Source organism: Aureibacillus halotolerans, from assembly GCF_004363045.1.
Lineage (GTDB): Bacteria > Bacillota > Bacilli > Bacillales > DSM-28697 > Aureibacillus > Aureibacillus halotolerans.
Genome location: NZ_SNYJ01000022.1, coordinates 1 through 55,448, shown reverse-complemented (window position 1 = coordinate 55,448; position 55,448 = coordinate 1). Strand labels below are relative to the sequence as shown.

At 44.7% G+C, this 55,448-nt stretch carries 74 protein-coding genes, 1 rRNA gene and 1 pseudogene (1 of these 76 running past the window's edge); 7 read left to right on the top strand and 69 right to left on the bottom strand.

From position 1 onward, the window contains the following. The 53 genes from EV213_RS18195 to EV213_RS17960 all read right to left on the bottom strand — a co-directional run. Positions 1–254, bottom strand: partial view of a DUF2634 domain-containing protein gene (locus EV213_RS18195; RefSeq protein WP_133581997.1) — the 5' portion only. It extends 160 nt beyond the left edge of the window; the window shows 254 of its 414 coding nt (coding positions 1–254); the start codon lies at positions 252–254; its stop codon lies off the left edge, out of view. After that, positions 251–583: a DUF2577 family protein gene (locus EV213_RS18190; RefSeq protein ID WP_133581996.1), complete on the bottom strand. Its 333-nt coding sequence runs from the start codon at positions 581–583 to the stop codon at positions 251–253. Before EV213_RS18190 ends, EV213_RS18195 begins: the two co-directional genes overlap by 4 nt. Further along, complete coding sequence (locus EV213_RS18185) at positions 580–1,563, bottom strand: XkdQ/YqbQ family protein (RefSeq protein ID WP_133581995.1); 984 nt, start codon at positions 1,561–1,563, stop codon at positions 580–582. The genes EV213_RS18190 and EV213_RS18185 overlap by 4 nt, the downstream gene beginning before the upstream one ends. After that, complete coding sequence (locus EV213_RS18180; protein WP_133581994.1) at positions 1,560–2,195, bottom strand: LysM peptidoglycan-binding domain-containing protein; 636 nt, start codon at positions 2,193–2,195, stop codon at positions 1,560–1,562. Before EV213_RS18180 ends, EV213_RS18185 begins: the two co-directional genes overlap by 4 nt. A gap of 11 nt (positions 2,196–2,206) precedes the next feature. Continuing rightward, positions 2,207–5,011 carry a phage tail tape measure protein gene (locus tag EV213_RS18175; protein WP_133581993.1) on the bottom strand — a complete coding sequence of 935 codons (2,805 nt, stop codon included), beginning with the start codon at positions 5,009–5,011 and terminating at the stop codon, positions 2,207–2,209. A gap of 44 nt (positions 5,012–5,055) precedes the next feature. Then, positions 5,056–5,400 carry a hypothetical protein gene (locus EV213_RS18170; protein WP_133581992.1) on the bottom strand — a complete coding sequence of 115 codons (345 nt, stop codon included), beginning with the start codon at positions 5,398–5,400 and terminating at the stop codon, positions 5,056–5,058. A gap of 221 nt (positions 5,401–5,621) precedes the next feature. Then, positions 5,622–6,035, bottom strand: a complete 414-nt coding sequence (locus tag EV213_RS18165; protein ID WP_133581991.1) for a phage tail assembly chaperone — start codon at positions 6,033–6,035, stop codon at positions 5,622–5,624. 49 nt (positions 6,036–6,084) lie between these two features. Next, entirely contained in the window at positions 6,085–6,531 is a 447-nt protein-coding gene (locus tag EV213_RS18160; protein WP_133581990.1) for a phage tail tube protein, read from the bottom strand. Next, positions 6,532–7,848, bottom strand: coding sequence for a phage tail sheath family protein (locus EV213_RS18155; protein ID WP_133581989.1), 1,317 nt, complete (start codon positions 7,846–7,848; stop codon positions 6,532–6,534). A gap of 14 nt (positions 7,849–7,862) precedes the next feature. Beyond that, positions 7,863–8,075, bottom strand: coding sequence for a YqzN/YkzM domain-containing protein (locus tag EV213_RS18150; protein WP_133581988.1), 213 nt, complete (start codon positions 8,073–8,075; stop codon positions 7,863–7,865). A 453-nt stretch (positions 8,076–8,528) separates the two neighbouring features. Then, on the bottom strand, positions 8,529–9,041 hold the full coding sequence (locus EV213_RS18145; RefSeq protein WP_133581987.1) for an HK97 gp10 family phage protein: 513 nt from the start codon (positions 9,039–9,041) through the stop codon (positions 8,529–8,531). Continuing rightward, positions 9,038–9,391: a DUF3599 family protein gene (locus tag EV213_RS18140; RefSeq protein ID WP_133581986.1), complete on the bottom strand. Its 354-nt coding sequence runs from the start codon at positions 9,389–9,391 to the stop codon at positions 9,038–9,040. Before EV213_RS18140 ends, EV213_RS18145 begins: the two co-directional genes overlap by 4 nt. Then, complete coding sequence (yqbG, locus tag EV213_RS18135; protein WP_133581985.1) at positions 9,388–9,777, bottom strand: protein YqbG; 390 nt, start codon at positions 9,775–9,777, stop codon at positions 9,388–9,390. The genes EV213_RS18140 and yqbG overlap by 4 nt, the downstream gene beginning before the upstream one ends. 5 nt (positions 9,778–9,782) lie before the next feature. Next, on the bottom strand, positions 9,783–10,127 hold the full coding sequence (locus EV213_RS18130; RefSeq protein WP_133581984.1) for a hypothetical protein: 345 nt from the start codon (positions 10,125–10,127) through the stop codon (positions 9,783–9,785). A 32-nt stretch (positions 10,128–10,159) separates the two neighbouring features. Continuing rightward, complete coding sequence (locus EV213_RS18125) at positions 10,160–11,098, bottom strand: phage major capsid protein (protein WP_133581983.1); 939 nt, start codon at positions 11,096–11,098, stop codon at positions 10,160–10,162. A gap of 31 nt (positions 11,099–11,129) precedes the next feature. Continuing rightward, positions 11,130–12,326 carry an XkdF-like putative serine protease domain-containing protein gene (locus tag EV213_RS18120; protein WP_133581982.1) on the bottom strand — a complete coding sequence of 399 codons (1,197 nt, stop codon included), beginning with the start codon at positions 12,324–12,326 and terminating at the stop codon, positions 11,130–11,132. A gap of 27 nt (positions 12,327–12,353) precedes the next feature. Then, entirely contained in the window at positions 12,354–13,589 is a 1,236-nt protein-coding gene (locus EV213_RS18115) for a hypothetical protein (protein ID WP_133581981.1), read from the bottom strand. A gap of 66 nt (positions 13,590–13,655) precedes the next feature. Then, positions 13,656–14,555 (bottom strand): phage minor head protein, encoded by a 900-nt coding sequence (locus EV213_RS18110; RefSeq protein ID WP_133581980.1) that lies wholly within the window; start codon positions 14,553–14,555, stop codon positions 13,656–13,658. Further along, complete coding sequence (locus EV213_RS18105; RefSeq protein ID WP_133581979.1) at positions 14,539–16,092, bottom strand: phage portal protein; 1,554 nt, start codon at positions 16,090–16,092, stop codon at positions 14,539–14,541. Before EV213_RS18105 ends, EV213_RS18110 begins: the two co-directional genes overlap by 17 nt. Continuing rightward, positions 16,089–17,399, bottom strand: coding sequence for a PBSX family phage terminase large subunit (locus tag EV213_RS18100; RefSeq protein WP_133581978.1), 1,311 nt, complete (start codon positions 17,397–17,399; stop codon positions 16,089–16,091). Before EV213_RS18100 ends, EV213_RS18105 begins: the two co-directional genes overlap by 4 nt. Further along, positions 17,392–18,135, bottom strand: coding sequence for a phage terminase small subunit (gene terS / locus EV213_RS18095; protein ID WP_133581977.1), 744 nt, complete (start codon positions 18,133–18,135; stop codon positions 17,392–17,394). The genes EV213_RS18100 and terS overlap by 8 nt, the downstream gene beginning before the upstream one ends. 43 nt (positions 18,136–18,178) lie before the next feature. After that, positions 18,179–18,388 carry a hypothetical protein gene (locus tag EV213_RS18090; protein WP_133581976.1) on the bottom strand — a complete coding sequence of 70 codons (210 nt, stop codon included), beginning with the start codon at positions 18,386–18,388 and terminating at the stop codon, positions 18,179–18,181. Between the two features lie 60 nt (positions 18,389–18,448). Continuing rightward, positions 18,449–18,694, bottom strand: coding sequence for a hypothetical protein (locus EV213_RS18085; protein WP_133581975.1), 246 nt, complete (start codon positions 18,692–18,694; stop codon positions 18,449–18,451). Between the two features lie 115 nt (positions 18,695–18,809). Further along, entirely contained in the window at positions 18,810–19,262 is a 453-nt protein-coding gene (locus tag EV213_RS18080; protein WP_133581974.1) for a hypothetical protein, read from the bottom strand. Positions 19,263–19,378: 116 nt separating this feature from the next. Next, positions 19,379–19,879, bottom strand: coding sequence for a sigma-70 RNA polymerase sigma factor region 4 domain-containing protein (locus tag EV213_RS18075; RefSeq protein ID WP_133581973.1), 501 nt, complete (start codon positions 19,877–19,879; stop codon positions 19,379–19,381). Between the two features lie 13 nt (positions 19,880–19,892). Beyond that, positions 19,893–20,126 (bottom strand): hypothetical protein, encoded by a 234-nt coding sequence (locus EV213_RS18070; RefSeq protein WP_133581972.1) that lies wholly within the window; start codon positions 20,124–20,126, stop codon positions 19,893–19,895. Further along, on the bottom strand, positions 20,126–20,257 hold the full coding sequence (locus EV213_RS21250; RefSeq protein WP_279512777.1) for a hypothetical protein: 132 nt from the start codon (positions 20,255–20,257) through the stop codon (positions 20,126–20,128). The genes EV213_RS18070 and EV213_RS21250 overlap by 1 nt, the downstream gene beginning before the upstream one ends. Positions 20,258–20,341: 84 nt before the next feature. Beyond that, a complete protein-coding gene (locus EV213_RS18065) occupies positions 20,342–20,827 on the bottom strand; it encodes a DUF1643 domain-containing protein (protein WP_133581971.1) in 486 nt (161 codons plus the stop codon). Positions 20,828–20,894: 67 nt separating this feature from the next. Next, positions 20,895–21,653, bottom strand: a complete 759-nt coding sequence (locus EV213_RS18060) for a phage antirepressor KilAC domain-containing protein (RefSeq protein WP_133581970.1) — start codon at positions 21,651–21,653, stop codon at positions 20,895–20,897. A 4-nt stretch (positions 21,654–21,657) separates the two neighbouring features. Beyond that, positions 21,658–21,855 (bottom strand): DUF3954 domain-containing protein, encoded by a 198-nt coding sequence (locus EV213_RS18055; protein WP_243740261.1) that lies wholly within the window; start codon positions 21,853–21,855, stop codon positions 21,658–21,660. Between the two features lie 57 nt (positions 21,856–21,912). Next, a complete protein-coding gene (locus EV213_RS18050; RefSeq protein WP_133581969.1) occupies positions 21,913–22,203 on the bottom strand; it encodes a hypothetical protein in 291 nt (96 codons plus the stop codon). Beyond that, a complete protein-coding gene (locus EV213_RS18045; protein ID WP_133581968.1) occupies positions 22,193–22,432 on the bottom strand; it encodes a hypothetical protein in 240 nt (79 codons plus the stop codon). The genes EV213_RS18050 and EV213_RS18045 overlap by 11 nt, the downstream gene beginning before the upstream one ends. Next, a complete protein-coding gene (locus tag EV213_RS18040) occupies positions 22,410–22,613 on the bottom strand; it encodes a hypothetical protein (protein ID WP_133581967.1) in 204 nt (67 codons plus the stop codon). The genes EV213_RS18045 and EV213_RS18040 overlap by 23 nt, the downstream gene beginning before the upstream one ends. Then, a complete protein-coding gene (locus EV213_RS20890; RefSeq protein WP_166639404.1) occupies positions 22,606–22,749 on the bottom strand; it encodes a hypothetical protein in 144 nt (47 codons plus the stop codon). The genes EV213_RS18040 and EV213_RS20890 overlap by 8 nt, the downstream gene beginning before the upstream one ends. Continuing rightward, on the bottom strand, positions 22,743–23,186 hold the full coding sequence (locus EV213_RS18035) for a hypothetical protein (RefSeq protein WP_133581966.1): 444 nt from the start codon (positions 23,184–23,186) through the stop codon (positions 22,743–22,745). The genes EV213_RS20890 and EV213_RS18035 overlap by 7 nt, the downstream gene beginning before the upstream one ends. Before the next feature lie 9 nt (positions 23,187–23,195). Further along, positions 23,196–23,369, bottom strand: coding sequence for a hypothetical protein (locus tag EV213_RS20885; RefSeq protein WP_166639403.1), 174 nt, complete (start codon positions 23,367–23,369; stop codon positions 23,196–23,198). Next, entirely contained in the window at positions 23,350–23,895 is a 546-nt protein-coding gene (locus tag EV213_RS18030; RefSeq protein WP_133581965.1) for a Holliday junction resolvase RecU, read from the bottom strand. Before EV213_RS18030 ends, EV213_RS20885 begins: the two co-directional genes overlap by 20 nt. Continuing rightward, the gene (locus EV213_RS18025; protein ID WP_133581964.1) at positions 23,882–24,130 is read right to left on the bottom strand and encodes a hypothetical protein; all 249 of its coding nucleotides are present in this window, start codon (positions 24,128–24,130) and stop codon (positions 23,882–23,884) included. The genes EV213_RS18030 and EV213_RS18025 overlap by 14 nt, the downstream gene beginning before the upstream one ends. Continuing rightward, positions 24,127–24,543 carry a hypothetical protein gene (locus EV213_RS18020; RefSeq protein WP_208112781.1) on the bottom strand — a complete coding sequence of 139 codons (417 nt, stop codon included), beginning with the start codon at positions 24,541–24,543 and terminating at the stop codon, positions 24,127–24,129. Before EV213_RS18020 ends, EV213_RS18025 begins: the two co-directional genes overlap by 4 nt. Positions 24,544–24,551: 8 nt before the next feature. Continuing rightward, on the bottom strand, positions 24,552–25,523 hold the full coding sequence (locus EV213_RS18015; protein ID WP_133581962.1) for a DNA-methyltransferase: 972 nt from the start codon (positions 25,521–25,523) through the stop codon (positions 24,552–24,554). Then, complete coding sequence (locus EV213_RS18010) at positions 25,513–25,857, bottom strand: hypothetical protein (RefSeq protein WP_133581961.1); 345 nt, start codon at positions 25,855–25,857, stop codon at positions 25,513–25,515. The genes EV213_RS18015 and EV213_RS18010 overlap by 11 nt, the downstream gene beginning before the upstream one ends. Beyond that, positions 25,854–25,997 (bottom strand): Fur-regulated basic protein FbpA, encoded by a 144-nt coding sequence (locus EV213_RS18005; protein ID WP_133581960.1) that lies wholly within the window; start codon positions 25,995–25,997, stop codon positions 25,854–25,856. Before EV213_RS18005 ends, EV213_RS18010 begins: the two co-directional genes overlap by 4 nt. 177 nt (positions 25,998–26,174) lie before the next feature. Beyond that, positions 26,175–26,972, bottom strand: coding sequence for an ATP-binding protein (locus tag EV213_RS18000; protein ID WP_166639402.1), 798 nt, complete (start codon positions 26,970–26,972; stop codon positions 26,175–26,177). Positions 26,973–26,982: 10 nt separating this feature from the next. Next, a complete protein-coding gene (locus tag EV213_RS17995) occupies positions 26,983–27,711 on the bottom strand; it encodes a DnaD domain-containing protein (protein WP_133581958.1) in 729 nt (242 codons plus the stop codon). 169 nt (positions 27,712–27,880) lie between these two features. Further along, positions 27,881–28,795, bottom strand: a complete 915-nt coding sequence (gene recT, locus EV213_RS17990; protein WP_133581957.1) for a recombination protein RecT — start codon at positions 28,793–28,795, stop codon at positions 27,881–27,883. Then, the gene (locus EV213_RS17985) at positions 28,795–29,745 is read right to left on the bottom strand and encodes a YqaJ viral recombinase family nuclease (protein ID WP_133581956.1); all 951 of its coding nucleotides are present in this window, start codon (positions 29,743–29,745) and stop codon (positions 28,795–28,797) included. Before EV213_RS17985 ends, recT begins: the two co-directional genes overlap by 1 nt. A 73-nt stretch (positions 29,746–29,818) precedes the next feature. Next, entirely contained in the window at positions 29,819–29,992 is a 174-nt protein-coding gene (locus tag EV213_RS20880; RefSeq protein WP_166639401.1) for a hypothetical protein, read from the bottom strand. Then, positions 29,989–30,162, bottom strand: a complete 174-nt coding sequence (locus EV213_RS20875; protein ID WP_166639400.1) for a hypothetical protein — start codon at positions 30,160–30,162, stop codon at positions 29,989–29,991. Before EV213_RS20875 ends, EV213_RS20880 begins: the two co-directional genes overlap by 4 nt. A 102-nt stretch (positions 30,163–30,264) precedes the next feature. Continuing rightward, positions 30,265–30,555, bottom strand: a complete 291-nt coding sequence (locus tag EV213_RS17980; protein ID WP_133581955.1) for a hypothetical protein — start codon at positions 30,553–30,555, stop codon at positions 30,265–30,267. A gap of 246 nt (positions 30,556–30,801) precedes the next feature. Next, on the bottom strand, positions 30,802–31,083 hold the full coding sequence (locus EV213_RS17975; RefSeq protein ID WP_133581954.1) for a hypothetical protein: 282 nt from the start codon (positions 31,081–31,083) through the stop codon (positions 30,802–30,804). Continuing rightward, entirely contained in the window at positions 31,080–31,736 is a 657-nt protein-coding gene (locus EV213_RS17970; RefSeq protein ID WP_133581953.1) for a helix-turn-helix domain-containing protein, read from the bottom strand. The genes EV213_RS17975 and EV213_RS17970 overlap by 4 nt, the downstream gene beginning before the upstream one ends. Positions 31,737–31,779: 43 nt before the next feature. Continuing rightward, the gene (locus EV213_RS17965) at positions 31,780–32,100 is read right to left on the bottom strand and encodes a hypothetical protein (RefSeq protein ID WP_133581952.1); all 321 of its coding nucleotides are present in this window, start codon (positions 32,098–32,100) and stop codon (positions 31,780–31,782) included. Between the two features lie 12 nt (positions 32,101–32,112). Next, positions 32,113–32,337, bottom strand: coding sequence for a helix-turn-helix transcriptional regulator (locus EV213_RS17960; protein ID WP_133581951.1), 225 nt, complete (start codon positions 32,335–32,337; stop codon positions 32,113–32,115). 151 nt (positions 32,338–32,488) lie between these two features. Between EV213_RS17960 and EV213_RS17955 the strand changes: the two genes are divergently transcribed. The 4 genes from EV213_RS17955 to EV213_RS17940 all read left to right on the top strand — a co-directional run bounded on the left by EV213_RS17955 (position 32,489) and on the right by EV213_RS17940 (position 35,399). Further along, on the top strand, positions 32,489–32,956 hold the full coding sequence (locus EV213_RS17955) for a helix-turn-helix domain-containing protein (protein WP_133581950.1): 468 nt from the start codon (positions 32,489–32,491) through the stop codon (positions 32,954–32,956). A 12-nt stretch (positions 32,957–32,968) separates the two neighbouring features. After that, positions 32,969–33,400: an ImmA/IrrE family metallo-endopeptidase gene (locus EV213_RS17950; RefSeq protein ID WP_133581949.1), complete on the top strand. Its 432-nt coding sequence runs from the start codon at positions 32,969–32,971 to the stop codon at positions 33,398–33,400. A gap of 73 nt (positions 33,401–33,473) precedes the next feature. Then, positions 33,474–34,187, top strand: a complete 714-nt coding sequence (locus EV213_RS17945) for a thermonuclease family protein (RefSeq protein WP_133581948.1) — start codon at positions 33,474–33,476, stop codon at positions 34,185–34,187. An 18-nt stretch (positions 34,188–34,205) separates the two neighbouring features. Beyond that, positions 34,206–35,399, top strand: a complete 1,194-nt coding sequence (locus EV213_RS17940; RefSeq protein WP_133582016.1) for a tyrosine-type recombinase/integrase — start codon at positions 34,206–34,208, stop codon at positions 35,397–35,399. A gap of 102 nt (positions 35,400–35,501) precedes the next feature. Here EV213_RS17940 and groL read toward each other — a convergent pair whose 3' ends face one another. After that, entirely contained in the window at positions 35,502–37,139 is a 1,638-nt protein-coding gene (gene groL / locus EV213_RS17935; protein ID WP_133581947.1) for a chaperonin GroEL, read from the bottom strand. A gap of 64 nt (positions 37,140–37,203) precedes the next feature. Continuing rightward, positions 37,204–37,488 carry a co-chaperone GroES gene (gene groES, locus EV213_RS17930; protein ID WP_133581946.1) on the bottom strand — a complete coding sequence of 95 codons (285 nt, stop codon included), beginning with the start codon at positions 37,486–37,488 and terminating at the stop codon, positions 37,204–37,206. A 355-nt stretch (positions 37,489–37,843) separates the two neighbouring features. On the opposite strand from groES, the gene EV213_RS17925 reads away from it, so the two are divergent. Together EV213_RS17925 and EV213_RS17920 are read left to right on the top strand one after the other, a co-directional pair. Continuing rightward, a complete protein-coding gene (locus EV213_RS17925; RefSeq protein WP_133581945.1) occupies positions 37,844–38,563 on the top strand; it encodes a CPBP family intramembrane glutamic endopeptidase in 720 nt (239 codons plus the stop codon). Beyond that, positions 38,564–38,773, top strand: coding sequence for a DUF4305 domain-containing protein (locus EV213_RS17920; RefSeq protein ID WP_133581944.1), 210 nt, complete (start codon positions 38,564–38,566; stop codon positions 38,771–38,773). A gap of 604 nt (positions 38,774–39,377) precedes the next feature. On the opposite strand, the gene EV213_RS17915 is transcribed toward EV213_RS17920, so the two are convergent. The 5 genes and pseudogenes from EV213_RS17915 to EV213_RS17895 all read right to left on the bottom strand — a co-directional run bounded on the left by EV213_RS17915 (position 39,378) and on the right by EV213_RS17895 (position 45,911). Then, a complete protein-coding gene (locus EV213_RS17915) occupies positions 39,378–41,492 on the bottom strand; it encodes an RNA degradosome polyphosphate kinase (RefSeq protein WP_133581943.1) in 2,115 nt (704 codons plus the stop codon). Between the two features lie 76 nt (positions 41,493–41,568). Then, positions 41,569–43,095, bottom strand: coding sequence for a Ppx/GppA family phosphatase (locus EV213_RS17910; RefSeq protein WP_243740259.1), 1,527 nt, complete (start codon positions 43,093–43,095; stop codon positions 41,569–41,571). 1,139 nt (positions 43,096–44,234) lie between these two features. Further along, a complete protein-coding gene (gene tatC, locus EV213_RS17905; RefSeq protein WP_133581942.1) occupies positions 44,235–44,978 on the bottom strand; it encodes a twin-arginine translocase subunit TatC in 744 nt (247 codons plus the stop codon). 111 nt (positions 44,979–45,089) lie between these two features. Continuing rightward, positions 45,090–45,257 (bottom strand): annotated as a pseudogene (locus EV213_RS21145) (twin-arginine translocase TatA/TatE family subunit); the annotation flags it as partial. Positions 45,258–45,260: 3 nt separating this feature from the next. Then, positions 45,261–45,911, bottom strand: coding sequence for a redox-sensing transcriptional repressor Rex (locus EV213_RS17895; protein WP_133581940.1), 651 nt, complete (start codon positions 45,909–45,911; stop codon positions 45,261–45,263). A 216-nt stretch (positions 45,912–46,127) separates the two neighbouring features. Here EV213_RS17895 and EV213_RS17890 point away from each other — a divergent pair, with 216 nt between their 5' ends. Continuing rightward, complete coding sequence (locus EV213_RS17890; RefSeq protein WP_133581939.1) at positions 46,128–48,077, top strand: ABC-F family ATP-binding cassette domain-containing protein; 1,950 nt, start codon at positions 46,128–46,130, stop codon at positions 48,075–48,077. A 269-nt stretch (positions 48,078–48,346) separates the two neighbouring features. Here the strand turns inward: EV213_RS17890 and lipA are convergent, their stop codons facing one another. The 9 genes from lipA to rrf form a co-directional block, all read right to left on the bottom strand. After that, positions 48,347–49,273: a lipoyl synthase gene (lipA, locus tag EV213_RS17885; RefSeq protein ID WP_133581938.1), complete on the bottom strand. Its 927-nt coding sequence runs from the start codon at positions 49,271–49,273 to the stop codon at positions 48,347–48,349. An 11-nt stretch (positions 49,274–49,284) separates the two neighbouring features. After that, positions 49,285–50,097: a lipoate--protein ligase family protein gene (locus EV213_RS17880; RefSeq protein WP_341770358.1), complete on the bottom strand. Its 813-nt coding sequence runs from the start codon at positions 50,095–50,097 to the stop codon at positions 49,285–49,287. A gap of 174 nt (positions 50,098–50,271) precedes the next feature. Then, positions 50,272–51,306, bottom strand: a complete 1,035-nt coding sequence (gene tsaD / locus EV213_RS17875; protein ID WP_133581937.1) for a tRNA (adenosine(37)-N6)-threonylcarbamoyltransferase complex transferase subunit TsaD — start codon at positions 51,304–51,306, stop codon at positions 50,272–50,274. Next, positions 51,303–51,758 carry a ribosomal protein S18-alanine N-acetyltransferase gene (rimI, locus tag EV213_RS17870; RefSeq protein ID WP_133581936.1) on the bottom strand — a complete coding sequence of 152 codons (456 nt, stop codon included), beginning with the start codon at positions 51,756–51,758 and terminating at the stop codon, positions 51,303–51,305. The genes tsaD and rimI overlap by 4 nt, the downstream gene beginning before the upstream one ends. 11 nt (positions 51,759–51,769) lie before the next feature. After that, a complete protein-coding gene (gene tsaB / locus EV213_RS17865) occupies positions 51,770–52,450 on the bottom strand; it encodes a tRNA (adenosine(37)-N6)-threonylcarbamoyltransferase complex dimerization subunit type 1 TsaB (protein WP_133581935.1) in 681 nt (226 codons plus the stop codon). Beyond that, entirely contained in the window at positions 52,447–52,899 is a 453-nt protein-coding gene (tsaE, locus tag EV213_RS17860) for a tRNA (adenosine(37)-N6)-threonylcarbamoyltransferase complex ATPase subunit type 1 TsaE (RefSeq protein WP_133581934.1), read from the bottom strand. Before tsaE ends, tsaB begins: the two co-directional genes overlap by 4 nt. Then, positions 52,868–53,911, bottom strand: a complete 1,044-nt coding sequence (thiL, locus tag EV213_RS17855) for a thiamine-phosphate kinase (RefSeq protein WP_133581933.1) — start codon at positions 53,909–53,911, stop codon at positions 52,868–52,870. The genes tsaE and thiL overlap by 32 nt, the downstream gene beginning before the upstream one ends. Positions 53,912–53,958: 47 nt before the next feature. After that, positions 53,959–55,104 (bottom strand): trans-sulfuration enzyme family protein, encoded by a 1,146-nt coding sequence (locus EV213_RS17850; RefSeq protein WP_133581932.1) that lies wholly within the window; start codon positions 55,102–55,104, stop codon positions 53,959–53,961. A 76-nt stretch (positions 55,105–55,180) separates the two neighbouring features. After that, positions 55,181–55,292, bottom strand: a 5S ribosomal RNA gene (rrf, locus tag EV213_RS17845). Between the last annotated feature and the right edge of the window lie 156 nt (positions 55,293–55,448).

Below are 55,448 nucleotides of genomic sequence, written 5' to 3'. Positions count from 1 at the left end.
TCCGACCGAATATAGCCGTCGGTGTGCCCTTGGCCTAAAAGAGTATGCGTCTCACAACCAGTGTCAGAAGAATAAATGTCGTGGGCGTAACGCTTTGTCAGGATGGCTTTACGGATAAACTGTTGGATGGCTTCCCTGCCTGTTATTTTCCCCTTTACACGACCATCGCTAAAATCTAGCGCGTACGTCCGTAACGTTTCTTGCTCATTTTCATTCAGCGCTTCAGGCTGAGGCATTTGTGTTTCAGGAATCATGCTGTCACCGCCTTATCCACCACGAAAAAGGATTGTCCGCCGTTGTAAACGATGACGGCCACTTTGTCACCGACTTTAAGGCCCTCTCTTGTGACGGTCGCTGTGTGCGTGTGATTCCCATGGGTTGCAATATTTGTTGGCTCGACATCAGCCGTATAAACTTTTTCAATTAAATCCTCGGCAACAAGGACAGCGCCTGCAGGTGTGTAATTCTTTGGACCAAACTCGACAACGACAGGACCTACACTTTTAACGGTGCCGACCTTCAATGTCGTTGGGCTAGATTCAGCCATTGCTTTCATCGCTATATTGGTTATCTGCTGCTTCAAAAACCCACCTCCGGCAATTCATCTGTATACGTGAGAGTAAGGTCCATGCTGTGATAGTTCCCTTTAAAAAAGTGCGCGTCCTGGTCCACATAGAAACGGCTCTTGATGCCCAAATCTTCCACGTTGATCTGAACAGCACCGCCACTTATAATGTCAGGAATACCAAGCGCTGTGAGCTCAAAGGAGCGTTTCTCCTGCGCCATTTTCTTGAGCATGGTCTTTGCCCTTGTCCTTATCTGCGCCTCATTTATGTCATCCACTACGCTCTCGTAGTGCTGCAGGACGCCCCATTTCTTTTGCAGGTCCTTGTTTTCTTCAACAACGACGATTCTCTTTTCTTCCTCGATCGTTCTCACATACTTCACACGATTAGCCGCTTCCTCAATCGATGTTGAATAACTGTAATGAGTAATGTTCCCACCAGTTTCGATAACCCACATCTCTGCAGGTTGGCTGCGTTTGATTAATTGGACTTTACCGCCTTGATCAAATAAATAAAAACGCTGGCCGTTTTGCTTGAACGTAGTATCCAGCGCCCTGAGAACAATGTCATACAATGGCCGCTCTTCTTGTACTAGCGATTTAATGACATAGCCTGTATCTGCGACGGACCCTATTTTCAAAGAAAAATCCTTACAGATTCGTGTAAGGATGGCAGATGCTTTTTGATTTTCAAATGTGTACGTATCGCTGTTGTTGATCAAGTAATACATCTGATCATAAGCGATCATTGTGACAATGCCCTGCTCGTTCACCTCGTAGCGAAACACGTAACCTCGGAACAATTGCTTCTTCTTCCATGAAAACGTTACAGGGCTTCCGCTAGCCACTTGTATGAGCTCACCATATAAACTATCGCCTCTTAAAGTAACTTTGAGTTGCCTCGGCGCCTGAAACTTGCGTCCTGACCAATCAACTTCCTGCACCGTTCCACTTAAATCGAGTTGCTGACCGTTATTGTTTATAAGTAGCCCAATCATGATGGCAACTTCAATTTCTGCGCAGGTTGGATGGTGTAGGGCGCTTTTATATTGTTGAGCTTAGCGATTTCCCCATAACGATCACCTGAGCCAAGCTCTTTTTTTGCAATCCTCCAAAGCGAGTCACCCTTAGCAACCGTATAAGTCTTGCCTGATTTTTTGGTATCAGGACGACCACTCGACTTTTTGCCTTTGCCCTTGGCATCTGTCTTGATTTTTTTCGCTTTCACAAACCTGTATTCTTTGAGCTCTAACGTGTAATACAAGTCGCCGACCTCTCCACCCTTTTCGTAGTAATTAAATGACTGGATGGATACGGCATAGTTTATTGGCGTGTTCGTAATGATGAACCTGATTGGCTCTGTGCTGTCTTTCCATCGCTCAATTGTATTTACTATCTCCCACGGTCGAACGACCGCAGGAACGTTACAAAGCGGACTCCATTTGGACGGAAAAAAAGACTCAAACGAAAACGTTTTGAGCCTTGGGTCCTGTATGATCGTTGTCTCCCCTAGCCCGCTAATCTGCACGGATTCATCTTGCGAATCGTTGCCTAGATCAATTTGACCTGGGAGGACAGGAATTTGTATTGCTTCGGAGTTATTTCTGAAAGACAGGTGGAATTCGTACATTTAATCACCTCTTATAACGCATATGTGCCGTTGCCTGAAACACCGTCCTCGTCCTCAAGCAACTTGGCAATCTTTTTCATTAGTCGATTTTCGTCCGCTTCTTGATAAATGTGCATGTCACCAGTGAAGGTGACAGATTTATTCCCAGAGCGCCCTGTCCCACTTCCACGACCAGAAGCCATTGTACGGATTAGATTGGCTTCCTCTTCAGGTAGAACTGTTTCCCCCTTATGAAGAATGGCTCTGTAACCATCAAAAGGAATGTTCGAAATGCCGTTAGCATGGCTACCGTCAGCTTGGCTTGTAAACACGCCCATGATGCCACTACCCATGTTTGACACAGTGTTTGTAACATTATTTTTTACGGTGTTGATACTAGCTGCGAAATTATCAGCTTTTGCTTTTGCACTGGCAAACGAATTTTGAACATCGATACCCAACTTTGCGCCCCATGCCTGAAATGACTGGCTAAGTGAAGCAAAAACTGAGTCTGCAGCAGGCTTGATCATGTCGATAATTGCCGCAATGCCTGGCGGCAGGGTTGTGAACTGACGAATCACTGCGTCTACAGCTTTAGATGCCTCGGCTCTGAACGCAGCAGACGCTTCTGCCATTGCTCTTCTCTCAGCTTCGGTGTAGGTTCTGATCTTACCGAGTTCTTCTTTAGCCTTGTCTGAGCCAAAGCCAAACCATCCACCGATCGATGCACCTACGCCTCCAAGCCATTTCTGAGCATCGCGCTTTACATTTTGGAAACCTTTGCCTACATCTTTTGAGAAATCTTTGACTGCATCAACAGCCTTTCCAATTTGCATATGCTCTCCTAAAGCCACAATGCCTTTCCCTGCCCAACGACCTGCAAAATCGCCAAGAAAGCCTCCTGCAATTGCTCCGACTGGACCTAATAAAGCTCCTAATGCTGCACCACCTACAGCTCCGATACCACCGCCAATAGCTGCACCTTTACCTCCGGCTGATTTGGCACCAGCAAATTCTGATGCTGTAAAAAGTAGATTTAATCCTGGTATTCTTTTAGCCACACCCTTCACGCCTGACAACATGCCTTTGCCTGAACCGCCTGCGCCTGGTAGGATACCCATACCGCCACCAAAGCCTCCACCTTTTCCTCCACCACTCTTAGGAGGCTTATTTTTCGGCTTAGTGCCTGGCTTTTGATTTTGTGGAGTAGCGTATTTCCATGAATTTTTATTGGCAAGGCGGTTGTTACGTGCCTTATTGCGAGCAGTGGTTCCATTAAATCTATCGCGCGTACCCTGTCCCAGTTTTTTTGCTCCTCGGCCTACGCCTCTTCCAAATTTCTTTCCTGCTCCGAAGACCATCCCCGCCGGACCTTTAAATTTCTGTAAGGCGTACAATCCCCCTAACGATACAGCAAGTCCTAATGCAATTTTTGATACTATTCCGAAGTTCTCAGCAGTGAATTGCATTGCCGGTATCAAGGTGTTGGTTGCCAGATTTGCTAAATCAGCCATCCCTTCAGATACATTTTGCATTGCCTCTTGCCCTTTTGGACTCGAAAGCCACCCATTAAACTTTTCCATTGCAGGTGCTGTGGCTTGAAGCATGCTATTTCCTGCTTGCTGAACCATCATTTCGCCACTTCTTTGAGCTCTCACAAACGCAGTTGCTGGATCGTCTTTAGACTGCTTATACTGTTGGGCGAACATGCCGCCATACTGCGCTTCCTGCCCTAATCCTTTTGCCATGGCCATGACAGGTGCGCCTAAATCTTCAAACTGTGTCCCCATTAATTCGGTTGCAAGTTTTTGTCTAGTCGTTTCGTTCTTGATATTAGAAAGATCTCTTGCAAGGGTTACAAGCCCTTCCATACCGCTAACTTTTCCGGACCCCAGCCCTGTTAGATATTGTTGGGCATCCGATTTCCCCATAACTTTTTCTAAAGCTGCTCTTTGGTCGTCTGTCATTTCGTAACTACGAATTCCAAATTCACGAACAGAATCAGCTATCAAATCGTAATTCCAAGCGCCCGCCTTTGAACCTGCGACTAAACCAGATGCGAGGTTTTCTTCTGGTATTTTTAATTTTTGGAACGTACTTGCATATTCAGTCATGGTGTCTAACAAATCGTCCGCTTTATCCCCTGCATTTTTGTTAATGTAGGTAAACATGTCAGCGAATTCTTTTGAACCCGTTTTCATTGTGCTATTCATCGTTGAAAATGATCTGTCGAATTCGGATGCGTCTTTTTGAAACAGTTGAGCCATTTGGCTATTTGTTTTTACTGCAGATAAAAGAGTTTTACCTTCTAGTTCTGTTTGCTGTGAAAGATTTACATAAGATTGTGCCACTTCGTCACGGCTAGTTCCTGCCATGCCTTGATAATAGATAGAGTCAATCTGTTGTCCTGCTATGCCTTTATCCATACCAGTTAACGCACTAACCCTAGCGTTAACTTTTCCCGTGCTTAGACCTGCGCCAATGGCAGCACCACCTGAAATACCTACCCCAGCTGCTGCTCCAATTGCAAAAGTACCCATTGTATCTAATCTTCGTTCTAAAGCATCTAATTTCGGACTAACCGCATCTCTCAATTTTACAGTTGCGGTCGCTGTCATCCCGTTCAATCTTTTAATAGCTCCGTATACGTTTTGAACTGGCTTACTTGCGCGATCGTTCACACTCAATTTCGGTCTAACGTGCATGCGCCCAAATCGTTCTAATTCGTTTCTGCTTTTATTGACAGATTGATCAAATGTTTTCACTCGACGTGTCATCGTTCTAAAAGGATGACTCATTTTGTCCCTAGCTGAGAATATCGCTTCAAACGTCGCCACTAAACCACCTTCTTCCCAATAAAAAAAGACGCTTGGGTAGCGTCCTAATCAAAATGTTTCCCGTCATTAAATTCTTTCCAAGTGTGGAATCTGATAAGAGAATACAAGCAAGCAATTATAATGATGATTAAGGTTAACCACCAAGTTACTCCTAAATCTCTGAAGAGGACCCACCCGAATGGTATCCACAGCAAGCACATGGCATAACCTACGTATTTTACATAAGCTAACGCAATACTGGCTATTAAACCGCCAAAGGCCCACCCGATTCCGAACCATTCCCAAATGCAAACAAACATCGGGATTGTCGAAAGTATTGCATATTTCATGCCTGCCTTAGCAAATTTATATTCCGATTTTTCTTGTTTCATCGTCCCGTATTCGTTCATAAAAGACCCCCCTTGATCTTATCGACAGTATAACACCAAAAATAAGGAGGGTTTGGTACAAATTTCACATCATTTTTGTTTGTTTTCTTCTGCATACACGATGATCGATGCATATACAAAAGCCTTCTCACGATCAGGAAGATTCCAAATCTCGTGAGGTAATTTTTTCATGCGATGAATAGCATAATGAGCAACGAGAGCGTCCCTGTCTTGGGACGCTATTAGTTTTTTGCCTCTTCCACCAATTCGTCAAAATCAACCATTCCATTGACTTTTTGCGCTTGGCCTACCCAACGGTTGAAATCACCAACGATATTTAAGACCTGCTCAGCAACCTCAATAGGATCCTGCAAGCCATAACTTTTAAGCAAGTCCTCGTCTTTAAAATTGGGATACGTTGTGGATTCTACAGCAACTCTGCTAACAAAGCGTTGATTATCAAATACACCTTTGTCATTAGTACACATGTCACCGATTTCTTGCACACGGCTTGTTCCAATCGCCTTGAACTCAAATTCAATAATGTTGCCATCCTCATCTTTAAAACGGTTGGAGACTGCTGCTTTCGATGTTGGTAGTTCAGGAGACTGCCCTTTCATAAAATACGCCATTGATTTAGTTTGCTTTTCGCTCATAATTTTCTAACCTCCGAATTTCGTTGTTTTGGGTAAAGAAAAGAGACACTTAGAAAGTGCCTCTTAGTGCCTCTGGTAAGTCCGCGTCTTCAAAAGTGAAAGGAATTGATTCCTCAAGAGCTTCTGTTTCTACATTGATTTTTCCAAGCTCTACGCTATCAAAGTTGCAGTCGAACAAAACGACGCGCTCTGTTCCTCTTCCAGAGCTCCTATCATCTAGGACGAACTGCAGCGTAAAGTATAAATCTTCACCAGTCCGAAGGTAATTCAACATGTGCCTGATAAAAGTCGAAGTAACCTTATAAAGGACCAGTGTTCCTGTGCCTGTAGCGCCTGTTGTTTTATGGCCTGCCATTCGACGCCCTAGAATCGGCACTTCTGATTTGGTTTTCCCGATCGTTGCCTCTACACTTTTTGCGTACCCCATTTCATTTCCATCAATGAATATACGCCCTTCTTTTCCAGCAATAGTATTCTGCGCTCTGAAATTCGGCAATTAAATCACCTCCACAGTGATATAAATTTTTTCCATGCTGTCTACTGGTTGAACTGCAATGCCAGCTACAACTTGATCGCCAACAGAATTGACTGGATCAATGAACACATCATCAGGCACAAAATTTTGAATGGCTCCTTCGCCTTGGAAAACCTTCATGTATCCTACCATTCCTGCTTTTAAATTTGTTTGTCCATCTCCGTTATTGTCCACCTTACCGATATAATTGGTGCTGAATTCTCTTCGAAAGTCATTGCTAATGGCATCTAAGACGCGAATCACACGGTTCTTTTTAAATCTATCATTCTGCTTTTCTCTTGGATTAACAAGAGAATTGATATCTTGCTCGACCTTGATTCGATCACCATCATTAACAAAGATGAACTCACCCGATTTGAGTGCTGCGACAATTTCCGAGTTTATCATGCGCGGAACAGCATCTGTTGCACCATCATAGACAGCGTAGGTATTTGAATCAGTAATCTGAGCGCCTGCTGAAGCACCAGCGACCCAATAAACGGCTTCTAATGGTGTCAATTGACGACCATCGATCTCAACAGCGTTGGCCACGTTGATTATGCCTTCATGGTCCGCAGAGTAACGAGGAACAACGCCGACAATCCTCTTGCCCTCTTGATCTCGCATGCGCTTAATGAAAGAAACAAACATTTCTTTAGCCGCATCATCATTGACCGGAAAGCCCACGACATCAAAGAATTCTTTTTCAGCCGTTGCTAGGAATTCGACGTAGCTTTGATTTGTAACTGTGCTGTTTGTACCACCTTCAAGCTGAGTGCCTGCGGTATCGGCAGGAAGTGCCGTAAAAGCGAAATCAGCCCAATCGTTAGGCTTAATGTCAGAAGGACTTGAAATGGTCTGTTCATCTACAAGTGCAGCATCTACGTAAGTTCGTACATCCTTGCTCGTCTCATCGACGATGTTTGGCCCGACGGAAACACGAATTGCATTTCCCCGAATGCCTGGATGTTTGGCTGTTGCCGTTGAACCCTCGCCCCAAGATCCTGAAGCTTTCACTCCATCACCGTTCAGGCGACTGACAAGCACCGTCAATGCTCGTTTCTTTGCTTCTTTAACCGGAAACACACGCTCGTCTGTCATGTTGTAACCGAGTTTGGATGCAAAATCTTGCTCCGTCTCGATCGTAATCAACTGATCAGGTGCGCCCCAGTCAAGTTCAAGGGGGAGTAATACTGTGCCACGCTCGCCTGTTGCGATACGGTTTTGCGCAGCACTTACGAAATTCATATATAAACCAGGACGTGTTTTGTTGTATCCTGTAAACGTTCCACCTGCCATATATCATCACCGCCTTATATTTTTTTCTTTAGAAATCCATTTAGCTTCAAAAGCGCATGTGCCTTAGTGAGTTCACCAGTCACACCGTGTAAAGCGCCGCTTAAAACCTCAGGCTGCACATCGAATAACTTTTGGCTGTGCTCTTTAAGTTGCTCTACAGAAAAAACGCCCTCAGCTGATGCCTCAGCTTTAGGCGCTTCCTTTTTCTCATTCGTTTTTTCACTCATGCTTTCACCCCCTCATTCAGGATGAGACGGCCCATCTTCTCATATTGCTCTCTGAGATACCTATAACGTGTGTCCCACGTCAGGATAAGCGTTGCTGATTCCATCTCTCCCGCTCGTACGTCTGCCTTTCTTATGCGCATATACTCGCCCACTTTGTCTCCGTTTGAAGTTTTAAGGGGAATCATGTACCTTTGCGACCTAATTGACTGAGCGATGCTCTCAGCGCAGTTTTGAGCGTCTGGAAGGGTATCATGAAATACCTTTATCCGCAGCGTGTACGTTATGAGATATGAATCAAGCGTGTCAGGCGCATCGGTACCCGACGGTAACGGAAAATAGAGCGATGGTCGTTCAAAGCCATCCAACAATTCGTCTGTGTAAATCATAGGTGATCCACCAGGGAAGTGCTCATAACAAAAAGAACTTATGGACCCCAATTCATCCTGCATTTATTCACCGCCCTAAGCCGTCCAACCATTGCTGGACTTTCTTTTCTAGCGATCGTTTGAACATACGCTCATAGATCGCTATTGCATTGTCCCAATAGCCTGACCCATCCACCCATTTGAGCGTTAGGAGCATGCCTGTCTTGGCGTTTGGATCGTATTCAAATGAGCCGTTTGCTTTCCATCTACCTGGCACCCATCTACGATCTTTGCCCGTACTAGGATTGATTGTGAAATGACCATCGTTGGCGTAAGTGGCGTAATCTAAGCGAGTTCCTACTGTCAGCTCCATGCCGCCTCGTGAAAATTCATAAACGTTAGCACTATCGCGGTATTCAAAGCTGTGTAGAAGGGCGCGTGTATCTGTTGTTCCAGTGCGGATGATTTCATCCTGAACGATCGCTAGAAATTCGTAGCCGATGCCCTCAAACCATTTTTTAATCTGTTTGTCCATGCCCTTCTCTGCTTTTTCAAGGTCGGCAAGGAGCTTCCCCATGCCTTTAAATCCAAACTTGGTCATAGATTTTTACTCCTTACCGCTTCGACTTCAATGTGATGCCCTCGAATCTTGTTCGGAACCTGCAGGATGTAAGAACGGCCATCCAAAATGACCTTGCTGTTTTCCCGCACATCCGCAGAGGGAAGGAAAAACAACTGCATGGTTCTGCTAAGCAACTGACCTGGTTCTCCTTGCGACATGGATTGGCTGTTTTCCTCGAAATAACAAGGCACCTGCGATGCATCGGGAGTGTCGTTATAACTCTCGCGTTGCTGCAGGTGCTCTGATGGGATGCCATAATTGCTTTCGGCTGCGCTATTTTGCAGATGATAAATATCGCATCGATGAGTTAATAGGCTTTCAAAGCTCATAGTGATCGCATCTTAAACTTTGGCTTAGAGGCAGGGGGCGGAGTCTCATTTTCTACTACGTACGGTGCTATCATTTGGCTAACATCAGGCTTTTGCAAACCATCTTTACCAAGCGTATACGAGTATTTACCTATGTTCTCGCTCTGATAACCCTTGGTTAAGGCCGCATCAGAATTTACTAACGCATGAAACTGCGAAAGCTTCTTAGCAGCCAGAACAACAGTAGGCGGTAACGGGTTATAGTCCTCACCAGTAAAGTCATGCCCTGCCATGCTAACGATCTCAACATGAGCCTCTAATATGTCGTTGGCAAGGGCGTCATTTGACCGCTGTTTCACGACGTCAAAGGATGTATAGTCCTTTAATTCTTCAACCGTAATAAGCATGGCAATCACTCCCCAGTATCGTTCTTTTTAGCCTCTTGTAGCTCAAGGATAAGGGCAATGCGCTCACCTTCGTTTTTCGCATCTTCTACTTTACCGCCAAGCTCTTCGATTGCTTTTTCCTGTGCATCTTTGTTGAGCTTTTTCAATGATCCTTCATCGTAAGCTTTGGGCTCTTTATCTGTTTGCACTGGCGGAGTCTGCGCTTTGTTATCAGGTCCATCCACCTTTTTGAAATAACTAGATTGGATAGATACAGGAACATCGTCCGCCTCATATTTTTCGCCTGGATAGAAAAAGCGCCCCTCACCAATGTGGAGCGCTCCTTTAGTCTGTTTTAATTCGAAAGGCATATGCCATTCCTCCGATCGTTTTATTGAATATATTAAAGCTTTGAACCTGTCATGTAAGCCACAGCATCGATTTCACGGACAACCGCATCAAGGTAAGCAAAGATAATGTGGTATGTGGCATCTTTCGCAACCGCTGTTGCTCCGTCAGCAGTACGGCTATAACGTACTTGGCGCGTAAATACAGGCTTAAGATTTGCCGCTGGTGTTAGTGCAGCGAAACCACCTTGCAAAGATGCCACAACTTCCAAGTTGTAACCTGCCAAACGAGTGACACGGCCTTCTTGGAGCACTGCATCACCAAAACCAGTTTGTCTCATAGTCGCTTGGCTCAAGAGCTTATCGTGCGTGTTACGAGATACAAACCAAGTAATGTCATCGTGTGCATTTTTGTATCTCTCAGGAAGCAATTGAATGTGGTTGACGAAATCGAGCAATCTAGGCTCGGCATCTACCAAGTCAGTGACGTTGTCCGAAGTCTTCATTTTCTTCACAAATCCATCCAAAATGGACAGGAAGGCGTGGTCAGGATTTTCCACTGGTGTTGCAGTATCGCCGTTGAAGGCAAGGTCCTGCAAGTCAACACCAAGTTGCTTTTGAATCATTGAAATAATTGTTTGTTCGACGTTCTCTCCACGTGATTGCTGGTTATACCAAACGTCGTCATCCTGGAGCCATTCATCCCAGAATACTTTGCGTACATTGTAAGGAATCTTTCTATCATTAATTGAGCCAACACCATTTGGTTGGTGGTCTTTCGAGTGCTCACGCAAGCGACGGGATGAAACGCTCAATGCATCAATGTTGCCTGCGCTGTCGCCTCTATAAATTGGTACTAGCTTAGGTAACGTAGAGGCATTGTTGATCGTATCTACCAAAAATTCATAAGCGTGATCATGCCCCATAGGGATGGATAGGTCTTTCTTAATTGACTGTGGACCTTGGTTCAAAAGTGCGCTGTTTGGGATTGTCATAATTCTCGTTCACTCCTTTTATTTTCGTTGCTTACATAAAGTTAGACATATAGCCTTTGGCTACATGGGTGTTACCGCTGTTCGGGTCCTGTTCACGCTGTTGCGATGCTCCACGAGATTTCTCCATGGCTGAAATACGTCCTTCAAGTGGCTCTACAGCTTTTTGAAGCATGGCCAGAACTTGATCTTGTTCGGTAATTTGGTTAGTACCTCCGCCGTCTCCTTCGCCTTTTTCAATGGCATCCAAGCGCTTAATAATAGGATCTACTACCGTTTGCAATGCTTTTTCCAATTCCTCTTTTTTCACGTCGTCTTCCTCTCCTTCAACCTCGTTTTTAAGTTCTTGCAAAGCTTCAAGCGCTGCGTTGATTTTTTTCATATTGCCGGCAGACACTTTTCGACCTGCTTTTGCAATCTCAGTAGGCGGTTCGCCAATGGCTTTTTGGACGTCAGTCGATCTCGTAAGGACCTCTGTTGCAATATCTACAAAGTCCTGCAGTGCATCTCGCACTTTTTCTGGATCAGACTCCGGTCTATCGTCGTCCCAATGGTGACCCCACTTGAAGATAGCTGAGTCCAAAGCGCTTTGCGCAGCCCAAAATTCTCGTTGACGACGATCTGCTTCGTATTTTTCACGAACCTCGCCTTTTTGAACCTGTTCACCAGTGAAGAAGCCTTTCAGCAAATTAAAAAGCCCCGTCTCGTTTTTGCCGTTGTCCGGCTGAGTGGGCCCTTCTTTAGCTTGCTTTTCAATGGCCTCGGCAGTACCTGCCATACTGTAACCCGTGATCTCACCTTTCTTGATCTGCTCCCAAATCTCGTCTGATGCTTTAGTAACAAGCACCCATGAGCCTTTGGCGATTGTTTCGCCACCTATTTCAAGGTCAGCAGGAGCAATGTAGCTTTCGACCACCTCACCGACACCACTTTCAAAATCATGCTGAGTGTCGATGTTTCGCGCCTCCTGCATAAAAAAATGAGCCGCCTTTTCAATTTCAGGCGCGCTCATCATGTCTTCGTGCGAATCATATTCATCAGGCTCATACACAACACCATATACCAACTGCTGATCATTGTCCTCTTTAGCAACAATCGCCTTCACTTCTTTCCTGAAGGTCGGCTCCTGTTGTTTCTCTGCAGCTTTTGACAAGAAAAAGCGCTTTTTGTTAGCGCCCTTGTCCACATAACTCACATGTGTAATATGGGCATCTTTTAATTCCCTTGGCATTTATTTCACCCCCTTTCAATTGTTTGGCTATTCTTCAAGTTGTTCGTTTGTATACCTTTCATATTCCAACCTCCTCTCTTCATTATTCTCTAGGAATTCATCGAACTTAAACTTGAAATCAAAAGGTGGATACGAACCATTTAAAACTCGGGATATTCTAGTTGCAATATGCTCAGTGAAACCATAACGTTCTAAATAGAAAATAATCGCATACCGATTTCTTGCTGACCACTTCCATTTATCTAAGTTCAAATCAGTACCAAAAGCTAATTCTGTTAACTTACTAAAAAAACCTTTTTGCTCAAAGACTAGTGCTGCTGGTTCTGTGAATGCACGATTTCTAAAAATATCAGTAGGAAGTCTGTTAATCATTTTTTCGTGTGCTTCTTCTAATTGGTTATCAGGGACCATATTATTTCTCAGTAAGGACGAATAAATAATATAGTCTTGCTCAGTAATTAGATGGTCATACCAAAGGTTCCGAATAAAGGCCCCATGCTGGTTAAAAAACGTCACTATATTTGAGTCATATCTTAGTAGCCCGATAATCCACTTCATATCATGATTAACAAAAAATTTCACACACTCCCTAACGTAGTTTTCTTGAAGGTAAAAAAACTTTGCTACAAAACTATCGTTAATTGGGATTCCTAAAGGATCACTCTCCACATGTTCTACCAACCTATTCAAGAGGAGGTGTAAGTCTTCTGGCTTTACAGCTGATTCAATTTTATCAAGTATTATTTGTGGGTCTTCATCAGCTGATGTATATCTCAAATCATGGTGTTTGATTATGAGTTGGAAAATATGTTCTAAGCCACCAAGGACAACAAATTTATAGAAATTCGATTGAATAAATAGCCAATATGCTTCAACGTGTGCCTCACTAATTTTATTGCCTTTAGCATGAGCGCAATCGTTTCTTCTATATTTCCAATATTCATATTGACTCTTTAAATCTTCGGAGACATAGAATATATTCTTATCGTGATTCGCTCGCACAAGTTGAATCAACCTAGTATCCCACTCGTCATCATCTAGTAAATCTTTTTGTATCGCCTCCCAATGTCCTTCAGTAAGAATCGCAGGTTGTTGGGATTCAAGCACTCTGTATTTCAAGATGGTTTGGAAGCCTAAAAAAGAAAAAAGTAAAGCTGCTCGATAAGCCGAATTCTTATAACATAAAATTCCCTCTTTAAATAATTCTAGAGCTTCATTCTCTATATTCTGTTGTTCTAACCAAGATTCAAAAGGTAGCTTCATATAATACCCCCATTATTTTCTATGGGTTTATTTTACTATCCAATTATGAGAAACTACAATGCTTTTCTATTTTCCTTCCATAACTTCACGACGAATTTCTTCTCTTTCCTCAACCGACAATCCCAACACATCCTCATCAACAACAGGCTGAATGATGCATTTGCACCGCACACGCTCTTTCGCTGAAAGCTTTGTGTCCCGTGGGTATCTGGCCGTTTCAGATGAACTGGCTATTGAAAATTCGGCATCTGTGTCAACCTCCAGTCCATCCATACGGACATGATTGTCTCGAGCTTGATTCTTCTTTTTTCCGCTGTGTCGCCATCTTTTCTTAGAGACAGCAGGACTTTGCCTGTATGCCTCGTCCTGCCCTTGACTAGCAGCCGTAAGCATTTCTGTAATGGCCGTCGTTCGTGCCCGTGTACGGCTGAATTCAGGAAGGTCCTTCAAACGGAGTTCCACTTGATTGATAGAAAGATCCTCGTCGATGGCATTAGACAAAACTTGCTCGATCGCTGTATTCGTATTAAGAACCATCAAAGCGGCTAATTCCTCGGACCATTCCTCAATCCATTGCTTGGTCATGTTAGATGCTTCCTCGTAAGGAATATCTTTGTCAACGGCATCCATCACCATTGTGGCGACCTCATCAGTCGTCATTTCAAAAAACGCTTTTGATTCCTCGGCCATACCTTCTGTAAATTCATCAGCGGCGAATAGGTTGGTCTGAAAATAAACGAGTAAGGCGGCAAGCGTCTCACCATCTTTTGAGACAAATGACTTCATCTCGTCAAGAAAGTATTTACGCTGCCGCCTTAGCAGTTTAGCTACTGCTTTTTCATAGTCTTCAATAATATCCCCTAGCTTTTCAAGACCCGGGAACTCTGGAACATCTTCTATCGGGTCATCCTCAGCCTTTAGGATAAACGCCTGCATTTTTTCTAGCAGTTCATTCACTTTTGCCATTGGTCAAGCCCTCCAACACGTCTCTCATGTCTTTAAGCAAGGACACCAGCTCAGATTCACCGTTTTTGTCAGCCTTCAGGATCCCTTCAAGTGGGTTAGGCTGCTGTGATGCTTGCGCTTGGCTCAATGGTCGGTTGTAAATCTCTTCTGGCCATTCTTCCAACGTTTTGCCTAACACTTCGCCTGCTGAATCACGTAAATCATTAGGCGATACAGCTCCTGCGGTGATATAAGGAGCAAGGACAGTAGCAATCTCTAATGGATCATGGAAGTCAGGGCCATCTAGCTTCAAGCGGACTTTTGATAATTCGAGATCAGGCATAAACAATGTGTTAAGCCGTCTAGCCAAGCCCTCTCTCTGTGGCTGAAAAACCTGTTCCTCGGTGATCTTTCTAGCAGTATCTGACGTCGCCTTGTTATAGTCCTGAGATTCGCCTGTATACAACGGGGGCAACCTGAAAGCCGAACGTAGCTTATTACGGCTTTTCTCGTCATACTCCAAAAACAATGCATCCTGCTGAAGCATATCAGCTAGTGACTTGATCTGCACCTTCACAGGTGTTATTTTTTCGTCTTCACGGCCATCAGTAGACGTTGATTCAGTAGCATGTCCTTCAGCTTCAATTACAAGGAATTTGTGGGCGTTTTCCACGCCTTCAATATCGTTCATGTATTCCTGGAGAGCATCATACGAATCCTCGGACAATAGACCGTTTTCGACAGTTACTGCTGCAGGCGTATGACGCCCTTGCTTAAAGTAAAGGAAGTTTAGTTCCTCTGCCTTTCGTGCGCCGTAAAGGTGAACAAGATGACCAATCCAACGAGGAACACCATACGTGCCACTGCCCACCTTGAGATGAATAAACTCAGTGGCTTGTAAATGCTCAGGCGTCGAATCATCAAACTTACCTGTTTTTAGATTTAGAATTCGTGGATCTCCATACTCCTTGAAGTAAACGGTTTGTCCGTTGATTTGCTGAGCGTATTTTCTAAACCGTCGCCAACGAGTTGTAGGGGTAGGCTTTCCACCCTCCAACACAACAACAGTTACCTGTTCGGGAACCGTTTTTTGACACACTCGTATAAACTGGGCATCCGCATATTCAATCCCTGCAGGTAATCCACGGCCATCTCTTATAATCTCGACAAAGCCGTTGCCTGTCGCTTCCCGATCCTCGATCGCATGCCCAAGAACGGCTTCTGCCGAGTCGTCAAAGTTTAGGTACTGGACAAACTCTTCAAGGCGAACCCATTCGCTGTCTGCTTGTTGTCGAATGTCTTCCTGAACGTCCTCGCCATTGTAATCAAATGTATATTCGGGCTGAAAACCAAAGCCGACGATGTTCGTTTTGTAAGCTTCCATACACTGCTGTAGGATGGTGGAGTGCTCTGATACCTTTTTTAACTCCTTCAGGTTGTAAGGCGGAGAAATAATGTCGCCATACATGCCACTAAACTCGTCCACGTATATTTGCTTGGTTTGTGAGGACGGTGCCTGTACTTTAACGACACGGGCTCTTACGTTTCCTTTGCTCAACGGCGTTTCCTCCTTTCTCTGCTTGGTCTGCCACGCTCTTTCTTTTCTTTGAGATCAGTGACCTCATAATCATCAAGGCCGTACCAGATGGCAGAGAACGTATGTGGGTCAATGCTGAATTCATCTTCAATGATTGCGTCATTTTTATCCTTGGCAAACGTTAGGTCCTTCAGTTCGTAGATGGTGTTTGTGCATTCATTACTACAAATGATTTTTTTAAAACGCTTGATCTTTTTGGTGTAAGCAAGTCGGCTCCCTTGGAATTTAAGGGCACTCATCATGTTAAATCCTAACTGATTAAAGTATTTTATTGTCTTCGCCTCTTGGGAATCGCCTTTAATAAGCTCTCCGGATTGACGGAATTCATCGATCTCTACGGCTGTCCTGTCGTCCGTCATACCGTTTTTGTAATACTCCCAGTAGATGTATAAATACTTACGCTCGGTGTCCACGGCAAGCCTAACGATGGCGTTGTACGATTCAACGAATCCGAAGTCCATTCCTACACGAAACAGCGGCTTACGTATGTTTTGGATTGCCTTCATGACATCTTCATGAGGCTGTTCCTCAAACTGTGGCAGGACGCGAACGCCGTTGACTCCAAAACGCCCCAACCTTGCAATGCGGTATAGATCAGGGTCGTACTGTTCCATTTCGTCCAGTTGGTTCATGTAGTCTTGTTGGAGGAACATGTTGTCATCTGGCAATGAATGATGGTAATAGGTGCCGTTTGTACGGACGATTCGCTTTTTATAAAGTTCTTCATCATCTAGAACAAGCCGCTTATTCCGATCATCCTTGAAGAAATGCAAAAAAGACCAATTGTCCGTAGAAACGGGATTGGTCGATAAAATCATGTATAACCTTAATGTCGGATGACGAAGCCGCCCGAGCAATTCTTTGAAACCTGCGTACTTTACCTCGCTGCACTCTTCAATCCAGATGATGGAGACGTTGTTTACGGATTTCAACTTCGCGGGCTTGTCCATACCCTTGAAAATGATCTTACTGCCATTAGGAAACCTCACTTGCATCGGAGACACCGGGCACTTTATCTTGTCATCCAGCCTCATCTTCATGATGATCTCCTCGAACAAGGAATGCGTGGAATCCCGGTGAGTGTCGAACACCTCACGAATGACCAGGGCTGTCCGCTTTTCCTGTAGCAACTTCAGGATAATCTTTAGCGCCGTATTATAGCTTTTAGAGCTTCCGTATCCCCCGACAAGGACCTGAATTTTTTCTGACCAGTCAAAAAGAAAATCTTCAAAGTGAGGATTGACCTTTGTTTCAACGGCATCATTCATCGACATCACCAACTTCAGAACGGCTAGCCCGTGAAATCACGATATTAATTGAATCATCATTGTTGTTATTGGCTTTATCAACTTCGGCTTTGGTTTTCTCGACGTTCAGGCTCATCTGCTCAAGTCGCAAACGGCGCTCGTCATCAGCGTGGGCCATTTCATCGAATTGCCTTACCAGACTTCGGAACTCTCCCATGGCTCTGGATTGCGCAGTCAGGAAGGTGGCATGCTTATCCCAAGCGAATTGTATTTCCCATTCTTCTTTTTCATCGCTGAAATTATCGCCTTCTGACTTCTCGGTCTTTTTGACTTCCTTCGTCATGTCCTCCTGATCCCGAACGTACATAATCTGTTGCGCCCGAATGATAGCCGCGAACTGTATTTCGATCTGATCGTAAATGAGGTCAGCCATGCTGCGTTCTTGCATAGTCTCTATGATCTCTCGTGTCTCTGCCGGCAGGAACTTTGCAAAGAGTCCGTGGGTGCTTGCGTTTTGGTTACGGGCAGGAGCAGAGCCCCCGCGGTTGCCCAAAGCATTCTTGCTACCTACTGGAGCACCTGCTTTTTTGTGTGCACCCTTTTCTGTTTTGTGTGCACCCTTTTTTCTCGTCCAGCCATGACGTTGTTTCCACGACTTCACAGTGTTGATTGAAACGCCATGCTTCTCTGCAATCTCTTTGTATTTCAAGCCTGCTGCGTAATCTTTGTGAGCCAGCGTCTGCTTCTCGTTTGCCATCTACATTCACCGCCGCCCCCTTATATTAAGTTTGTTTTGGAATCTATCTTCGTGAAGAGAACGAAAGAGTGGCATCACCAATAGAAGCCAAAGGCTTGCCTTCAACAGCCGTTATTACAGCATTTGTTACTGTTACATAGTCTTTTTCCATAATATTACTAATATCACTCATAGCAGAATCCCCGCGGATAAAACCTCCAAGCCACTTGTTAGACACCTCTTTAATGTCCTTCAATCTCTGTTCTTCGCTCATCTAAATCCTCCTTAGACAAAATAAAAAGCACCCCGTAGGATGCTATAAAAACTTTTATATTTATTGGAATATCCGGATTAGCTCATGTCCAAGACTGGTTACTTCTGCACCGCGAGTGTTGACGAAAACAACCTTATTTCCTTGTCCTGCACGATCCACAGCAATGTTGGCGATAAGATTTTCCTTTTTCATTTCCTCAACTAATGGTCCTAGTTGTTCATTTTCGATATTGTTTTTCTTTCTGTCAATAAATCCATCTTCTAGCAAAGATGCTAACAACTGCGCTTTCAATTGTTCGTTTGCCATAAATTACTCACCCCCTACACATAACGATAAGGGAACACTTTTCATATATCTACAGCAAATGACCGACATAATTCGACAATTCACCAAAGAAAAAAGCACCTAGTGTAGGCGCTTGTTAGATAAGGTTATTGTATATTTCTTTAATTCTATTGCTGTAGCGAATTTTATAATCCTCGTGAGCATCCTTAATTGAATCGAATTCAAATATATCGCCGCTATCGAAGACAAGCTCAAGTCTTGCTTCATCACTGTGTTCACTATCTAATGTCAGTGAAATGTCTTTAATATCATTCAACCTCTTGACTCTAATTGTAGAAGGACCATCAATTCCAGGCTTGTAAATGAACAAGTTTTTGCTTGTAAAATAGTATATTTCGCAATCAACGAGCTTTGTTTTTTTGTTATCTCCTAAATGCATTCCTTTAGGGTAAAATCCTTTGTCGTCATCTGAATCACCGAGCATACGTTGAAGTTCTTCTGAAATATCATGATATAATTGCCCGCCCCGATGATCAGCATTTATCAGCTCGATGTAATCTTTTGCAGTGTATAATATTCTGCTACTCAAAATAATCTCTCCCTTCAAAACAATGGTAAGGGAAAATGCACCAAAATTCTAGACTTTTATTACGCTAATAACCCCGCAGGGCGTTATAATCTTTATCTTTACACAGAAGAAAGGCGTTACGACGTTGCCGCGCCTACCTCCCTCCCATCATACAGTTTCGAATTTTCGCTTGTCAAAACGTGCAACATCTGGCACTTTTGGCATTTTTGGCACAAGGCAGATAACATTTCTTCTTTCATTTGCCTTATTTTATTCCTGTTATAGCCCATGTGGATGGCTATCTCTCGATAACTCATCTCGTCCATCATGCACTCATAAAGGATTAGATCCTCTTCCTTCTCTAGCAATTCGGCATCTTTCTCGATTGCGTGGACCAGTTCTTCAAACCTTAGCAGCCTTTCAAATTGACGCTGCTCTTTCCGATCCATTTCAACAAGTTCCGGAAATGATTTCCCTGGCGATCCTTGAGGCATCACTGAATCAATTCCACTTTGCGCTACCAATCCAGCATGAGGATTCGGGAAACGGTACACAAGGCTTCTTTGGAGACGACGAATTTCTTTTTTGTAAAAGCTGTAGGATCGGATGCTCATTTCAATATCCAGTCTTAAACCCATCATATAGCCTCCCTTATATTCTTGTCCGTGCAGCTATTCTTTTCGGTTTACGGTCAATCACCTGGCTAGTCATATAAAAACGCTGTGTTCGCCAACCTTGGCGCTCATGTGGGTACCGATCCGACTTATATTTGTACTCTTCATCAATCCAAGCAACACTGCAGGCGATGCCTTTTATTTTGTCGTGCAGCCTTTTGACGCCATCAGCAAATCGTTTTAAGGACTCGGTAAACTCTTTATCAAACATCACTTACCACCCTTTCTGCGGATTGCTCCCGATCTTCGTTCATACGTTTGGCGACCCATACCCATGAGTTGCTTTAGCTCGCTCACAGACAGCTTCTCTTGCTCTTTTTTCGGCTTACGTTTTGTTTTCATGGCGATCCCCTTTCTAAATACAAAAAGAGGACACTAAACAAGCGCGTGTACGCTCATTCAGTGCCCTCCAGTTCTTGGTTAGGCTTATTGAAAATATGGTATTGGATTTGTACTGTATGACACATAAAGTGGGTGAACCGGTGACTCATCATTATTTTTCCTAAAACAAAAAGTGCAATCAGTTTTATCCGCTAACATCTCTTCCACAATAACGTTCCTATTGTTAATTGAACCATATTCTCCCCAACCCACTATAATGTAGCTCGCTTTAATTATTGCTTTGATAATTGCTTGATCGTTACCTGGCCCAATTGGATCGGAACAAACTTTGAGCGCGCCCTTATCAGTTGACCTAAGTGCAAAAACATTTACAACTTCCATACCTCCATAGCCAAGCTGTTTCGCATGATATATACATCTTTCCGTAGTCCTGTCATCATATGCCTCATCTGCAGTACTAGGATTTAAAAGGATAAACAACATCTTTTCTATGTTCTCATCCCATACTCTCTCAAGCCAATACCTATATTTATCGGGCTGTTTTTCATCAAAAATCGCATCTGATCTCATTTTTAATTCTCCTTTTGTTTTTTATGGTGACATTTTATGCCCCATATATATTTGTTCTTAAATTTTTTCATGAAACAGCTTCTTTTTTATCCACTAAAGCATTATAACCCATTTTTTCCATAATTCTATGAATGAACAAGCGTCCCTTCTGCGTCCATTTGGTGTTCATGGTGACATCTGGACGACCGTCAGACCGGACAATATCAATGGTGGAGGACTTGGTATATCCCTGATCATGATGCTTGCTATAAAGGAGCCACTGACCTGATTGTTTATACTGGACTCCCTGCTCATGCAAGATACGGTTCATTTGTTGCCCACTCATGCCGTAATCCTTGGCGATCTGCGTCGTTGTGACGGTGCTTTTCGACATTAGTATTTGGTCAACATAAGCGGCTTTCTTCTGATACTCGGCTGCCTTCTGTTCCAATAATTTCACTTTCTGCTGCTCGTTTATCCACTGCTGCGCTCTCTCGATGGGATCATCTATCATGTAGCTTGGTTTTGATTCATAGGACCCTGTTTTTCGTATGGACGGAAGCACTTCATCTGTTACCCATCGGCGAAATTGTTTCGCCTCTGGCTTTTTACTTCTAAGAACTGCGTAATATAAGGCTGATTCGCTTACGAGAGTTGACTTCATGTTCATACCCGTCAGTTGGACGTGTATGGATTCGTCATCATCTAGGTGTCTCGTCATTGCGTTTGTATCTCTGAAATCAAGAATGTCTGCAACGTCCTTTGCAACAATCCAAGGTTTCCCGTCTATTAAACAAGTGCGGACATTATGGCCATCAAAGTCGAACACCTTTTCTAATTGATCCATGCTATCACGCTCCGAATTTATGAGTTTTAATTTCTTTGCAAGTGTCTACTCTACCGCCAAGCCACCTCAATTCGTGCTCTCCATAACCAGATGAGGGGCAAGAGACTTGATAGACCATTCCGTCTCTAACGACATATACACTGTTTTCATCCGCCGGAATACTGGCCGTCATCGTCTGTGCGTCAACCTCAATTTTCTTCACTGTTGACCCCTCCTGTGGTATAATTACTACAGGTATGCGTCCCAGGAGGGGCGTTTTTTATTGTATTTTGATTCCTGTAACAACCTCGCTATAAGTCCTTAAACTCACGTATGATTGACGTTCTTCAAGGTATTTTTTTATCTCGGCATTTGTTGCGTGCCTTTCAACGAAATCCTCAACCCATTCACTTCGATACAGATCAACCGTTCGTTCGTCGATTAAAAACAAATTTTCCGTTTTATAAATCCCTGGATAATCAGTTTTTTCTCTAACATACATAATGTTTTTTTCGTTTCCGAGACTGCTCGTTGTTTCATTAGCATAAAAATCACCCACTTTAACTTTCACCTTGTCTCCCCCTCTCAATAATGTCGCTGATGTTATTCAGGATCCCATGCAACTCTTGCTTCTCTTTATCCTCGTATTTCACGTGTTCTTTATAATCATGAATGGTTTTAATACAATTACGACACAGATGCCTCAACGACATGCTGTTAAGCTCCACCAGCGCCTCTCTCAATTCGTCATTAGACAGTTTGAGTAGATCGTTTACGCTAGGAGTGATCGGTTTGCCCATCTTCTTCCTCCCTCGCTGCCTTCTCAGCGCGTTCTTTTTCAATCATTTTCACCGCTGCCGCAGCTTGTTCGTTTGAGAGATAATGCACCGCCTCAAATGTAAAGCCTCCGAATCCAATCAATTTTGCTTTGTCCTCGCCAAAAACCTCGACCAAATGGTTGTATGCCGTTGGGTTATTCAATCCGATTCCTCAATTCCTTACGCCATGCTTCTAAACTGGCTTCTTTCGCCTCTTCATGCTCTTCCAAAATCACCTTGCGTTGCCACTCCAATTGGGTGAGTTCTTTTTCGGGCTGAACAACTGATAGCACTACCATGCGATCGCCTTCTTTTCATTTATTTTCTGCATATATGACTTCGTAGCTTCACGATGTAGCGAACGAATCATGGAATATTTCAAAATGTCCTCATCGACCATCAATGCTTGTCGCTTAGCTCTTTTAACCGAATCCCCCCATACATACACTCCGATGCCTACAGGGATTTCATCTTGAATTTTTTCATAGAGCTGAGGAGTCAGAACAAAATAATTGTAGTGACCGACGAACGTCTTTTTGGCGGTGCTCCGAAAGTCAGATACAGAGCATTTAATCTCATAACAGCGCCAGATGCCTTTCGTGTCGTAGGTCATATAATCAACTCGTTCTCGACCTTCTTTGCCGATTGTTACTTCAAAACAGGCGAAGGTTCCGAGTTTTCGTGTGGAAAGGTAAATTCGCCTTTCAAGCATTTTTGTCACATCACTCTTTGCCATGTCACCCTCCTAATCTTTGAAATCGTACTGACTGCCACTCTTAACAAGCACATCATGCCTCTTGCTGTAGATGTTTTGGCGCCTGATAAACTCTTTGTTAATGCCTTCCTCGTAAACAGTAACCACCAGCAAGCGTTCTCGATCAGCCGAAACAGCCTTTGTTTCAACCACTCTGCGAGTCACGGAAAACACCGCCTATGCTGTCCAATACAGCCAGATAATCAAGCGCCGCCCGTCCAGACTTCACCTCGTACGCAAAACTATCAAAGTCTGCGCGCGGTATGCTCTTGCGTCCTCCACTAGCAGCGCCCATGACGTAAAACAGGATGTTGGAGAAGGGACACAAGAACACCTTTCGTTCAACCGCAAACTCGATCAGCAGGAAGCACACAGCTCCTTGTGCCTCGCAATCCTGCAAGTGCTGTACTTGGTGGGCATGAAGGTTTTTAAGCTCGAATCTAGTATCTGTATGGACTGATTTAGCCTCAAAACAGATGGCTCTACCTGCGTACACTCCGTCGTAATCAACCGTACTTGGAGCCTCGTAATGCCCAATAAGTTTATTTCCCGTCACTTTGAGCACCTTGACTGGCGTTGGTCGCTTATTAATGACTGCAATGCCCTTGCGGTGGTACATGTCGTTTGATACGGTGATCAGATGCTCGAATGGCATCCCTCTGTTGGCTTGCGAGGATTTAATCTTTCTCATCCTTACGCCACCTCACTTCCTCTGCCATGCCTTCCCAACGACCAACTACCAAAGCCATGTCTTCCAATGCGTCGTTCGCCAATTTCAAGCCAACCTTGACCTCCATAAATGGGACCTTTTCTTTGTATGGATCAGCCTTGCCAATCTCAACCTGTATCTGCTTGCTTTTCAATTCTAGTTTTCGAGCAAGTTCCAGCGCTTGAGTACGAAGGATCTGTTCACGGATGCTACTCATTTGCTCCCCTCCCACTCACATAAAAGCAAAGTCTGATACGCCTTGTTCTGCCGTTCAAGCGCCTCTACGCGTTCAACGCGGTTATCATGAGCCTTTTGTAGCGCCAAATGTGTTTTCTTGAGCGCTTCGTAATCTTCTCTGAGACGGTCATCTTCTTTCGGCTGAACTGGTTTTACCCTGCGATAATACCGTTTGTCTTTAAAACCTATTTCTGCGCTTAAAGGAGTGCCATCATCCCTTTTATGAACGAAATTTCCTTTGTGAAGAAAAATTTCATACCGCTTGCCGATGGTCAGGCCTTTAACCTCTTCGCCTTCCCAAACAAAGCAATCACCTTCTCTGATTTCAGCCACATTGATCTCTACAAGATCCTTTATCTCAACTTTTCCAATAGATTTCTCGCTCATTTCCACCACTCCATTCACAATTCATTTAGTAATTCCATCTGCACACCAGATAGATAATTTTCAGCGATCTTGATATACGCTGGATTAAGCTCAATACCTAAGTACCTCCGATTAAAGCGCATCGCAACCTTTCCCGTGGTTCCTGCTCCGAAGAATGGATCTAATACAACCCCTTCTTCAGGACAACTTGATAAAACACATGGCTCAATCAACTGTTCTGGGAATGTGGCGAAATGAGCCTCTTTCCTTGGTCTTGTCGCCACTGTCCACACTGTACGTTTGTTTCTTTTCAGCAAAGGTTTATATCGAGCATTAAAACCAGAATAGGTTCGCTTTCCAAGCAGGTCTTGCTTTCGAGTCCCTAGGTTCGGGGATGACGTTACACCCCTTGAACCTCTCGGTGGGTTTGGATCACCATCGACCGCCTTTTCTTTTATCGCATCATTGTCATAGTAGTAACTTTGATTTTTGGCTAAGAGAAAGATATACTCATGAGCCTTTGTAGGTCTGTCACGTACGCTCTCAGGCATAGCGTTAGGCTTGTTCCAAACAACATCAGACCTCAAAATCCAACCATCTGCCTGCAAAGCAAATGCAACGCGCCAAGGTATGCCGATGAGGTTTTTCGGACTAAGACCAGCAGGGCTTTTGGGTAAGGTTGTAGCTATGCTTTTGGGATCCGGAATATATTTGTGTTTCGGCTGCCCCTTATCCTTGGTCGCTCCTTTTCCACTGCCAGCGTAACTATCTCCCAGGTTGAGCCAAACTGTTCCGTCATCCTTCAGCACTCGTCGCACTTCCCTGAAGACCTTCACTAGGTTAGAAACGTATTCCTCAACGGTTTCTTCAAGCCCAAGCTGTCCATCGACACCATAATCTCGCAACCCGTAATAGGGGGGGCTGGTCACAACCGTTTGGCAGGATGCGTTCGGTAACGTCTTTAGAACATCCAAGCAATTACCCTGATAAATCTTGTTAGTCTCCATTGACCAACACCTCCACTAAATCCTCTTCACGCACCCTGTAAAGCCTCCGCATATCGCAAGCAACCAGATACACCGTTTCCCATTGTTGATGCGTTTGAGTGAGGCGCCATCCATCAAACTCGTCATTAACTTCTGTTAAATCAAACGCTGTCACCATCGTCCTTTTTCCTGATACAAACCCCTGTTTATCGCCGTGGGCTTTAGCCTTATAGCGCTCTAATGTAATGCCTTCTCTTTCCTCGTCAGTCAGGTTGTCATACTCGACAGCGTAATCCTTTTGTTTTACTAGGGATCGGGCGAACGAGACTTTTTGACCTAAGCAGAAATCACTCATCCCCTCACCTCATCCAATAGATTTTTTAACTCTGCAACCGACAACTCATAAAGCTGCCGCCCGTCAACATGCTCGTAATACTCGCTATCTAGCAACTGATTGATATATTGATCCTTAACGCTTTGTAACAACTCAGCCAACAGCCAATGCCTCCTGCTCTGCGATTCTGCGTTTTAAATCTACTATGTCCCTGATGGACTTCCGCCTCCGTGCCTCATGCTCGCTATCTGAGCAGCAGACACACGGCTGTATGATCAATGACGACGATGTAACAACTGACATGTCGCCTGTTCCGTTGCATTGCTTGCACATCTAATTCACCCCATTAAATCTTTCATTCGGTAGTCCTCGCCGTTCATAACAACGATTTGCGACTTGCCCATCAAGCGCGAAAATCTGCGCGCCTTCTTTTTATCCTCAGTCATTTCACCTTTGCCCAAATTGGTTGTGTAGATGGTATGACGTCCTGCCCTTTGGTCAAGCGTCTCGAAGAGCTTACTGCTGCCCCAATTTGCATCGGAATCCTCTGCCCCTAAGTCGTCCACGATCAAAAGATCAACCGTTGCAAGAGCTTCCATCACGTCAGCCTCAGTAAATTCCTTATGCGACCAACTGCTCTTAATCTGCGTAAATAGCCTTGGGACGCTGATCAGGATGGTTGTAAAGCCTCTCGCTTGCACCTCATGCTTGATTGAGGCTGACAGATGGCTCTTGCCCGTGCCAAAGCTCCCTTGAAAAAACAAATTGATCTTGTCGTTCTTGGGGAACTCTCTGGCGTACTGTCTAGCAACCTCGTATTGCTCACGAAACGCCCCTGGATTGTAGTTATCGAATGATGCGTCCTCAAGGTCCTTATTCATGAGGGAGAAGCGATCAAAAACTTCTAGCTTCTTCTGCTGCTTCAAGCGCTTATAACGCTCCTGCGACTCCTTAGCCAGTTGAATGTCCTCGCACTTGCACCCCATGTCATTGACCACTTTTTCGCCCTTACGAGGACCGACAGGAATGACCATTTCCATGCGTTTAACATGCCGTTTGCACCTCTCGCAAACAAACTCTTCAAGCACTCTGTTAGCAGGGTTTCGAAAGATTTTTGTCTCCTGTAATGACTTCACGATAGCCCTCCTAAAACGGTAAATTGTACTTCGAGTAATCCGAAAACTGAGCGACATTGCCGTTGCTCTTCGGACGAGCCTTGCCTTTGCGTCCTTGATTCTTATGGGATTCGTGAGTCCTCACGTCTTCGATGGTCAGTAGATTGAGAGACTGCCACTCACGCAGAATGGCTTCGGCATAGCGAAAGCTGTTTTTGTTGTTTTTCAGGGTGATTTCAAGGGCTTCGACAACATGCTCGTCTGTCAGATCGTCACACCACTTGCCGATTGACTCTGAGATAAATGGATTCAAGACACCGAAGTTTTTCTCGTAAAATGTGAAAGAGTTCTCGCGCACGTCTTCACCTTCTTTTCTTTTCTCTTCTTCTCTATTCTCTTGAAGTAATGTGGAAGGACTGTCGGAAGCATTGTCGGAACGTTTGTTGGAAGCATTGTCGGAAGGATTGCGAGCAATATTTGCGCACAAGTCTAAAATGGTGTAGATTGCCGCTTGGTTCCCTTTCCGAGATTTGAAATCAATCAGACCTTTTTGTTTCAGTTCATTTCTAGCAGTTGAGAGGGTTCTTACTGAAACCCCGGCACGTAACGATAATACTGATGCGGCTACCGAAAACTCGTCTGTCCATCCTGCCTTGTCATTTGTGTACATCAATGCGTACCACAAGCTGATTGCCGATGATGACAGTTGATTTCCTTCGAGCCGATCATAAAATGCATTACGTTGGTTGAAGAATTTCATTCGTCCCTCTCCTTCCTTTCACAGATGGCGACTCTACCATCTATCTTCTTGAGCACTAGGTAAGGCTCTGTGTAACTGATGTAATTCCTCACGTACTTACTGTAGGCGCTCTTGGGGTCGTTAAACCCCTGAGCCAGTCCTACGTATATTTCAGGTATCTGTATGTGGATCACTTCTTATCACTCTTGAACAGGTCGTCGATCTCATCATCGCTGAAATCTTTTTCAGGCTCTTGTGGTTGCTCTGCTTCGGGTTCAGGCTCTGGTTCACCTGGTGGATCACCCGTCGGCATGTCGAAAATATCTTCATTGATGGAACGAGCTTCTTCTGTGACGTCTTTCCTGATCGTCTCGTCTTGCGCTGCTCCTTGCTGTACTTCAATGGAGATCGGCAGATATTTGAACATCCTACGAACAACGGTTTTCTTTGCCATTTCCTCGTAGTCCGTTACCCAAGGACCTTTCTCGCCACCTTTTGAGCGCTTGCGGATTTTCTCAATCTCGTCCTTGCCTAATACCTCAATATGAAAGCCGCCATCCTTATACTTGGCTACGCCATATACCGCGAAGAAGTCACCACGGTCAGACAATGAAGGTTTGTGAACCAGCTTAGGATCTAGCCCAAACTCATATTCAAATTCATCGTTGCTGTAGACCGCCTGAGCATAAATGCTTTCGATATGTCCAGAGCGTCGTGCCAAGTCGATCATGCCTTTGTATCCGATAATGAACGTTACTTCCTTCTGCCAGACATCTTTACCGTTCGGCCCCTTCTTTTTGTTGTTGAAAGGAACGAAGTAACAATGACCGATCAGCCCAGGTTCCAACCCCAATTGAGCAGCCTGTAGTGTCGCTCCCAAAAGTGATGGGATGGTACACTCTAAAAGCGCAGGATTCTGCTGGATGGTTGTTAAGGCGATGCGCCCCATTCGATCAGCATTGATGTGGTTCGGCAAAGCGCTTTCGATTTTCGGGCCCATCTTCTTCATATAAGCCGCAATCGTTTTACTGGGATCCTGTGGTGCGTCCTTGGCGTTGTTCTGCTTGTTTGCCATTTGGTTTTTCATTGATTGGTTAGTAGCCATTAGATAGCCGCCTCCTTGACTTCAAACTTCCGTGCATTCGTTTCCTTGGAGTAACGTGTATAGATGTCAGGGCACTCTTCTTTCAAGCGTTTGCTATCCACTCTGTTCTGCGTGTAGCTTTTCCAACGGATTGTGTAAGTGCCAGCCTCGCCCTTCTCATTCGATCCCATCTGAGCTTTCAATTTGTTCTCGTATTCATTTTTGCGTTCAGTGAGGTCTTTCAATTCGGATTTCACCTGTAGCAATGCTTCTGCCAGAGTGGATGATTCAGCAGGAAGGGAAATCTTGCTGTCAGGCTCCGACATAGGGTGCATGGCGCTTAACAGGACCGTAGATGCTTCCGACCCGTCCATTTCTGGAGGGATAGCAGCAAGCACATGGTCTTCCCAAAATGCTCGTTCAATCTCGATCAAGTTATCAATAAGCTCTTGATCTCGCTCAATGCGCTTGTGTACGAATTTGTTGCCCCCAACCAGTACAGCAATCCACCATGCGTCGTATCCTGTGACGGCCATATAGTGTTGGCATTGGAGTAAATAGGCGTCCGGTATCTCTTCGCCGTCCCATTGTGCCGACAAAAAGGCTGAGGCTGTTTTGCATTCAAGCCCTTCGTTCTTGCCGACAATCAAGCGATCAACGTTAGCGAGCATCCATGTGTGTTCAGGATGGACTAGGATAGCGTTACGCTTGCGGACCTTCATCCCTGTTCGCGTCGCAAACTCTCTAGCAACAACATCCTCCATAACGTTGCCCCAGTATGCAGCTTCTGACGGTTCGTCCATGTCTGGAGCTTCTCCGATCTTCTCAAGGTACACTTGGATAGGAGAGCGATATTTGTTAAACCCTGCAACGGCTGAGGCGTCTGAGCCACCTATGCCTTTTTTGCGTTGCTCAAGCCACTCTTTACGGTCCATATCAGCCGTAGAGATCAATACGTTAGGTGCTGTCATTTTCATCCTCCTTGTCAATTTTGGGAGGGTCCCCTATAATAGGGGTACAAACCTATAGATGGACCCTCTGCGATCAGCCTGCCAGCTGGTCGTTTTTGTTTTGTTCAAAAATGCGCTGAATCTCTTGTTCGGAAACGTTGAAACGATTGGACAATTGATATACAGCCTCTTCGCCCAACACACGGAAGTGGCAGACGATGTAGAAAGCAATTTCCTTGCTCCTGCGTATTTGCTGTAACCTACTCATGCGCTAATCACCACACTTTCTTTCAAAACGAAGTTGTACATGCAATCGTGGTTGTCACAGATCACACGGTCGTCAATGATGCGGTATGCGTAGCCTTCGTGTATGTCGTCTCCACACACGTCGCATTTGCAAAGGACAGATGGTTCTTGTTCCTGCGTGTCTTTAAGCATTAATATTCCTCCTCACAGTCATCGCATTTACGCGGATAGCCTGTTGTCTCACCGTCAATCAAGTCTCCGCAGGACTCACACAACAATCCATCCAATAGTGCGTCAGTCATCGTTATCCTCCTTCTCATTCTTGCTAGGGTCAGCCGAATTACTTTGCCGTTGTTCTAATTTGTTAATTTCAGAGGAAGCAACATCAATGGCACTCCATAGACCCCTTGTTTCGTAGAAGTTTAGTTCTCCTTCTAGCTGTGACACATACTCCAATAGTTCTTTTGCATGCCAAACCTTCATAGGGAAATTCGCATGGTCCGCATGAAGCTCTGTTTCTTCTTGCAAGTTGGTTAAGATTCTTTCGATTCGCAATGAAATTTTTGCAACTCGTAACGATGCCATACTGACTCTCCTTTCATAGGATTGGTGGGAAATTCACACCGTAATGCCTAGGCTGCCGTGCAGTGGAGGGTTCTGCTCCTAAGCATTACGGCAGGAACTTGCCTGCCGAGTGATGCGGTGTTACAATTGTTTTAGGTAATTGGGTCGCTTAAACAGCGTCTCTTTTTTTATTTGTCTTTACGTAAGCTTTTAACAACAACTGCTTCTCAAAATCACTCATTGCCAACCACATCTTAGGCATGATCTTCAAAATGAACCTCTCCTAACAACTGCGATTCTGATTCCTCGTGCAAAATGCTTTGCAACAATCGCTTTTGCGACCTCACGATCATGTTCTTCTTTTCTCTTAATCATGAGCTCCATTTCTTGCATGCATTGATAAGCAAGAAAAACGTAAATTTCCGACTGACGAAACTTTTCTGTGGTTAATTCGTCCTTATCCAATCGGGCCCATTCAAGATGCTTCTCTACTTTTTCTTTCAATCGATTAAACTCCGCTAGTTCACCAGGCATCACGTTTGGATTCATGCCATCACCCCCTGAGCTCCTAGAAACTCACGAACGTGCTCTTCGTACATCCTGTCTTTAGCATAGTCCTCGTAGTCATCGATGGACCTCATAACAACACCATCTGCAACCGCTTGTTGCACCCAACTGCTCATGGTTTGTTCAACACTTATACCAATTGCTTTTTCAACTGCAGCTGACAGACACTGACTTGCTTGCTTTACATCCATTACTTGCTTCATTGCTCTTTTTGCAACTTCCAAATGATTTTCTTTCAATGGTCGTCCAGGTCGAATATCTAAATAAACTTGCTTAAATATCTCAATCTGATCTATCGCTTCACGTAACTCTGATTGAAAATTGATAAATTGTGCCGGCACGCTTTCCAGTAGGCGCGGATCCGTTGGCGGTAAGGCAACTCCATATATGTAGAGGATCTTTTGCTTTGCCACCTTGTCCCCTACGGCATCGCACCAAGCGATCGCTAGATCCAATGGAACCTGTGAAGTGCCTTGCTCAATTCCCGTCAACCTGACTGTCGTAATGCCAAGTTCTTCCGCTAACCACTTTTTGGTGCGCCGTTCTGCTTGACAACTGCGCTCCCTTGCAATTCTCAAGATATCCTTTATCGCTGACGCCCGATAAATTCGCCCTCCTTGGTTTTTGTTCTGCATTTTGTTCGCCTCCAAATATTTAGTTGTTTCATAGATAATGTAGTTAGACAATCCCGAGTTGCTTCTGCAATCGAGGTTCTGCTTGTGGACCACGTGTTTTACTATCAACCCAAGCCAACAGCTTTTTTGTATGGACCTTCTTACCAGCTTCATCAAAAACCGGAAAATCAGGTCGTGCCATTAGTTCGGCCATGACAGTAGAACCGCATTGTAGAAATTCCATAGTTTGCGTTCTAGTCATTAGATATGGAAGGTTGTTATTCAAACGATCCTTCATTTTCTCGATTGCAAGTTCAGCGACTCGGTCTGATAGTTGCTCAGCAAGCTGCTCTATGAATTGTTTTTCAAACTGCATTGAAATCATGTGATCACCTCCTTAGGCTGAATTTGTTTTCGATCTCGATTCGTGATCGATTTGATTAAAAAAAAGCTCATCGACTGTGACATCAAAATAATTGGCTAACTTCATCTGCAAATCCCTTCGAGGGAAACGTTGGTTCGTTTCAATCATCGCGTACGTAGATTGAGGGATTCCGAGTTCTTTAGCTAGATCTCTTTGTGATAATTCGCCTCGAAGCTTTCTCATAGTATGGTTGATCATTCTGCACCTCCGATCACATATCGTGAACAACTCTTAATCACATATTAAATCACACTACGTGGCTTGTCAATGATTTTCGATCACTTTTTGTGATTTATAGTTTCTTTGATCACAATTTGTGATATAAATACGCCATGGAGGCGAAATTACGATGTCATTGGGTGAAAAAATATCTCGTTTAAGAAAAAAGAATAACCTGTCACAACAAGATCTGGCTGACAAAATAAAAATTTCGAAAAGCTCCCTAGGTATGTATGAAATCGATAAAAGACAGCCGAATTATGCGACACTACAAAAAATATCAAACCATTTCGGTGTGACAGTCGATTACCTTTTAAATGAAGATGAAGAAGAAAAGTCTGACCAAGAAAAGATGGCGCAGAAAGATGATGTACTTACAGATAAAGATGAACGCGACATCGCTAGACGCATGAAGAAAATGCGAGAAGACTTAATGGCCGGCAACGACACTGAAGGGTTAAGTTTTTCCGGGGAGCCTATGAGTGAAGAAGCGATTGAGTCACTACTTGAAGCCTTGGAGTATGCTGAAAGGCAAACAACACGAATCAACAAAAAGTACATCCCAAAAAAACATAGAAAAAACGACGACAAGCTTTAGGGGATGAGCAGTATGTGGATTAAAGAGAGGGTCAATTTATTAATTAACAGATATAGGACTAACAACCCTTTTGAAATCGCTTCAGAGCAGAAGATTTCTGTAGTTAAACAAGACATGCATGAAGAGATCATGGGGTTTTACAAATACATTAGAAGAGCTCAGTACATTTTTGTGAATTCCAATTTGAATTGCGCAGAACAGACGTTTACCTGCGCTCATGAATTAGGACACTCGCAATTGCATCGGGAGATTAATACGCCTTTCCTTCGCCACAAGACGCTTTATTCAGTGGACAAAGTGGAACAGGAAGCAAATATGTTTGCTGTAGAGCTACTCATGCACGATGAAGAGTTGTACAAGCTGGGGGATACTGCACTAACGATTTCCGATGCTGCCACTTTATATGGCGTCCCTCGTGAAATTGCACATTTGAAAAAATATTAAACCTGTGAGGTCATCTGGCCTTTTTATTTTTAACCCTCAACACGAACATACATTCTTAAAAGGAGTCAAGGCAATGAAGAAATCACACTTACTTATTACTATCGGTCTGTTTTTAACTGGATGCCAACAAGCTCCATCTGTCGATATGCCAAGCGTTGCTGAAATACAAGACGATGGCCAAGTTGTGAATGCAACAGTTACACGGATTGTGGACGGCGACACAATAGAGATTAGTTTTGATGGCAAAGAGGAATCAGTCCGTTTGTTACTGGTAGATACCCCTGAAACAGTGCATCCGAATGAGCCTGTTCAACTGTTCGGACCCGAGGCATCGGCATTTGCTAAGGACGTTCTCGCGGGTGAAGTAGTCCAATTGGAATACGACGGTCCTATTAAAGACAAATACGATCGTTTGCTAGGGTACATATGGATCGATGGACAGAACTATAATCAGATGTTGCTTGAAGAAGGACTCGCTCGGTATGCGTATGTGTACGATCCTCCATATAAATATCAAGATGATTTTGTTGCCGCTGAGGAAATCGCTCGCGACGAAGGTATTGGCATCTGGAGTATACCTGGCCATGTGACAGAAGACGGGTTTACGGTAGCAGTCGAAGTAGAAACAGATGAGCTTGACGAAAAATCAGTTGATTTTGAAGACAAAAATTGTAGTGACTTTGAATCTCAGAAGGATGCACAGACATTTTATGAGGCGAACGACCCTGCAAACGACCCTCATGGATTGGACGGCGACGGTAATGGGCTAGTTTGTGAAAGCCTTTAATGAAAGGAGGTGAGAAAAATGCATTGTAGAGAGGTAAAAAAAGGTGTCTGGGAATGTGTTGCTGACGGTCCAACCGATGCTGTAACTGGCAAGCGGAGACAGTTACGAAGACGTGGAAAAACTCGAAAAGAAACTGCAAGTAAAGTAGAAAAGGCGCTTCGGGAATTAAGTGAGGATCTTATCGATGAGAAGAGAGTTCGGAAAAAAACATTTCAGATGGTCGCTAATGAATGGATCCTTGTTTATGCAGCAAGTGGAGTTAAACGATCTTCTGTCAGGATAAGACAAAAAGAGATCAACATATTATGTAGGTACATTGCCAGCGTTAATATAGCGAAGATCAGCCACAAAATGTATCAAAATATATTAATTGATCTAACCGATGAAGATTACGCTCGAACAACGATAAGCGGCGTCAATTCATGTGCAGGTATGATTTTCAAATATGCTATACGAGATAAGCTGATTAAGATGAGTCCTGCAGATGGTGCTATCGTTCCTAAAAAAAGGCGTTCAGTAGAGGAGATAGAAAAAGAGACGATAGAAGAAAAATACTTGGAGGTCGACGAATTAAATCAATTCTTAAAAGCAACAACAAAGCATGGTCTAGACCTAGACAAAGAAAGGTTCTTTTTAATGGCATTTACAGGGATGCGCCCAGGAGAGTTGTGCGCTCTTAAATGGTCGGACTGTGATTTTGCTAAACAAACAATCCGAATAACAAAAACGCTTTATAATGAAGATAACAATATGAGGAAATACGAATTGACGCCACCAAAAACGGAGGGGTCAGTAAGGACTATTGCTGTGGCAGATGAGATTATGGAGATGCTCAGACCATTGAAAGTGCAACAAAGCAGATTACGTCTACTTGCCGAGCCAGAAGAATACCATGATGAAAACTTCATGTTCGCTCGACCGAACGGTTATCCTTTTATACCAAAAACATTAATTACACGTATGGAAAGACTCTTGGACAAGACTTCCATTAGTGAAACCAAAAAGGCTACACCACATATTTTTAGACACACACACATTTCAATGCTCACTGCTGCGAAAGTAGCTTTACCAAGCATCATGGAACGGGTCGGACATGAGGACGCGAAAACCACATTAAAGATATACACTCACGTTACCAAGAAAACAAAAGAGGATGACACGAAAAGAGTCGCAGAGACCTTCGGTGCCATCCTCAATATTGGGGCGAGCTGAACTTTTCTCGGGAGAAATGTGATATTTATGTGATATTTCTCTCGAAAAAGGCTGTTTTCAAACGCCGGAACCCTTGGGGCACAAGGGTTTTCCGGTGAATTGTTACATCATGCCGCCCATTCCACCCATACCGCCCATGCCGCCCATATCAGGAGCGCCACCAGCGTTTTCTTCAGGCTTGTCAGCAATCACGGCTTCTGTTGTGAGGAACATTGCCGATACGGATGCTGCGTTTTGTAGAGCGTAACGTGTTACTTTTGTTGGATCGACGATACCGGCTTCGATCATGTTGACCCATTCACCAGTAGCGGCGTTGAAGCCAACACCGATTTGTTCGTTTTTCAAGCGCTCAACAACGACGGAGCCTTCAAGGCCTGCGTTATGTGCGATTTGACGAACTGGCTCTTCGAGGGCACGTAGAACGATTTTGACACCAGTTTCTATGTCGCCTTCAGCGTCGATTTCAGCGACTTTGTTGTAGATGTTTACAAGCGCTGTTCCCCCACCGGATACGATGCCTTCTTCTACTGCTGCACGTGTAGAGTTAAGGGCGTCTTCGATGCGTAGTTTACGCTCTTTCAATTCAGTTTCAGTCGCTGCGCCAACTTTGATGACAGCAACGCCGCCAGAAAGCTTAGCTAAGCGCTCTTGAAGCTTTTCTTTGTCGAAGTCAGACGTTGTTTCTTCTACTTGTGCACGGATTTGGCTTACGCGACCAGCGATTTGGTCTGCTTGTCCAGCACCTTCAACAACAGTAGTGTTTTCTTTTGTGACAACGACTTTAGATGCGCGACCAAGCTGGTTGATCGTTGCGGATTTCAAGTCGATACCAAGGTCCTCTGTGATTACTTCTGCGCCAGTTAATACAGCGATGTCTTCAAGCATTGCTTTACGACGGTCACCGAAACCAGGTGCTTTTACAGCCACAGCGTTAAATGTGCCACGAAGTTTGTTCAATACGAGTGTCGCCAATGCTTCGCCTTCAACATCTTCAGCGATGATAAGGATTGGACGGCTCTGTTGAACAACCTGCTCAAGCAAAGGAAGAACTTCCTGAATGCTAGAGATTTTTTTGTCTGTCACAAGGATGTATGGATCTTCAAGTACAGCTTCCATTTTGTCCTGGTCAGACACCATGTATGGTGATGCGTAGCCGCGGTCGAATTGCATTCCTTCGACAACTTCAAGCTCTGTAGAGAACCCTTTAGACTCTTCAATGGTAATAACGCCGTCGTTTCCAACGCGCTCCATTGCAGCTGCGATCAATTGACCAACTTCATTGTCAGCAGCAGAAACAGATGCCACTTGTGCAATGGATTCTTTGCCTTCGATTGGCTTAGAGATGCTTTGAAGTTCTTTTACAGCGACTTCAGTTGCCTTCTCGATCCCACGACGAATGCCCATTGGGTTAGCGCCAGAAGTTACGTTTTTCAAGCCTTCGCGAATCATCGCTTGCGCAAGAACGGTTGCTGTTGTTGTTCCGTCCCCAGCAACGTCATTTGTTTTGCTTGCCACTTCAGCAACAAGCTTTGCACCCATGTTTTCGAATGCATCTTCAAGCTCGATTTCTTTTGCGATCGTTACACCATCATTTGTGATCAATGGAGAACCGAACTTTTTCTCAAGAACGACGTTACGTCCTTTTGGTCCGAGTGTAACTTTTACTGCATCAGCAAGCGCGTCCACACCACGGAGCATGGAACGACGAGCGTCTTCGCTAAACTTAATATCCTTCGCCATAAGTAAAATCCTCCTTAAATTTTCGTTCGATGTAAAGGCCTGTCCAACTGGTGGCCACTATGTGCTATTCTACGATTGCAAGAATGTCGCTTTCGCGAATGATTAAGTATTCAGTGCCTTGGTATTTCACTTCAGTTCCCGCATATTTTGAAAAGATGATACGATTTCCTTCTGATACTTCCAATGCGACGCGTTCGCCATTGTCCTTCACGTTTCCTGCGCCAACAGCAACAACTTTACCTTCTTGTGGCTTTTCTTTGGCAGAGTCTGGCAATACAATGCCACTTGCAGTGGATTCTTCAGATTCAACTAGCTCAATTATGATGCGATCACCTAACGGCTTTAACAAGTGAAACGACCTCCTTGAATATGGTTCGATTTTCCTTTTTAGCACTCGTTCGATGAGAGTGCTAAACTCAGTTCCTATGATAAAGAATCTCCAAACGTTTTGCAAGCGAGAACCTTGAAAAAACATTCGACAGGAACTGATTTGTTTTGCAAGCGGTGAAATCGCGATCACCTCAATGAATTGGTCTAATTTTTACTTCCTTTTGATATACTGGATGTTGGGAAGACATTATTCAGCCGTCATTTCTAAGACAACCTATTGATCAAAGGTCTTTGATTGAACCTTTTCAAATCGGGTATGTTAAACTAACGGAAGTGACAACAAACATAACTTTACATGCAAAAGGGGTACATATATGCCAAAACGGTATTGGTGGATTATTGCTACATTCTTCTTTGTACAATTCGGGGTTCTGCCGGTCGCCTATGGCGTCGCGCCCTATGTTTCTTCAGATGCAGAGCTAACGGCATACTCTCTGCTGATTACATCTGTCATCGGCTTCATCGTCACCCTCCTGTTGCTACGGAAGGAACGAGAGATTGGGATATGGAAACGGGACAGAGGAGCGAGCACTGGAGAATCCATTCTCTGGATCTTCCTAGGCGTCGTGCTGGCGCTAACCTCACAAATGATTGCAGCTGCCATTGAAACGTATATTTTCAGGGTTCCTGTAGGGTCGGAAAATACAGCAGGTCTAATGAACATTTACGAAGCCGCACCATTGTTTGTGCTCTACATGGTCTTCTTCGCGCCAGTGTTTGAAGAACTGATTTTCCGCAAAATCATTTTCGGTCAAGTGTATAAGAAAACGAACTTTTTCATTGCCGGTATCGTCAGTTCGCTGGCCTTTGCCGTACTCCACATGGATTTTACGCACCTGTTAATTTATACATCCATGGGCTTTGTGTTTGCTTTCCTGTATGTACGCACACAACGCATTATTATCCCAATACTCGTCCACGGGCTAATGAACTTGTTTGTCGTCGTTGGACAATCGATGATAGACCCAGAAATGCTTGAAGAATATCAGGAACAGCTCAATATTATCCTGCTTCAACTCACCGGAGGGTTTTAAATGCGCCGCCTGTCTCCAACGGTGTACGGGGTCATCTACTCAGTAATGGGCATTCTGTTTTTGTATGTGGCTGCCGAAAGCACAATGATGAACGGCTTGTGGACCTTTCCGACTATTGCCTTTCTTGCAATTGCCACCTTTGACATCGGCACAGCAATTCGCTTGTTTTTCACAGCCTATGTGATCAAGCAAGCGAAGAAAAAGAAGTGACACTCAAAAGCCCCTGATCCAGACGGTTGGATTAGGGGCTTTTTGTGTGGTATTAAAGCCGAATTACATCTTTATTCAACTTTCGCAGCGTTAAAATCAGCTTAAAAACTGATCGTGCCTTAATGGAGACAATATGAGATAGGTTTATTGAAATAAAGAGAAAAACACCTACTTTATTCAGTATAGTGAAGGGACTATGTTCACTACCCTACACTTCCAAAAGATAAAGAAGCTTTATTTTAAAAGCAAAGAATCCTTCAACATATGAAATTAGCTAGGTTGAGTAAATTTCATGACAAATATTTGCGAGACATGCCTGAGCAAGAAAAAGAATCAAAAGCAGCCACTAGCGAGACTCCAACGGGACAAGCGAGCTAAGCGAGACCCCACAGCGCACGAAGTGCCGAGGAGGCTCGCAGTTCGCCCGTGGAAAGCGAGCGTATGGCAGCTTGTATAAAAAGCAACCACAACATTGAATTGCAGGTTTACCAATCTTTATCTAAGAGTGTCCCCTAAATTAGGGTGTGGAAGTTGAGAACTCCACTTAGAATACGCCAAAAAACATGAGCTTCGTTTGATCGAAACTCATGCTGGTTTTACATATTTATTTCTTCTTCGGCTTCTTTACAGCGTCATCCTGATGCACCGCCTGAATGGCGCGTTCAAAAAGGACCCTCTGACTGTTCAACGGGGCTTTGCCCTCTGCTTGAACGCGGTGGTAGCTGCCTTGTTCATCTTGATAGCGGCTTTTGACGTTGTCTTTCAGCATGATCTCGAGACATGCATTGATTTCTTCTTTAATTTCCTTATCATTCAGAGGAAACATGATCTCCACGCGTTTTTCCATATTCCTCGTCATCATATCCGCCGATGATAGGAAATATTTATCCTCGCCTCCATAGCGGAAGTAATAGATACGCGTGTGCTCTAGAAATCGACCGACAATGCTGAAGACACGAATGTGTTCGCTCACTTCTGGAATGCCAGGGCGCAAGCAACAAATGCCGCGTACAATCAAATCTACCTTTACCCCCATGCAAGAGGCTTCGTAGAGCTTGACGATCAGCTCTTTGTCGGTGACAGAGTTCACCTTCATTATGATGTACCCATCGCCATTGTCACGGTGTCGTACCATCTCTTGCTCAATCCAAAAAATCAGATCCTCACGAATGGCAAATGGAGCCACGGAAAGCTCGTTGTATTCGGGTTCTTCTGTAAAACCGCTCAAGTAATTAAAAAAGTGTGTGGCATCTTCTCCAAGCGCAGGCGATGAGGTGAGCAGCCCTAGATCGGTATATATTCTTGCGGTTTGGTCATTGTAGTTCCCTGTCCCAAGGTGGACAAAGCGTTCGATGCCTTGAGGCGTTTTGCGGACGATGAGTGTGATTTTGCTGTGGGTTTTGAGCTGATCCATGCCGTAGATGACATGACAGCCAGCTTCTTCAAGCTCTTTCGCCCAATGTACGTTTTTTTCCTCATCAAAACGCGCCTTGAGCTCAAGCAGTACTGTCACCTGCTTGCCGTTGCCTGCGGCTCGCTTTAAGCCTTTAATGATCGGCGATTTTCCACTGACGCGGTAGAGCGTCTGCTTAATCGCCATGACCTCCGAATCGTCTGCCGCCTTCTCAATAAAATCAACAATAGGCTGGAACGATTCATACGGATGATGAAGAAGGATATCGCGATTCCGTACAGCTTCAAAGATGTCTTCATCACGACCGAGCATTTTCGGATGCTGTGACATGAGGGATGGAAAGACGTGCTTATCATAAAACGGCTCGAGCTCGCCATACAATGGATCGAGCCATGTCAGATCAAGCGAGCCATTGACGAAAAAGACATCTCGACGTTCAATGGCATGCGCCTTCAATAGAAATGACAGAATGGACTCCTCCATTCGTCCTTGCTCAACTTCCATACGAACGACAGCCTTGCGTCCTCGTTGGCGAATTTCCTTTTCAATCACGCTTAAAAGATCCCTCGACCCTTCTTCCTCGAACGACAAATCCGCATTCCGTGTAATTCGGAAAGGCGAAACGGCCAGAACGGTGTGGCCTTTAAACAATTGACCAATATGCGCTTCAATGATTTGCTCAAGCGTCACAATGACGTGACCGCCATTTTTGGTCCGCAATCGAATAAACCGTTCTAGCACAGCTGGGACCTGCACAATGGCATGCCGTTGAACGCCTTCCTTGCTTTTTAGATGAGCCACCAAATTAATGCTCATGTTCAGCAACAATGGAAACGGCCGATACAAATCCACTGCTAGTGGAGTAAGCACAGGAAACACATGGTCATGAAAGTACGTGTCGACAAGGTTTCGTTGCTCCTCATCTAGCTCACTGTATGGCAACACAGCGACGTCTAGCTCTTCCTGCATTTCTTTAAGAATGCGCTGGTACGTCTCGTATTGCTCCGCGACAAGCGTCGTTGTGTCTTCAGTCGCCAAAAACAGTTGCTGGCGAGGCGTTAGACCTGCCTTGTTTTCTGGCTGGTTAAACCCTGCTTCAATTTGATCCTTGAGCCCAGCCATTCGTACCATAAAAAATTCGTCTAGATTGGAAGAAACAATGGATAAGAAGCGCAGGCGCTCTAAAAGTGGATTTGTAATATCCTCAGCCTCTTCAAGCACGCGCATATTAAAGGCGATCCAGCTCAGCTCCCGATTGTTGTAAAACGCATGATCTCGTAAGTGTCTCTCTTTTTCCTCGGCCACGAATCTCACCTTTCACTATGTATGTCAATTTAAGTGTACCAAAGCAACCACTCTGTCACTGTAAAGCTTACGTAAATTACATACCCATCTCCTCAAACGTTAACACAATCTCTTTTTTTATGGCTTTTTCAATATGCTTAATGTATTTTTCCGCTTGATAGGATTCAGAGAGACAGTCCTTACGACAATGAATGATAAATTCGACATGCGATTCGTGCTCTTTTAGAGATATAGCTTCGACAATTTTTCGATCTGTCGCGTTTAGCGCCTTGGAGAACTTCAGTAAACTGCCCAAATACGACAGCGTCTTGCGTTCTTTTTTATAAAACCAACCCTTAAATGGTTGCGCCCATTCTTCCAGTCGGCTTTTGGAATGAAATGAGGCCACAAGAGCCAACTTTACACGTTGTTCATGAAACAATCCGTCAATAGTCCGGTTGGACAACACGTAAAACGTATGCTGGCTGGCAGCTTCGCGATCAATATACTGGCCTAATTGAAACAATCGCCCTGCACTTTCAAGCAGCTTTCTATCTGTCGCCTCGAGCTCAAAAAAACGATGCTCTTCCAAGAGGTCGGCAAGCATTTTGGCGAGACGGACGACCTCACCTGTGTCAGACGTATCTGTACCAAAATCGTTTTCAAGCTCCGTCATGCTCTTATCTAAAACGGACACCTCACTTTGCGTCACGCCATTGCTTCGGTGTATCATTTCATACAGCAAGCCTTCACGTAGTCCTTTTCGGCTTAGTATCCATTTCGGAGCCTCGATACATTCACATAACGCTTGGAAGCTGCTGATCGCGGGAATGATGATGTCAGCTCGATCCTTTGATAAGCCTTCTACTTTCTGTCGATCAGACACATCCAATGAAATGAGCTCATTGAGCACGGTCGGAATCTCACTTGGGTCCATTTCATATTGATGCAGCCCACCAATCGGATAATGATGCAGCCCTTGATGAATCAAGGCAAGATTGCGTGCGCTTCCACCGATCGCGATGACCGGAATGCCCGTTTGCAGCCACGGAATCGCTTCAAATTGAGCTTGCAAAAACAGGAGCAGTTTCTCTAATGAAGCTTTATCCTCTTTTGCATTAAAAAAGCGGCGTTTCAGGGTAAGGGCACCAAATGGTAAACTAATGCTTTCCTGGATATCGCGATCCTTGAAATATGTAAGCTCTGTAGACCCCCCGCCAATATCAATTGTGATCGCCTCTGAGACCATGATCGAGTGTTTGACAGCCAAAAACCCATAATAGGCCTCTTCCTCTTCAGAAAGGATTCGCATCGTCAATCCTGTCTCCTGAGATACTCGGCGTTTCACATCCTCGCGATTGACCGCTTGACGAATCGCCGCTGTAGCTGCGCAGATCATCGTATCCACATGCTGCTCATCGAGAATGTTATTAAAATGAGTCAAAATATGAATTAATTTCTTAATGCCTGCTTCTGTAAGGACAAGATCTTCGGTTAGATCTTCGCGAAGGCGTGCTACAATTTTCACATTATGGAGCTCCTCATAGCGACCAGACGGTTTCTCCTGGTAAATGACGAGTCGAACGGTATTTGAACCGATATCAATAACGGCATAGATAGGCACTAAAGACGGCCCCTTTCCCTATTTACTAACGATTGGGCGAATACGACAAGCGCTTTCGCTCGCAATTTCCTTCTGAGTATTTTACCATTCTTCGCCGAAAAGAAAAAACAGTCCGCTATGAAAGCTCTGAAAAACCTTGCTTTTGCCGAAAGAGTACTCTTAGCCTGGAAAAATTATGCTTGTTAACTCAACTTCCCCCCTTTTATTTGGCAGGCACGCTTAGAGATCACTGGGTAAAGCTACAAACCAATGTTGTCTTGCTTTTGATACAAGCTGCCATACGCTCGCTTTCACCCTAAAGGGTACAAGTGCATCATCGACTCGAGAAAACCTCATCGTGATTTCTTTGCCGCCGGGCGAACTGCGAGCCTCCTCGATCGCTTTCGAGCTCTGTAGGGTCTCGCTTAGCTCGCTTTTACACCCTACGGGTACAAGTGCAACATCGATTCGAAAGGACCTCATCGTGTTTTCTTTGCCGCTGGAGTCTCGCTAGTGGCTGCTTTTAATGCACTCATTTTTTATGATGTGACATTAAGCGTAGAGATCTGCTTAGGTACTAAATGGCGATCTTTTAAAAAATACAGGATTGTGAGCATTGCTTTAAATACTGAATACAGCTGGTGTTATTCTCAAGATGTCAATCGATCTATCTCGCCTTGCTTCCACTCCAGCGCAGTCAGTGTTGAAGATGATTAAACTTAAAGCCACCACTGCATCAATATTGCGCTAGGTGATATAAGTTTGCTTGAAACGATGCATTTACTTGTCTTGTTTGGTAAGCAATCACGCCTTAACACGCTTTCTTACTCGTTATATGAGATCGGGACAAAATAAAAACCATTTAAGCAGAAACAAACATCAGCGTAGTCAACATACGTAGACTCCTGCGGGAACAGCGCGAGCTGAAGATCCCGCAGGAAAGCTTGCTTTCCGAGGAAGCTGAAGCCGTGCCCGCGGAAAGCGAAGTATTTTGACGAAGCGGTTAATGCCTTACTTGTAAAAAAAAAAACTCCGAACAAATGAATTGTTCGAGAGTTTTATAAAAATAAACTAGCTCTGTCTCAGCCTCTTTACAAAAATTGTATGCATTCTGCACAGCTCTCCGCTATGAAACTGGTTTTCAGTGTGCAATTATTGATTTATACTGTCTGTTCATTCGCCTTTTCACTGCGTTGCTTTTTTCTTAGCGCATAGGCTGAGATTACAATGGATAATTCATAGAGCAGCAACAGTGGAACGGTCACCATCATATGTGAAAAGATATCCGGTGGTGTAATCAACCCAGCGATGATCAGTAAGACAAAATACGAATACTTCCGGATTTTCCTCAGCAGCGTCGGTGTCAATAACCCGAGACGCGTGAGAAACAACACGACCACTGGCAGCTCAAACAGCACACCAAATGGCAACGTGATCTGAAACAAGAACGTAAAGTATTCCTGCACACCAACCATAGGTTCGATGCCCATTCGTTCTGACAGTTGAAGCATAAAGTTTAATACGAACGGGAAAAGAATAAAATACGAAAACGCCAATCCGACTAAAAACAGCGCAATCGCAATCGGAATATAGCTTAACGTTGCTTTGCGTTCATTGGAAAAAAGACCCGGGGCGACAAATCGCCAAAGCTGATAAAGAGCAACAGGAAACGTGCAAATAAGACTAATGATAAAAGCAAGCTGCATATACACCTTGAGTGGGTCCTGTACTCGAAAGCCTTTAAGGTCTTCCTGATAGGCGTTTTCACTTAAGTACACAAACAATGGATCTGACAAAAATAGTCCCAAAATGGTAAACACAACAAGCGCAACGACCACGATGATCACACGTTTTCGCAGCTCAACAATGTGCTCTGCGACGAGTAAGTTTAGATTGTCTTTCATATGATCGTCACCCTATTTAGTCTGATTGATCTGATTGTCGTTTGGTGAAGTCTCTACCTCAGCTTTTGCCTTTTGGTCATTCTGGTCTTTTTGTTCTTTTTGTTCTTTTTGTTCTTTTTGTTCTTTTTGTTCTTCTTCATCATCCGCTAATCCCTTGGTCGCATTTTTAAACTCACGAAGTGTATTTCCGGCAGCTTTTCCAAGCTCGGGTAATTTTTTGGGGCCAAACACGAGCAATCCAACAACGGCAATTAGCCCAATACTCACTGGTCCTAGCATGCGTTATTCCCCCCCTTCTTTGGGATACGTTTTAAGAAAATAGACGAGAGCCTGGAGCTCCACGGATAAATCGATATGGTGCACTCTCACCTCTGGCGGAGTCGTTAAACGAGCCGGGGTGAAATTTAGTATGCCTCGTACACCAGCTTCTTCAATCAAACGGTCGGTTGTCGGCTGAGCGACAGGCGAAGGAACGGTAAGGATCGCAACGCTTACACCATTGTCCCTCATTCGATAAAGCTCGTCAATGCCATACACAGGAACTTCACTTATTTTTGTCCCAATTTTGTCTGGATCGCTATCAAATGCCATTTCAATTTTTGTATTGTTGTTTTTAATAAAATTGTAGTTCAAAAAAGCCGTTCCTAAATTTCCAACGCCAATTAAGCTCACTCTTGTCACTTCATCTTGATCAAGCGTTTCACGAAAAAAACGAAGCAGGTATTCGACATTATAGCCGTATCCTTTTTTTCCTAACGCACCGAAGTAAGAGAAATCTCTCCGAATCGTTGCTGAATCCACCTTTACAGCTTCGCTAAGCTCAGCGGAGGACACGCGTGACTTTCCAGAGCTGTGAAGGTTTTTTAGAAAACGATAGTATAAAGGCAATCGTTTTGCTGTTGCCTGGGGAATTTTAGGCTGTTCATGATCCACTGCGCAAAGCACCTTCCTTTTTACGAACCAAACATTTTCTATATAAGTTCGCTGATATAGTTTATTTTCCAGCTCGTCTTCTCTTAAAAGATCTTCTTAAATCATACCATATTTGCTTAGAACTGCAATTTTAGAATCATTTCCGACGACTAGCAAACAGTTGCTCTATGAAAGGCTTTTGCGCTACACTTGGACATGAATTGAGGTGACAATCTATTGATTATATTACAAGCCAACCAGCTTTCGAAAGCGTATGGGGCTGAAACCATATTGTCTTCGATAAAAATGGAAATTAAACACCGTGATCGCGTTGCTGTCGTTGGTCGAAACGGTGCCGGTAAATCAACCTTACTCAAAATGATCGCTGGCGAGCTTCCACACGATGGAGGGGAACTGATCATTCCGAATGCAGTTTCTGTCGGGTACTTGCCCCAACAGGCCGTTCTTTCATCTGACAAAAGCATTTGGGATGAAATGCTAGACGAGTTCAGCGACCTGCTGGCCATTGAACAACGTATTCGTTTGCTTGAGACGAAAATGGGCAGCGAAGAAACGTTAAGCAACGAAGCGAGCTACAATAAAATAATGAAGGAATATGATACTCTACGTGCGGATTTTGAAGCACGAAATGGATATCAGCTTGAAGCCGATATCCGCGGGATACTGAGCGGCTTACAATTTAACGGCTTTGACTATTATCACACAACCGTGTCTTCCTTAAGTGGTGGCCAAAAGACAAGGCTCGCGCTTGGAAAGCTACTGCTCACAAAACCAGATTTGCTCATTTTGGACGAGCCAACAAACCATCTTGACATTGACACCCTTACTTGGCTTGAGGGCTATTTGCAAGGGTATCCTGGCGCATTGCTGCTTGTCTCCCATGACCGCTACTTCCTTGATAAGATTGTGAATCAGGTATACGAGATTTCGAGAACCCATTCTCAACGCTTTTCTGGCAATTATTCGTATTATCAGGAGCAAAAAGCGCTCCAGTATGAGCGAGACTTGAAGGAATTTGAGAAGCAGCAATCAGAAAAACATAAACTTGAAGATTTTGTTCAACGGAACATTGCACGTGCATCCACAACAAAGCGAGCACAAAGCCGCCAAAAGCAGCTTGAAAGACGCGATTGGATGGATCGTCCTGATGGTCTGGAGAAATCGGTAGCCTTTACGTTCCCAACGGATCAGGTCAGCGGCCATGATGTGTTGCGAGTCCGTGATGTGACATTGCAATACGATGATCAAAAGGAGCCGTTGTTCCCTTCATCCAGCTTCCATATCGACCGCGGGGAACGCACCGCTCTCGTAGGTCCGAACGGCGTCGGGAAAACGACGTTGTTGCACATGCTGCGTGGACAAATGCCTCCAAGCACAGGCAGCTTTCAACTTGGCAGCAACATCACGCTCGGCTTTTATGATCAGGAACAGGCACAGTTACGTTCTACAAAAACAGTGCTTCAGGAGCTGTGGGACCGTTACCCGTCCTTTGATGAGAAGGATATTCGTACGGTCCTTGGAAATTTCCTTTTCTCTGGTGACGATTGTTTGAAAATCGTCAATACGTTGAGTGGTGGTGAAAAGGCACGCCTCGCCTTAGCCATTCTAATGCTCAAAAAAGCGAACGTATTGTTGCTCGATGAGCCGACAAACCATCTGGATATTGATGCAAAAGAGGTACTTGAGGCGGCATTAAGTCACTTTTCAGGCACGATATTGTTTGTCTCTCATGACCGCTACTTTATGAATCAAATTGCGACAAAGGTGCTTGAGTTGTTGCCTAGCGGACTTACAACCTATCTTGGAGATTATGATTACTATCTTCGTAAAAAGGAAGAGGAAAAGGAAAGGCTCGCGCTTGATGCACTAGAGCAACCGAAAACTGACCAAGAAGATGGGGCACAAAATGAGTCGAAGGAGTCTTTTGAGCAGCAGAAGGACGCGAAGCGGAAAAAGCGCCAGCAGGAGCGTCGTATGGCTGAGATTGAGGAATTAATGCAGCAAACAGAAAATGAAATCAATGCGTTGGAAACGGCATTATTGCAGCCTGAAACGTATGAAGATCATGAAAAAGCCCATGACGTCCAACTGGCTCTACAACAAGCCAATCAAACGCTAGAGGATTTGCTCGTCGAATGGGACGAATGCTCCACAGATAACGCTTAAATGCAAGAACCATTTTTTGCACAGCATTTTTATCCACAGCACAAAAGGCTGTCAGGATAAGTTATACACAAAGTTATCCACGTTATCCACAATTTTTCGCAAACTTATACACATATCCACTCTTAATAGAAGTGTAGTTGCCACAAGCATTATCCTTTAAACCTGAGTGTGCTGTGTACGATGTGGAAAAGCTTGTGGATAACCATTATACACATCGAAGGGGCTGTCCGAAAGTCATACCCATGACTTGTTGGACAACCCCTTTTACATTAAATAGAACAACCGCCACCCATTTGTCGTGCTCTCGCCTCTGGTGTCACCTGTTCATCGGCATGATACGAGGAACGGACCAATGGCCCTGATTCGCAGTGCTGGAAACCTTTTTGCATAGCGATCTCTTTCAGTTCCGCAAACTCATCAGGATGGTAATATTTTTCTACCTTTAAATGCTTGAATGATGGCTGCAAGTATTGGCCAATGGTCATAATGTCCACACGATGAGCACGTAGATCATCCATCGCTTGAATGACTTCTTCCTTCGTTTCCCCGAGCCCGAGCATGATGCTTGATTTCGTTGGCGTGTCAGGTGCGATGGATTTGACACGATCAAGCAGCTCAAGCGAGCGATCATAGGTCGCACGATGACGCACCGTAGGGGTAAGCCTTCTCACTGTTTCAATATTGTGATTAAAAATGTCTGGCTTGGCATCCATTAATGTTTTGATGCTCTCATACGTCCCCTTCATATCTGAAGGCAACACCTCAATGGTCGTTTGTGGCATTTTCCGTCGAATGGCACGGATCGTTTCAGCAAACACCTCTGAGCCTCCGTCTTCCAAATCGTCGCGCGCCACCGCTGTAACAACCACATGCTTTAGTCCCATCTTCACTACAGAATCTGCCACACGCTCCGGCTCTGCCAAGTCCAATTCGGTCGGTTTTCCTGAAGTTACCGCGCAGAAACGACAACCTCTCGTGCAAATGGAGCCAAGGATCATAAACGTCGCTGTCTTGCGAACAGACCAGCACTCATAAATATTTGGACATTTGGCTTCCTCACAAACGGTATGTAAGTTCATTTCGCGCATCATTTTTTTGAGATCCATGTACTCTTTGTTCGTATTAAAGTCAATCTTCAGCCATTCCGGTTTACGTAACATGCCTTCGCGTTTTTCTGCCATCGTTTTTTTCGCCATGTCTTTTCCTCCTAACGAGAATATAAGAAAGCTGGATTCTGATACTTTTCTGCTGCTAACTGCTCGATCTCCTCTACCTGGTCGTTCGAAAGCTCGAGCCTCTCAAACGGTACATTCAGACTCGTCTGAAATCCATTGAAAAAGGCGGCGCGAATATCCGCTAATGTCGTTTCCGGAGTGAGCACTTCCTGAAGACTAAATGCTTTAGAGGCAAAGCGTTGATAAGCCCGCTCCTTTGTCCGCTCACTTGGGTAATGAAACAACTCCAACAAATCCTCAGCCCTCATCCAAATTGGAATCGAGCCATGCTGCAAGATAATCCCCTTTTGTCTCGTTTGTGAACTGCCAGCTGCCTTTTTTCCTTCTACATTGATCTCGTAATAGGAGGCTTCCTCAAAACAATTGGCCGTGCCAAGCGGCTTGTTCTCTGCTGGAAAAGAAAATTCCGCGACTACACCGAGCTTAGCAAAGCCTCGGAGAAGTCCTTCTGACAACACCTTATAGGTTTCCTTAATTGTGGAAGGGATCGTTGGATAATCTTCAGAGACGATAATGCTATAAGTTAATTCCTTATGATGCAGCACAGCTTGCCCACCTGTAGGGCGACGAACAAGCTCAAAGCCTCTTTTATTGAGTTCTGCCGTATTAAATCTATTTTCTGTTTTCTGATAGTATCCAACAGAAAGTCCCCCTGGGTCCCACCCATAAAAACGAAGCACCGGGGGAATATGGCCTTCCCTGTGCCACTTCATTAGCATTTCATCGGCCGCCATATTAAAGGCGGGGGGATGGTCTCCGTCGTCCCAGAATGCCCACGTATGCACGTTATTCACCTTCTTGAATGAATGTCTTTACTAAAAAGTGCCTTTCCAAGCTCTATTATAGCAGACATCACAGTCGTGTCTTCACTTATTTCCTAGTAATTCTCTTCGTTTTCTATCTTCGGACTCGGATTTAAAAAACATTCACGCAGGAGAATAACGTGAATGCTCAATGGTTTAGCTATTATTTTCTCCACTTAACCACTGTGACAATGGGTAAGAAGGACGAGCGTTCAAGGACAGAGGTGCTCGAATGCCACGAGCCCACGCCATACTTGCCGCCGCTCCAATCATTGCCGCGTTGTCTGTACAAAAAGCAGAGGGAGGAATCGTCACAACGACCTCAGACTGGTTAAATTCAGACTGTATGGCAGCGCGTAGTCCTTTGTTCGATGCCACGCCGCCAGCTACAATAAGCTGTCTCGCGTTGGTTTGTTTAACAGCTTCTTTTGTTTTAGCGACAATTACTTCAATAACAGACGCTTGAAAACTCGCTGCCATATCCGCAGCGTCAATCGTTTCCCCCCGTTGTTTTGCATTGTGCCATGCATTTAGGACTGCCGATTTTAGTCCACTAAAGCTAAAATCCAATGATCCTTCTTCCAGCCAAGCCCGAGGCAATGGGATGTTTGCCTCTCCCACCGCAGCCAAACGATCAATTTCAGGGCCTCCAGGGTAAGGCAGACCAACAACCCGAGCCACTTTATCGTACGCTTCGCCCGCGGCATCATCTCTTGTTTGACCAATCGTTTCAAAGCTTCCATGCTCCTTCATGTAGATAAGCTCCGTATGCCCTCCAGACACGATAAGGGCGATAAGCGGAAACGTGAGCGGTTCGCTGAGTTGGGCAGCATAGATGTGACCCGCTATGTGATGCACATTAATGAGTGGCAATTGGTGACAAAAAGCAAACGTCTTTGCCGCCTGAATGCCGACTAGCAAGGCACCAACGAGACCCGGTCCTTCCGTTACCGCAACCGCAGTCAGCTGTTTAGGCGTCACTTGCGCCTCTTCTAATGCTTGTTGAATGACCATCGTCACTTGCTCAACGTGGTGCCTCGACGCAACTTCAGGAACGACACCACCAAAGCGACTGTGGCTATCCATTTGCGAGGCAACAATGTTTGATACGATTGTTTTTCCATCTCGAATAATTGCCGCAGCGGTTTCATCACAGCTCGTTTCGATTGCTAAAATATACTCGTTTGTCATGTTAAATTCACCCACATTACCATTGCGTCTTCATTGTTGTCTGTGTAATAGCCTTTACGAATGCCACCTTTTTTAAAGCCGAACTTTGTGTACAAATTTTGAGCGACTTTATTGGACAATCGAACCTCTAATGAAACGGTCTTCCCGCCTTTGGCTTTCACTGTTTCAAGCGCACAATGGAGCAACGCTTCGCCTAGCTTTTTCCCTCTGTACCTAGGAAGCAAGGCAATGTTGGTCACATGCGCCTCGTCAAGAATAATCCAGACGCCACAGTAACCGACAACCTCGGTTTCATTATGAACAGCTGCCACATAGTGTGCATAAGGGTTTTGGGAAAGCTCCTGTACAAATGCCTGCCGTCTCCACGGCGTCGCAAAAGAATGCTTTTCTACATGAAGCACTTGGTCTATGTCCTCTAGCGTCATTTGTCTAAATGTTACAGATGTCTGCATTTGGGCTCCCCCTACGTGGTGCGGCGCTGCCAGTTGGCTTCTGCCTCAGACAGCTTTAAATAGTCTGGAACAACAGTATGGACATTGCTTTCTGACGTCCAGTCTTCTGCACGAATCGCCAGCTCTGAGGCACGTGGTACACTTGCTTGAAGGGATGCGAACACGGCCTGTTCCTGAAATGCTTTCTGTAGGACATCACGTATAGGCTCGGTAAGCTCGCCAATAAAATGAATCGGCTTGTCCGTAGTGTCCTTTAGAACGTCGATCCAACCTTGTAAATGAACATACCGATCCTCAAGCTGATTTATGCCGTCTAGATAAAGCCCTGAATACACGTGTTCACGCCGGGCATCGAATATGGGGCATACCATCGCACTCTTTGGCCCATTAAAGCTAAGCGCTTGAAGGCTAGAGATTGACACTAGCCTCGCGCCAACGGACCAGGCAAATGTCTTGGCAACAGTCACGCCCATCCGAACACCCGTATACGACCCTGGTCCTTTTGCAATCGTGACGGTACCGATATCTTTTGGTACCCAACCAACGCTTTCCAACATATGCTCAATGGCTGGCAACAAACGTACGGCATGATTACGCAAACCGACAGAAGTCGTTTCCGCAACAAACCGCTTATCCTCAGCCAATCCTAGACTTAACGCCGCATTTGACGCGTCAATGGCCAACACCTTCATGATAATGCCTCCCTACATAAATCCTCATAGATCTGACCCACCGCTTTGAACGTCAGCGTTCGACCGTTCTCTGTATAAGCAATGGCGATACTTACCCTTTGCTCCGGAAGCACTTCTTCAACATATTCCGGCCATTCAATGACGGTAACGCCTTGACCGTATACGTATTCGTCAAGGCCAAGATCGTCTTCTTCACCTTCTAAACGATAAGCGTCCATATGGTATAAAGGAAGTCGACCTTCATACTCTTTAATGATCGTAAACGTTGGAGAGTTGACGATCTCCTGTATGGAGAGACCAATCGCTAGTCCTTTAACAAACGTTGTTTTTCCAGCCCCGAGATCTCCTTCTAGGGTAAGCAGAGTCCCTGGTGCTACTACGTCTCCTAAACGGCGCGCTATCTCCTTCGTTTCGTCTTCAGTTGTCGTATGAATCACGTACGTCGCCATGATTGTCCCCTTTTGATAAATGATTGTACCCTGATTTTTCTAGCACGCGTCCGGTTTGTCGAGAGAGGACACGGCTAGGTCCACTCTCCACATACCCAATGCGTGTCACAGGCACTGAGGTCTTCGCTTTAAACAGTTCTTCCAGCAGCGGCCATTTGTCAGCTGCAATCGTGCCGACAAGCTCAAAATCCTCGCCTCCGCTGAATGCATACTGAAGCGCCTGCTTTCGCTCAAGCGTTAGCATATAGCCGCGAAACTGAATAGCATCTTCTTCGATGACAAGCGTTGATGAGCTGGCTTCCGCGATTTCCCACAACTCACTGGCAAGGCCATCACTAATGTCATTTGCACATGTACTACCTGCCTCACGTAGGAGACGGCCTTCCACACAGCGCGGCACTGGGCGTTGATGAGTTCTGACAATCTCCGCCTCCATGTCTAAAAAACGCATATGCCTTCCATTTTTCAGAAGGGTGTCCAACCCTGCTCCCGATTCACCGACAAAACCTGTGACAAAGAGAACATCACCAGGCTGAGCTCCTGAACGCGTCAGTATTTGCTTAGGATCGGCGTAGCCTAATACCGTGACATTGATGATCAATGCAGGCCCACTCGTCGTATCTCCACCAATCAGGTCCATGCTGTAGAATGAAGCAAGCTCCTGCATGCCTTTATAGAGATCACGTATCTCATCCTTATTTGTATGCTTGGGTATCGTTAGTGTTACGAGATAATAGGCTGGCCATGCGCCCATAGCAGCGATATCACTAATATTTGCCGCAAGCGCTTTGTACCCCACATCTGACATTCCCATCGTCGTCTTAGTAAAATGTGTGCCTTCTACCATTTGGTCCTGGCATACAACAATATTTTTCCCATCATCAGGGCGAAACACCGCTGCGTCATCCCCTATGCCAAGAATAAGCTTCTCATGATAATGGGTTTTTGGGGTAATTGCACGAATTAGTTGGAATTCATCCAAAGCGCTCGCCACCGTTTCTAGTTGTTCCATCGTACTGTTATTCTGACACACTCTCCCACGCTCTTCAATAAAGCCGTCTAATAAGCTGCATCGACAGCTTCTTTGAGGCTGGAAACTATATCATCCACATGTTCAATACCAACGGAAATCCGGACATGCTGCTTCGTAATCCCTGTATTGGCTAACAGCTCTGGAGGGAGTGCACGATGTGAAGTCGCTATCGGATACGATACCGTCGTTTCAACTCCTGCTAACGTCGCTACGAACTTAATCCAATTTAGTGAGGCAAAGAACCGATCCATAGCTGCCTTCTCTTCTAAAGCGATGGTCACGATGGCACAGCCTATGGATTCACCTGCCAACGATGGATGATACACCTTTTCTATGCCTTGATACCCTGACAGTTTAGATGCTACAGCTTCGGCATTAGTCACCTGACGTTCCATTCGCACGCTCAATGTTTTAAGTCCACGGCAAGCAAGCCATGCTTCAAAAGGACTTAGCGATAAGCCTAAATTCACGACAACACTCCGGGCTTTCGTGATCCATTTTTCATTTCCGACCACCACGCCAGCAGTCACATCACTGTGTCCACCAATGTATTTCGTTGCGCTATGAACTACCAAATCCGCCCCAGCATCTGACGGTCGACACACATAAGGCGTGGCAAATGTATTATCTACCATCAAAACAACTTGTTTCTTTTTTGCGATGGCAGCAATCGTCTCAATCGGTTCGACAAGAAGCAATGGATTCGTAATCGATTCTGAGTACACAAGCACTGTATTGCTTTGAATGGCATCTTCTATCGCCTGACTTTTTGAAAAATCGACGAAACTTACATCAATGCCCTGATGTTTCAATTCATGAGAGAAAAGCTGATAAGTGCCCCCATACAAATCTTGTGTCGCGACGATGTGATCGTCTTGCTTGGCCACCGCAAGAACGCCAGCAAGAATGGCAGAGAGTCCTGACGACGTCGCAACCCCAGCTTCGGCATTCTCAAGCTTTGCCACCGTTTGTCCGAGCTCGTCCGTGTTTGGATTGCCTACACGTGTATATAAATAAGGGGCGGTTTCGTCCCCTTGATAAAATGCTTCCAGCTCATCTAAACTACGAAACGAATAAGCACTCGTTTGATAAATCGGGGTCGTTTTGCTACGAATAGGCGCCTTAGTTTTTAGCGTAGATTGAACAACCTTGGTGTCAAAATGTGCATCCATATGTAGGACCTCTCTTTTGTTTAGATAGTAGAAAAAAACAGACTGCGCATAACGCACAGCCTGTTCTCATTCACGTGCCCGGCAACGTCCTACTCTCACAGGGAAACCCAACTACCATCGGCGCTGAAGAGCTTAACTTCCGTGTTCGGCATGGGAACGGGTGTGACCTCTTCGCTATCGTCACCAGACACGTTATTCAATTGACAAGAAGAATTATATCGCTTTTCTTGTAGAAAAGCAATAGGATCATCCTTCAAAACTAGATACCGACACACACGGTTGAAACAAAAATCAATTGAAGAGAAGGCCTCGATCGATTAGTATCCGTCAGCTCCACGTGTCGC

Excerpts from the sequence above, each read along its gene's own strand:
- EV213_RS18155 (WP_133581989.1), bottom strand. The coding sequence starts at position 7,848 with ATGGCAGGTGGAACGTTTACAGGATACAACAAAACACGTCCTGGTTTA.
- EV213_RS17950 (WP_133581949.1), top strand. The coding sequence starts at position 32,969 with ATGTGGATTAAAGAGAGGGTCAATTTATTAATTAACAGATATAGGACT.
- EV213_RS18025 (WP_133581964.1), bottom strand. The coding sequence starts at position 24,130 with ATGAGTAGCATCCGTGAACAGATCCTTCGTACTCAAGCGCTGGAACTT.
- EV213_RS21250 (WP_279512777.1), bottom strand. The coding sequence starts at position 20,257 with ATGAAAACAAAACGTAAGCCGAAAAAAGAGCAAGAGAAGCTGTCTGTG.
- EV213_RS18125 (WP_133581983.1), bottom strand. The coding sequence starts at position 11,098 with ATGACAATCCCAAACAGCGCACTTTTGAACCAAGGTCCACAGTCAATT.
- EV213_RS17850 (WP_133581932.1), bottom strand. The coding sequence starts at position 55,104 with ATGGATGCACATTTTGACACCAAGGTTGTTCAATCTACGCTAAAAACT.
- EV213_RS17995 (WP_133581958.1), bottom strand. The coding sequence starts at position 27,711 with ATGAAATTCTTCAACCAACGTAATGCATTTTATGATCGGCTCGAAGGA.
- EV213_RS18075 (WP_133581973.1), bottom strand. The coding sequence starts at position 19,879 with ATGGGTTTAAGACTGGATATTGAAATGAGCATCCGATCCTACAGCTTT.
- EV213_RS18060 (WP_133581970.1), bottom strand. The coding sequence starts at position 21,653 with ATGGATCAATTAGAAAAGGTGTTCGACTTTGATGGCCATAATGTCCGC.
- EV213_RS18170 (WP_133581992.1), bottom strand. The coding sequence starts at position 5,400 with ATGAACGAATACGGGACGATGAAACAAGAAAAATCGGAATATAAATTT.
- EV213_RS18185 (WP_133581995.1), bottom strand. The coding sequence starts at position 1,563 with ATGATTGGGCTACTTATAAACAATAACGGTCAGCAACTCGATTTAAGT.
- EV213_RS18130 (WP_133581984.1), bottom strand. The coding sequence starts at position 10,127 with ATGCCTTTCGAATTAAAACAGACTAAAGGAGCGCTCCACATTGGTGAG.
- EV213_RS17985 (WP_133581956.1), bottom strand. The coding sequence starts at position 29,745 with ATGACAGCACCTAACGTATTGATCTCTACGGCTGATATGGACCGTAAA.
- EV213_RS18115 (WP_133581981.1), bottom strand. The coding sequence starts at position 13,589 with ATGAAGCTACCTTTTGAATCTTGGTTAGAACAACAGAATATAGAGAAT.
- EV213_RS18045 (WP_133581968.1), bottom strand. The coding sequence starts at position 22,432 with ATGGGCAAACCGATCACTCCTAGCGTAAACGATCTACTCAAACTGTCT.
- EV213_RS20875 (WP_166639400.1), bottom strand. The coding sequence starts at position 30,162 with ATGCTTAAAGACACGCAGGAACAAGAACCATCTGTCCTTTGCAAATGC.
- EV213_RS18035 (WP_133581966.1), bottom strand. The coding sequence starts at position 23,186 with ATGGCAAAGAGTGATGTGACAAAAATGCTTGAAAGGCGAATTTACCTT.
- EV213_RS18120 (WP_133581982.1), bottom strand. The coding sequence starts at position 12,326 with ATGCCAAGGGAATTAAAAGATGCCCATATTACACATGTGAGTTATGTG.
- EV213_RS17980 (WP_133581955.1), bottom strand. The coding sequence starts at position 30,555 with ATGGCATCGTTACGAGTTGCAAAAATTTCATTGCGAATCGAAAGAATC.
- EV213_RS18180 (WP_133581994.1), bottom strand. The coding sequence starts at position 2,195 with ATGTACGAATTCCACCTGTCTTTCAGAAATAACTCCGAAGCAATACAA.
- EV213_RS18010 (WP_133581961.1), bottom strand. The coding sequence starts at position 25,857 with ATGAGTGATTTCTGCTTAGGTCAAAAAGTCTCGTTCGCCCGATCCCTA.
- tsaD (WP_133581937.1), bottom strand. The coding sequence starts at position 51,306 with ATGACAAACGAGTATATTTTAGCAATCGAAACGAGCTGTGATGAAACC.
- EV213_RS17940 (WP_133582016.1), top strand. The coding sequence starts at position 34,206 with ATGCATTGTAGAGAGGTAAAAAAAGGTGTCTGGGAATGTGTTGCTGAC.
- EV213_RS17965 (WP_133581952.1), bottom strand. The coding sequence starts at position 32,100 with ATGATTTCAATGCAGTTTGAAAAACAATTCATAGAGCAGCTTGCTGAG.
- EV213_RS18070 (WP_133581972.1), bottom strand. The coding sequence starts at position 20,126 with ATGTTTGATAAAGAGTTTACCGAGTCCTTAAAACGATTTGCTGATGGC.
- yqbG (WP_133581985.1), bottom strand. The coding sequence starts at position 9,777 with ATGCTTATTACGGTTGAAGAATTAAAGGACTATACATCCTTTGACGTC.
- EV213_RS18100 (WP_133581978.1), bottom strand. The coding sequence starts at position 17,399 with ATGAATGATGCCGTTGAAACAAAGGTCAATCCTCACTTTGAAGATTTT.
- EV213_RS18065 (WP_133581971.1), bottom strand. The coding sequence starts at position 20,827 with ATGAGATCAGATGCGATTTTTGATGAAAAACAGCCCGATAAATATAGG.
- groL (WP_133581947.1), bottom strand. The coding sequence starts at position 37,139 with ATGGCGAAGGATATTAAGTTTAGCGAAGACGCTCGTCGTTCCATGCTC.
- recT (WP_133581957.1), bottom strand. The coding sequence starts at position 28,795 with ATGGCTACTAACCAATCAATGAAAAACCAAATGGCAAACAAGCAGAAC.
- EV213_RS20890 (WP_166639404.1), bottom strand. The coding sequence starts at position 22,749 with ATGGTAGTGCTATCAGTTGTTCAGCCCGAAAAAGAACTCACCCAATTG.
- EV213_RS18145 (WP_133581987.1), bottom strand. The coding sequence starts at position 9,041 with ATGACCAAGTTTGGATTTAAAGGCATGGGGAAGCTCCTTGCCGACCTT.
- EV213_RS18150 (WP_133581988.1), bottom strand. The coding sequence starts at position 8,075 with ATGAGTGAAAAAACGAATGAGAAAAAGGAAGCGCCTAAAGCTGAGGCA.
- EV213_RS17960 (WP_133581951.1), bottom strand. The coding sequence starts at position 32,337 with ATGATCAACCATACTATGAGAAAGCTTCGAGGCGAATTATCACAAAGA.
- rimI (WP_133581936.1), bottom strand. The coding sequence starts at position 51,758 with ATGCAGACATCTGTAACATTTAGACAAATGACGCTAGAGGACATAGAC.
- tatC (WP_133581942.1), bottom strand. The coding sequence starts at position 44,978 with ATGAAAGACAATCTAAACTTACTCGTCGCAGAGCACATTGTTGAGCTG.
- EV213_RS17925 (WP_133581945.1), top strand. The coding sequence starts at position 37,844 with ATGCCAAAACGGTATTGGTGGATTATTGCTACATTCTTCTTTGTACAA.
- EV213_RS17970 (WP_133581953.1), bottom strand. The coding sequence starts at position 31,736 with ATGCAGAACAAAAACCAAGGAGGGCGAATTTATCGGGCGTCAGCGATA.
- EV213_RS18085 (WP_133581975.1), bottom strand. The coding sequence starts at position 18,694 with ATGGCAAACGAACAATTGAAAGCGCAGTTGTTAGCATCTTTGCTAGAA.
- EV213_RS18140 (WP_133581986.1), bottom strand. The coding sequence starts at position 9,391 with ATGAGCTTTGAAAGCCTATTAACTCATCGATGCGATATTTATCATCTG.
- lipA (WP_133581938.1), bottom strand. The coding sequence starts at position 49,273 with ATGGCGAAAAAAACGATGGCAGAAAAACGCGAAGGCATGTTACGTAAA.
- tsaB (WP_133581935.1), bottom strand. The coding sequence starts at position 52,450 with ATGAAGGTGTTGGCCATTGACGCGTCAAATGCGGCGTTAAGTCTAGGA.
- EV213_RS18090 (WP_133581976.1), bottom strand. The coding sequence starts at position 18,388 with ATGAGCGAAGAACAGAGATTGAAGGACATTAAAGAGGTGTCTAACAAG.
- EV213_RS17920 (WP_133581944.1), top strand. The coding sequence starts at position 38,564 with ATGCGCCGCCTGTCTCCAACGGTGTACGGGGTCATCTACTCAGTAATG.
- EV213_RS17975 (WP_133581954.1), bottom strand. The coding sequence starts at position 31,083 with ATGAATCCAAACGTGATGCCTGGTGAACTAGCGGAGTTTAATCGATTG.
- EV213_RS18030 (WP_133581965.1), bottom strand. The coding sequence starts at position 23,895 with ATGAGAAAGATTAAATCCTCGCAAGCCAACAGAGGGATGCCATTCGAG.
- EV213_RS17945 (WP_133581948.1), top strand. The coding sequence starts at position 33,474 with ATGAAGAAATCACACTTACTTATTACTATCGGTCTGTTTTTAACTGGA.
- terS (WP_133581977.1), bottom strand. The coding sequence starts at position 18,135 with ATGGCAAACGAGAAGCAGACGCTGGCTCACAAAGATTACGCAGCAGGC.
- EV213_RS18110 (WP_133581980.1), bottom strand. The coding sequence starts at position 14,555 with ATGGCAAAAGTGAATGAACTGCTAGAAAAAATGCAGGCGTTTATCCTA.
- EV213_RS18165 (WP_133581991.1), bottom strand. The coding sequence starts at position 6,035 with ATGAGCGAAAAGCAAACTAAATCAATGGCGTATTTTATGAAAGGGCAG.
- EV213_RS20880 (WP_166639401.1), bottom strand. The coding sequence starts at position 29,992 with ATGAGTAGGTTACAGCAAATACGCAGGAGCAAGGAAATTGCTTTCTAC.
- tsaE (WP_133581934.1), bottom strand. The coding sequence starts at position 52,899 with ATGGCGACGTACGTGATTCATACGACAACTGAAGACGAAACGAAGGAG.
- thiL (WP_133581933.1), bottom strand. The coding sequence starts at position 53,911 with ATGGAACAACTAGAAACGGTGGCGAGCGCTTTGGATGAATTCCAACTA.
- EV213_RS17955 (WP_133581950.1), top strand. The coding sequence starts at position 32,489 with ATGTCATTGGGTGAAAAAATATCTCGTTTAAGAAAAAAGAATAACCTG.
- EV213_RS18015 (WP_133581962.1), bottom strand. The coding sequence starts at position 25,523 with ATGGAGACTAACAAGATTTATCAGGGTAATTGCTTGGATGTTCTAAAG.